Annotated in this window: 52 protein-coding genes, 1 pseudogene and 1 riboswitch (2 of these 54 only partly in view); of the genes and pseudogenes, 31 read left to right on the top strand and 22 right to left on the bottom strand. The window is 69.4% G+C overall.

Annotated features, from left to right (window positions below):
* The 5 genes from AVAK2825_RS14520 to AVAK2825_RS14500 form a co-directional block, all read left to right on the top strand.
* Positions 1-2015, top strand: partial view of a TonB-dependent receptor gene (locus AVAK2825_RS14520; RefSeq protein ID WP_284399966.1) — the 3' portion only. 157 nt of this gene lie to the left of the window's left edge; only the last 2015 of its 2172 coding nucleotides appear in the window; the start codon falls outside the window, past its left edge; it ends in the stop codon at positions 2013-2015.
* A 1-nt stretch (position 2016) separates the two neighbouring features.
* Positions 2017-2793 (top strand): ABC transporter ATP-binding protein, encoded by a 777-nt coding sequence (locus AVAK2825_RS14515; RefSeq protein WP_284399963.1) that lies wholly within the window; start codon positions 2017-2019, stop codon positions 2791-2793.
* Positions 2790-3794 (top strand): ABC transporter substrate-binding protein, encoded by a 1005-nt coding sequence (locus AVAK2825_RS14510; protein ID WP_284399961.1) that lies wholly within the window; start codon positions 2790-2792, stop codon positions 3792-3794. Before AVAK2825_RS14515 ends, AVAK2825_RS14510 begins: the two co-directional genes overlap by 4 nt.
* On the top strand, positions 3791-4861 hold the full coding sequence (locus AVAK2825_RS14505; RefSeq protein ID WP_284399959.1) for a FecCD family ABC transporter permease: 1071 nt from the start codon (positions 3791-3793) through the stop codon (positions 4859-4861). Before AVAK2825_RS14510 ends, AVAK2825_RS14505 begins: the two co-directional genes overlap by 4 nt.
* 188 nt (positions 4862-5049) lie before the next feature.
* Positions 5050-5982, top strand: a complete 933-nt coding sequence (locus tag AVAK2825_RS14500; RefSeq protein WP_284399957.1) for a CysB family HTH-type transcriptional regulator — start codon at positions 5050-5052, stop codon at positions 5980-5982.
* A gap of 34 nt (positions 5983-6016) precedes the next feature.
* Here AVAK2825_RS14500 and AVAK2825_RS14495 read toward each other — a convergent pair whose 3' ends face one another.
* Positions 6017-6430 (bottom strand): c-type cytochrome, encoded by a 414-nt coding sequence (locus AVAK2825_RS14495; protein ID WP_349817173.1) that lies wholly within the window; start codon positions 6428-6430, stop codon positions 6017-6019.
* A gap of 167 nt (positions 6431-6597) precedes the next feature.
* Here AVAK2825_RS14495 and AVAK2825_RS14490 point away from each other — a divergent pair, with 167 nt between their 5' ends.
* The 4 genes from AVAK2825_RS14490 (at position 6598) to alaS (ending at position 13027) form a co-directional block, all read left to right on the top strand.
* Positions 6598-7569, top strand: a complete 972-nt coding sequence (locus AVAK2825_RS14490; RefSeq protein WP_284399955.1) for a sulfurtransferase — start codon at positions 6598-6600, stop codon at positions 7567-7569.
* An 84-nt stretch (positions 7570-7653) separates the two neighbouring features.
* Positions 7654-8844 (top strand): YeeE/YedE family protein, encoded by a 1191-nt coding sequence (locus AVAK2825_RS14485; protein WP_284399953.1) that lies wholly within the window; start codon positions 7654-7656, stop codon positions 8842-8844.
* 217 nt (positions 8845-9061) lie between these two features.
* Positions 9062-10186: an ROK family protein gene (locus AVAK2825_RS14480; protein ID WP_284399950.1), complete on the top strand. Its 1125-nt coding sequence runs from the start codon at positions 9062-9064 to the stop codon at positions 10184-10186.
* 213 nt (positions 10187-10399) lie between these two features.
* Positions 10400-13027, top strand: coding sequence for an alanine--tRNA ligase (gene alaS / locus AVAK2825_RS14475; RefSeq protein WP_284399947.1), 2628 nt, complete (start codon positions 10400-10402; stop codon positions 13025-13027).
* Positions 13028-13103: 76 nt separating this feature from the next.
* Here alaS and AVAK2825_RS14470 read toward each other — a convergent pair whose 3' ends face one another.
* The 5 genes from AVAK2825_RS14470 to AVAK2825_RS14450 all read right to left on the bottom strand — a co-directional run bounded on the left by AVAK2825_RS14470 (position 13104) and on the right by AVAK2825_RS14450 (position 18094).
* Positions 13104-14150: a GGDEF domain-containing protein gene (locus tag AVAK2825_RS14470; protein WP_284399944.1), complete on the bottom strand. Its 1047-nt coding sequence runs from the start codon at positions 14148-14150 to the stop codon at positions 13104-13106.
* A 27-nt stretch (positions 14151-14177) separates the two neighbouring features.
* On the bottom strand, positions 14178-14972 hold the full coding sequence (gene trmB, locus AVAK2825_RS14465) for a tRNA (guanosine(46)-N7)-methyltransferase TrmB (protein ID WP_284399942.1): 795 nt from the start codon (positions 14970-14972) through the stop codon (positions 14178-14180).
* Entirely contained in the window at positions 14942-15925 is a 984-nt protein-coding gene (gene gluQRS / locus AVAK2825_RS14460; RefSeq protein WP_284399939.1) for a tRNA glutamyl-Q(34) synthetase GluQRS, read from the bottom strand. The genes trmB and gluQRS overlap by 31 nt, the downstream gene beginning before the upstream one ends.
* Positions 15922-17067 (bottom strand): NAD(P)/FAD-dependent oxidoreductase, encoded by a 1146-nt coding sequence (locus AVAK2825_RS14455; protein ID WP_284399937.1) that lies wholly within the window; start codon positions 17065-17067, stop codon positions 15922-15924. The genes gluQRS and AVAK2825_RS14455 overlap by 4 nt, the downstream gene beginning before the upstream one ends.
* A gap of 88 nt (positions 17068-17155) precedes the next feature.
* Complete coding sequence (locus AVAK2825_RS14450; protein ID WP_272569350.1) at positions 17156-18094, bottom strand: LysR family transcriptional regulator; 939 nt, start codon at positions 18092-18094, stop codon at positions 17156-17158.
* A 110-nt stretch (positions 18095-18204) separates the two neighbouring features.
* On the opposite strand from AVAK2825_RS14450, the gene AVAK2825_RS14445 reads away from it, so the two are divergent.
* The 4 genes from AVAK2825_RS14445 (at position 18205) to AVAK2825_RS14430 (ending at position 20884) form a co-directional block, all read left to right on the top strand.
* Positions 18205-18906, top strand: a complete 702-nt coding sequence (locus tag AVAK2825_RS14445) for a pirin family protein (protein WP_284399933.1) — start codon at positions 18205-18207, stop codon at positions 18904-18906.
* A gap of 84 nt (positions 18907-18990) precedes the next feature.
* Positions 18991-19545 (top strand): flavodoxin family protein, encoded by a 555-nt coding sequence (locus AVAK2825_RS14440; protein ID WP_272569353.1) that lies wholly within the window; start codon positions 18991-18993, stop codon positions 19543-19545.
* A 50-nt stretch (positions 19546-19595) separates the two neighbouring features.
* The gene (locus AVAK2825_RS14435; RefSeq protein WP_284399922.1) at positions 19596-20003 is read left to right on the top strand and encodes an OsmC family protein; all 408 of its coding nucleotides are present in this window, start codon (positions 19596-19598) and stop codon (positions 20001-20003) included.
* Positions 20000-20884, top strand: a complete 885-nt coding sequence (locus tag AVAK2825_RS14430) for a pirin family protein (RefSeq protein ID WP_284399919.1) — start codon at positions 20000-20002, stop codon at positions 20882-20884. The genes AVAK2825_RS14435 and AVAK2825_RS14430 overlap by 4 nt, the downstream gene beginning before the upstream one ends.
* A gap of 56 nt (positions 20885-20940) precedes the next feature.
* On the opposite strand, the gene AVAK2825_RS14425 is transcribed toward AVAK2825_RS14430, so the two are convergent.
* The 4 genes from AVAK2825_RS14425 to AVAK2825_RS14410 are packed head-to-tail and all read right to left on the bottom strand — an operon-like array spanning position 20941 to position 25137.
* Positions 20941-21723 carry a sulfurtransferase gene (locus AVAK2825_RS14425; RefSeq protein ID WP_284399916.1) on the bottom strand — a complete coding sequence of 261 codons (783 nt, stop codon included), beginning with the start codon at positions 21721-21723 and terminating at the stop codon, positions 20941-20943.
* Between the two features lie 43 nt (positions 21724-21766).
* A complete protein-coding gene (locus AVAK2825_RS14420) occupies positions 21767-22618 on the bottom strand; it encodes a MinD/ParA family protein (protein ID WP_272569360.1) in 852 nt (283 codons plus the stop codon).
* A gap of 10 nt (positions 22619-22628) precedes the next feature.
* A complete protein-coding gene (locus AVAK2825_RS14415) occupies positions 22629-23411 on the bottom strand; it encodes a GGDEF domain-containing protein (RefSeq protein WP_372588176.1) in 783 nt (260 codons plus the stop codon).
* 55 nt (positions 23412-23466) lie between these two features.
* Entirely contained in the window at positions 23467-25137 is a 1671-nt protein-coding gene (locus AVAK2825_RS14410) for a SulP family inorganic anion transporter (RefSeq protein WP_284399906.1), read from the bottom strand.
* Positions 25138-25286: 149 nt separating this feature from the next.
* On the opposite strand from AVAK2825_RS14410, the gene AVAK2825_RS14405 reads away from it, so the two are divergent.
* The 3 genes from AVAK2825_RS14405 to AVAK2825_RS14395 all read left to right on the top strand — a co-directional run bounded on the left by AVAK2825_RS14405 (position 25287) and on the right by AVAK2825_RS14395 (position 27361).
* The gene (locus tag AVAK2825_RS14405) at positions 25287-25748 is read left to right on the top strand and encodes a BON domain-containing protein (RefSeq protein WP_284399903.1); all 462 of its coding nucleotides are present in this window, start codon (positions 25287-25289) and stop codon (positions 25746-25748) included.
* Positions 25749-25851: 103 nt separating this feature from the next.
* Positions 25852-27075, top strand: a complete 1224-nt coding sequence (locus tag AVAK2825_RS14400; RefSeq protein WP_284399900.1) for a PLP-dependent transferase — start codon at positions 25852-25854, stop codon at positions 27073-27075.
* A gap of 109 nt (positions 27076-27184) precedes the next feature.
* Positions 27185-27361, top strand: coding sequence for a hypothetical protein (locus tag AVAK2825_RS14395; RefSeq protein WP_284399897.1), 177 nt, complete (start codon positions 27185-27187; stop codon positions 27359-27361).
* Positions 27362-27445: 84 nt separating this feature from the next.
* Here AVAK2825_RS14395 and AVAK2825_RS14390 read toward each other — a convergent pair whose 3' ends face one another.
* Positions 27446-28105 carry an arylesterase gene (locus AVAK2825_RS14390; protein ID WP_284399895.1) on the bottom strand — a complete coding sequence of 220 codons (660 nt, stop codon included), beginning with the start codon at positions 28103-28105 and terminating at the stop codon, positions 27446-27448.
* Between the two features lie 15 nt (positions 28106-28120).
* Between AVAK2825_RS14390 and AVAK2825_RS14385 the strand changes: the two genes are divergently transcribed.
* The 4 genes from AVAK2825_RS14385 (at position 28121) to ribB (ending at position 31592) form a co-directional block, all read left to right on the top strand.
* Positions 28121-28816: an ABC transporter ATP-binding protein gene (locus tag AVAK2825_RS14385; RefSeq protein ID WP_272569367.1), complete on the top strand. Its 696-nt coding sequence runs from the start codon at positions 28121-28123 to the stop codon at positions 28814-28816.
* A 114-nt stretch (positions 28817-28930) separates the two neighbouring features.
* Complete coding sequence (rlmB, locus tag AVAK2825_RS14380) at positions 28931-29680, top strand: 23S rRNA (guanosine(2251)-2'-O)-methyltransferase RlmB (RefSeq protein WP_284399884.1); 750 nt, start codon at positions 28931-28933, stop codon at positions 29678-29680.
* Positions 29681-29696: 16 nt separating this feature from the next.
* Positions 29697-30509, top strand: a complete 813-nt coding sequence (locus AVAK2825_RS14375) for an SIR2 family NAD-dependent protein deacylase (protein WP_502870543.1) — start codon at positions 29697-29699, stop codon at positions 30507-30509.
* Between the two features lie 3 nt (positions 30510-30512).
* Positions 30513-30719: riboswitch (FMN riboswitch) on the top strand.
* A 198-nt stretch (positions 30720-30917) separates the two neighbouring features.
* Positions 30918-31592 (top strand): 3,4-dihydroxy-2-butanone-4-phosphate synthase, encoded by a 675-nt coding sequence (gene ribB / locus AVAK2825_RS14370; RefSeq protein WP_284400112.1) that lies wholly within the window; start codon positions 30918-30920, stop codon positions 31590-31592.
* A 15-nt stretch (positions 31593-31607) separates the two neighbouring features.
* Here ribB and AVAK2825_RS14365 read toward each other — a convergent pair whose 3' ends face one another.
* From AVAK2825_RS14365 to AVAK2825_RS14355, 3 genes are all read right to left on the bottom strand, one after another.
* Positions 31608-32567, bottom strand: coding sequence for an aldo/keto reductase (locus AVAK2825_RS14365; protein WP_284399882.1), 960 nt, complete (start codon positions 32565-32567; stop codon positions 31608-31610).
* Between the two features lie 219 nt (positions 32568-32786).
* Positions 32787-33386: a chromate transporter gene (locus AVAK2825_RS14360; RefSeq protein WP_284399880.1), complete on the bottom strand. Its 600-nt coding sequence runs from the start codon at positions 33384-33386 to the stop codon at positions 32787-32789.
* Positions 33383-33991, bottom strand: a complete 609-nt coding sequence (locus AVAK2825_RS14355; protein WP_284399877.1) for a chromate transporter — start codon at positions 33989-33991, stop codon at positions 33383-33385. The genes AVAK2825_RS14360 and AVAK2825_RS14355 overlap by 4 nt, the downstream gene beginning before the upstream one ends.
* 467 nt (positions 33992-34458) lie before the next feature.
* Here AVAK2825_RS14355 and xopAJ point away from each other — a divergent pair, with 467 nt between their 5' ends.
* The 3 genes and pseudogenes from xopAJ (at position 34459) to AVAK2825_RS14340 (ending at position 36645) form a co-directional block, all read left to right on the top strand.
* Positions 34459-35442 (top strand): XopAJ/AvrRxo1 family type III secretion system effector zeta toxin, encoded by a 984-nt coding sequence (gene xopAJ, locus AVAK2825_RS14350; protein ID WP_284400109.1) that lies wholly within the window; start codon positions 34459-34461, stop codon positions 35440-35442.
* Positions 35439-35735, top strand: coding sequence for a hypothetical protein (locus AVAK2825_RS14345; protein ID WP_284399875.1), 297 nt, complete (start codon positions 35439-35441; stop codon positions 35733-35735). Before xopAJ ends, AVAK2825_RS14345 begins: the two co-directional genes overlap by 4 nt.
* A gap of 64 nt (positions 35736-35799) precedes the next feature.
* Positions 35800-36645 (top strand): annotated as a pseudogene (locus AVAK2825_RS14340) (fumarylacetoacetate hydrolase family protein).
* A gap of 28 nt (positions 36646-36673) precedes the next feature.
* Here the strand turns inward: AVAK2825_RS14340 and AVAK2825_RS14335 are convergent.
* Both AVAK2825_RS14335 and AVAK2825_RS14330 read right to left on the bottom strand, forming a co-directional pair.
* A complete protein-coding gene (locus AVAK2825_RS14335) occupies positions 36674-38773 on the bottom strand; it encodes a TonB-dependent receptor family protein (protein WP_502870542.1) in 2100 nt (699 codons plus the stop codon).
* Positions 38773-39474, bottom strand: coding sequence for a superoxide dismutase family protein (locus tag AVAK2825_RS14330; RefSeq protein ID WP_284399872.1), 702 nt, complete (start codon positions 39472-39474; stop codon positions 38773-38775). Before AVAK2825_RS14330 ends, AVAK2825_RS14335 begins: the two co-directional genes overlap by 1 nt.
* A gap of 285 nt (positions 39475-39759) precedes the next feature.
* On the opposite strand from AVAK2825_RS14330, the gene AVAK2825_RS14325 reads away from it, so the two are divergent.
* Entirely contained in the window at positions 39760-40335 is a 576-nt protein-coding gene (locus tag AVAK2825_RS14325) for a retropepsin-like aspartic protease family protein (RefSeq protein ID WP_284399871.1), read from the top strand.
* Between the two features lie 47 nt (positions 40336-40382).
* Here AVAK2825_RS14325 and mmsB read toward each other — a convergent pair whose 3' ends face one another.
* The 4 genes from mmsB to AVAK2825_RS14305 form a co-directional block, all read right to left on the bottom strand.
* Positions 40383-41279 (bottom strand): 3-hydroxyisobutyrate dehydrogenase, encoded by an 897-nt coding sequence (gene mmsB / locus AVAK2825_RS14320; protein WP_284399868.1) that lies wholly within the window; start codon positions 41277-41279, stop codon positions 40383-40385.
* Between the two features lie 88 nt (positions 41280-41367).
* Positions 41368-42534: an acyl-CoA dehydrogenase family protein gene (locus tag AVAK2825_RS14315; RefSeq protein WP_284399866.1), complete on the bottom strand. Its 1167-nt coding sequence runs from the start codon at positions 42532-42534 to the stop codon at positions 41368-41370.
* An 80-nt stretch (positions 42535-42614) separates the two neighbouring features.
* Positions 42615-43040, bottom strand: coding sequence for a lysozyme inhibitor LprI family protein (locus tag AVAK2825_RS14310; protein WP_284399863.1), 426 nt, complete (start codon positions 43038-43040; stop codon positions 42615-42617).
* Between the two features lie 53 nt (positions 43041-43093).
* A complete protein-coding gene (locus tag AVAK2825_RS14305; RefSeq protein ID WP_284399861.1) occupies positions 43094-44632 on the bottom strand; it encodes a CoA-acylating methylmalonate-semialdehyde dehydrogenase in 1539 nt (512 codons plus the stop codon).
* A gap of 242 nt (positions 44633-44874) precedes the next feature.
* Here AVAK2825_RS14305 and AVAK2825_RS14300 point away from each other — a divergent pair, with 242 nt between their 5' ends.
* The 5 genes from AVAK2825_RS14300 to AVAK2825_RS14280 all read left to right on the top strand — a co-directional run bounded on the left by AVAK2825_RS14300 (position 44875) and on the right by AVAK2825_RS14280 (position 49182).
* Entirely contained in the window at positions 44875-45783 is a 909-nt protein-coding gene (locus AVAK2825_RS14300; protein ID WP_284399857.1) for a LysR family transcriptional regulator, read from the top strand.
* A gap of 108 nt (positions 45784-45891) precedes the next feature.
* Entirely contained in the window at positions 45892-46098 is a 207-nt protein-coding gene (locus tag AVAK2825_RS14295) for a hypothetical protein (protein WP_284399852.1), read from the top strand.
* A gap of 12 nt (positions 46099-46110) precedes the next feature.
* Positions 46111-46347, top strand: a complete 237-nt coding sequence (locus tag AVAK2825_RS14290) for a hypothetical protein (RefSeq protein ID WP_284399850.1) — start codon at positions 46111-46113, stop codon at positions 46345-46347.
* A 619-nt stretch (positions 46348-46966) separates the two neighbouring features.
* The gene (gene cycA, locus AVAK2825_RS14285; protein ID WP_284399847.1) at positions 46967-48433 is read left to right on the top strand and encodes a D-serine/D-alanine/glycine transporter; all 1467 of its coding nucleotides are present in this window, start codon (positions 46967-46969) and stop codon (positions 48431-48433) included.
* Between the two features lie 218 nt (positions 48434-48651).
* The gene (locus AVAK2825_RS14280; protein WP_284400106.1) at positions 48652-49182 is read left to right on the top strand and encodes an EF-hand domain-containing protein; all 531 of its coding nucleotides are present in this window, start codon (positions 48652-48654) and stop codon (positions 49180-49182) included.
* Between the two features lie 131 nt (positions 49183-49313).
* On the opposite strand, the gene AVAK2825_RS14275 is transcribed toward AVAK2825_RS14280, so the two are convergent.
* Complete coding sequence (locus AVAK2825_RS14275) at positions 49314-49472, bottom strand: DUF3309 family protein (RefSeq protein ID WP_284399845.1); 159 nt, start codon at positions 49470-49472, stop codon at positions 49314-49316.
* A gap of 222 nt (positions 49473-49694) precedes the next feature.
* Between AVAK2825_RS14275 and AVAK2825_RS14270 the strand changes: the two genes are divergently transcribed.
* Entirely contained in the window at positions 49695-51176 is a 1482-nt protein-coding gene (locus tag AVAK2825_RS14270; protein WP_284399843.1) for a hypothetical protein, read from the top strand.
* A 130-nt stretch (positions 51177-51306) separates the two neighbouring features.
* Here the strand turns inward: AVAK2825_RS14270 and metE are convergent, their stop codons facing one another.
* Positions 51307-53709, bottom strand: a complete 2403-nt coding sequence (metE, locus tag AVAK2825_RS14265) for a 5-methyltetrahydropteroyltriglutamate--homocysteine S-methyltransferase (protein ID WP_284399840.1) — start codon at positions 53707-53709, stop codon at positions 51307-51309.
* Positions 53710-53817: 108 nt separating this feature from the next.
* Here metE and AVAK2825_RS14260 point away from each other — a divergent pair, with 108 nt between their 5' ends.
* On the top strand, positions 53818-54670 hold the 5' portion of the coding sequence (locus AVAK2825_RS14260; RefSeq protein WP_284399837.1) for a LysR family transcriptional regulator. The gene runs 74 nt beyond the window's last position; only the first 853 of its 927 coding nucleotides appear in the window; its start codon is at positions 53818-53820; its stop codon lies beyond the right edge, outside the window.

Genomic DNA, 54670 nt, shown 5'->3' with positions numbered 1-54670 from the left:
AAACGCCTGCGTCCATCGACGTGGTCTCGCGCCAAGTGCTGGGCGAACGCGGGTTGCGCACCCTCACCGAAGCGGCCCAGGCCGCCGTGGGCGTGACGGCTGGGGACTTTCCGGCCGAGCCCAGTGCGTTTTCGATGCGCGGCTTTGCCAACAGCCAGATCAACACGCTCTACAACGGCATCAAGATCGGTCCGCCCAACATGACCTCGCGCGTCATGGACACCGCCAACCTGGAGCGCATCGAATTCCTGAAAGGCGCGGCCTCGCTGATGTCGGGCGAGGGCGCCTCGGGCGGGGCGGTGAATTTCGTCACCCGCGCGCCGCACCGCGGCCCGGTCCAGACCGAGGTCGAGACGGCGGCCGGCTCGTTCGGCGAGCGCCGCGTCCGCCTGGGCTCGGGTGGCACCACCGCCTGGAAGGACCTGGATTACCGCATCGACCTGAGCGGCTCGGACAGCGACGGCCCCGTGCAAGGCACCCAACAGCACAACCGCCACCTGTCGGGCGGGCTGGACTGGCATGTGCGCCCCGGCCTCAAGTTCTTCGTGGCGGCCGAGGCCAAGCGCGACCGGGGCAGCAGCTACTGGGGCACGCCGCTGGTTTCAGCCGCCGCGCCCGGCATCGAGCCCGAGGGCGGCGTGGTGTCCGGTACCTACACGTCGGGCTTCAACGGCAGCGCGCTCGGCCCGGTCGCGATCGACCGGCGCACGCTGCGCACCAATTACAACGTGCTGGACAACCGCAACGACGCGCGCGAGACCTGGCTGCGCACCGGCATGGACTGGCGCATCGACAACGCCTTCACGCTGCGCACGCAGATCTACCGCTATACGGCCACGCGCACCTGGTTCAACAACGAGATCGCCGCGTTCAACGCCGGCACCGGCCTGGTGGACCGCGAGCGCTTCTACGTGGCCCAGGACCAGACCTCGGTGGGCCAGAAGACCGAGCTGCAGTGGGACGGCCAGATCGCCGGCCGCGACAACCGCTGGGTGGCGGCGCTCGAATACAGCGACCTCGACCTGACCCGCCCCGGCGCGGCCAATTTTCCGGGTGACAGCGTGAGCCTGGTGAACCCCGATCGCGGCACCTACGGCCCGCTCACCCGGCAATGGCAGACGAGCGGCGTGCGCAACACGGTGCTCGCGCTGGAAGACCGGTTCTCGGTTGCGCCGGGCTGGATGCTGCTCGGCGGACTGCGACACGAATCCATCGAGCTGTCGCGCACCTCCACCGATGCCGCCGGTGCGCCGCGCGCCGGCTTTCCGTTCGACAAGGCCTGGCACCCGACCACGGGGCGCGTCGGCCTGACCTGGGCCCCAGCCGCCGGTACCACCGTCTATGGCCAGTACGCCACGGGCGCCGACGTGGCGGCCAACAACCTGTTCCTGCTGCGCGGCACGCAGCCGCTGGACCTGACCCGCACGCGCAATGTGGAGGCCGGGATCAAGCAGTCGTTCTGGCAGGACCGCGGCGAATGGACGTTCGCGGTGTACGACACCGAGCGCCGCAACGTCTATGCCGCGCAGGGCGGGCAGTCGCTGGCCGTGGCAGGGGCCCTGCAGTCGCGGGGCGCCGAGGCCTCGGTGGCGCTGCGGCCCGATGTGCACTGGAGCCTGTGGTCCAACCTGGCGCTGAACCGCGCGCGCTACCAGGACTATGCACTGGCCGGTGGCGGCTCGCTCTCGGGCAACACGCCGCCCAACGCCCCGCGCGTGGTGGCCAATGCCGGCGTGGGCTACCGCTTCGTGGCCGGTGTGCCGGTGCAGGTGTCGGCCTCGCTGCGGCATGTGGGCGAGCGGTTCCACAGCGATGCGAACACCGTGCGGCTGGCGGCCTACACCGCGCTCGACGCTGCCGTGGCAGTGGACGTGGCCCGCGGCGTGCAGCTGACCCTGCGCGGGCGCAACCTGACCAACCGCGTGTACGCGGCCTGGGCCGATCCGTTCTACCCGGACCAGATCCTGCTGGGCGCCCCGCGCAGCTTCGAGCTGGCCCTGCGCTGGACGCTGTGACATGCAGGCGCTGCTGCGGGCCGAGGGCCTGGGCTTTCGCACCCCGCAGGGGCGCCCGCTGCTGCACGGTGTGAACGCCAGCGCGGCCCGCGGCGAATGCGTGGCCCTGGTCGGCCCCAACGGCGCGGGCAAGAGCACGCTTTTGAGGCTGCTGGGCGCGCGGGCCGTGCCCACCGAGGGCCGGGTGAGCGTGCTCGGGCACGACCTGGCCGCCTGGCCGGCGCCCGAGCGTGCGCGGCACATCGCCGTGCTGGGGCAGACCGAAACCGCCGACCTCGCGTTCCGCGTGCATGACTACGTCGCCCTCGGGCGGCTGCCCCACCAGCACCATGCCGGCCGCGCGGAACACGCACGGGCGGTGGACGAGGCCCTGCACACTTGCGCGGTCGACTCCCTGGCGCACCGGGCGCTGTCCACCCTGTCGGGCGGCGAGCGCCAGCGCGTGCACCTGGCCCGCGCCCTGGCGCAGCAGCCCGCGCTGCTGCTGCTGGACGAGCCCACCAACCACCTCGACCTCGCGGCACGTGCCGACCTGCTCGCCCTCGTGCGCGGGCTCGGCATCACCGTGGTGGCCGCGCTGCACGAGCTGGGCCTGGTGCCTTCGTTCGCCGACCGGGTGTGGATGCTGGACCGCGGCACCCTGGTGGCCGACGGCCCGCCCGATGAGGCGCTGAGCGCCGACCGCGTGGCCGCCGTGTTCGGCATGGAACTGGTTCACACGCGGCACCCGCGCCATGGCGGCACGCTGTGGTCGTTCGAACGAAAGGTGGCGGCATGAAGCGCGCGCTGCGGCGGTGGACGGCCGGCCGATCGCTGGTGGTGGCGGTGGCGGTGGCCGGCGTGCTGTGCGGCGCGGGCCTCGCGCTGGCGCAGGGTGCGGGCGCGGTGCCGGGGTTCCCCGTCACCGTGCCCAACTGCGGCGACACGCTGCGCATCGCCGCGCCGCCCCAGCGCATGGTCGTGCACGACCTGAACATGGTGGAGATGGCAATGGCGCTCGGGCTGCAGTCGTCCATGGTGGGCGTGACGGGCATCACCGGCTGGTACAAGACCGATGCGGCGTTCCTACGCAGCCTGGGGGCCATTCCGGAGCTGGCCCCCAAGTACCCCACCCTGGAAACGCTGCTGGCCGCCAAGCCCGACCTGTTCTTCGCCGGCTGGTACTACGGCATGCAGCCCGGGGGCGAGGTGACCCCGGCCACCCTGGCGCCGCACGGCATCCAGACGCTGATCCTGACCGAAAGCTGCGCGCACACGCTTGGCGACAAACCGCGCGCCACGATGGACCTGCTGTACGGCGACCTGCTGCGCCTGGGCACCGTTTTCGGCCGCCGTGCCGAGGCCGGGCGGCTCATCGCGCAATGGCGCGAGCGGGTCCGGGCCGCGACCCGGTCGCCGCTGCCGCAGCCGCCACGCGTGTTCGTCTACGACTCGGGCGAGGACAAGCCCTTCACCGCGGGCCGCGCCGCCATGCCCACGGCTTTGATCGAGGCCGCGGGCGGGCGCAACGTGCTGGGCGATGTCCCCATGAGCTGGGGCACCAGCGCCTGGGAGACGGTCGCAGCCAGCAACCCGCAGGTCATCGTGCTGCTGGATTACCAGAACGGCCAGGGCCCGGAACACCTTCAGAGCCTTCTGCAGGCCCACCCGGCCATGCGGCTGACCGACGCCGTGCGCCAGCGCCGCTTCGTCACGCTGCGCTATGCCGAGTTGACGCCCGGGCCCGCCAACATCGACGCCATCGAAAAGCTGGCCCGCGCCCTGAGGCAGGCACCATGACGCCGCCGGGGGCGGATGCCCGCACCGCGCGGCGCAGCGCGGTGCCTCTGCGGATCGCGCTGCGCCGCGCGGCCCCAGTGGGGATCGCGCTGGCCCTGGTGCTGCTGGTCATGGCGTCGCTCACCGCGGGCAGTGCGCCCGTGTCGTGGCGCGAGGCGGCCGTGGCACTGGCGGGACCCTGGGCCGGGGCGTTTGGCGCGCCCGCGGGTGACATGGCGCAGGCCATCGTGCGCGACCTGCGCCTGCCGCGCGTGGTGCTGGCGCTGCTGGTGGGCGCCACGCTGGCCCTGGTGGGCGGCCTGTTGCAAAGCACCACGCGCAACGACCTGGCCGATCCGTTTCTGTTCGGCCTGTCCTCGGGGGCTTCCACGGGCGCCGTGGCCGTCATCACGTTGACCGGCGAATGGCTGGGCGCCTGGACCTTGCCGGCCGCCACGTTCGCCGGGGCCGCGGTGGCGGCGGGCGCCGTGCTGCTGCTGGTGCGGCGCGCCGGCGGGCAGGGGCCCGCGCAGACCGTGCTGGCCGGGTTGGCGGTGTCGTTTTTATTCGGCGCGCTGACGCACGGGCTGGTCTTTGCAGGCGACCAGCGCGCGGCGCATGCCGTGGTCTTCTGGTCGCTCGGCGGCCTGGGGCTGGCGCGGTGGGACAACCTGTGGCTGGCATGCCTGGGGCTGGCCGTGCCCATGGTGTTCGTCTGGCGCCGCCACCGCGCGCTGGATGCGCTGCTGGCCGGCGACGACACGGCCCACAGCCTGGGCATCGCGCCCGAGCGGCTGCGCACGCAGGCCTTCGTGGTGGCCGCAGTGGCGACGGCCTGCTGCGTGGCGCTGGCCGGGGTGATCGGCTTCGTCGGCCTGATGGTGCCGCATCTGGCGCGGCGGCTGTCGGGGCCCCTGCATGCCGCGTTCCTGCCGTTGGCCGGGGTGCTTGGGGCGGGCTTGCTGCTGGCGAGCGATCTGGTAGCACGCACGCTGCTGGGCTCGCAGGAGTTGCCGGTGGGCATCGTCACGGCGGGCATCGGGGCCCTGTTCGTGATGGCGCTGCTGCGACGTCGGGTGGCGGACTGACATGGATCATCAGATGTTTTTGATCCTAAGTCATGGAAATATATTCTTTCTGGTTTGAAGGGCCGACTCCTAAGATCGCGGCAGCTTCCCTGAAAGGTGTTCTCCGTGATCCGACCGCTCTCCGTGGCAACCGACATTTCCCCAGGCCTTCCACGATCGGCTGACGCCTGGCCCGCAAGGGGCGGCGCATGAACTTTCAGCAACTGCGCTCCGTGCGGGAGGCCGTGCGCTGCGGCTTCAACCTGACCGAGGTGGCCGCCATGCTCTACACCTCGCAACCCGGCGTGAGCCGCCAGATCCGCGAGCTGGAGGAAGAGCTGGGCCTCGAAATCTTCGCCCGCGCGGGCAAGCGCCTCACCGGCCTCACGCCGCCCGGCGCCACGCTGCTGCCCATCGTCGAGCGGCTGCTGCTGGAGGCCGAGAACCTCAAGCGCGCCGGCCTGGACTTCAGCGCCGCGCAGGAAGGGCGCCTGTCCGTGGCGGCCACGCACTCCCAGGCGCGCTACGCCTTGCCCCAGGTGGTGCGCGACTTCCGGGCGCTGTACCCCCACGTGTCGCTGCACCTGCACCAGGGCTCGCCCCGCCAGGTGGCCGAGATGCTGCTGTCCGGCGAGGCCGATATCGGCGTGGCGACCGAGGCGCTGGCCGGTTACGACAGCCTGGTCACGCTGCCGTGCTACCGGTGGTCGCACAGCATCGTGGTGCCGCCGGGGCATGCGCTGCTGGACCAGGCCGAGCCCGTCACGCTGCAGCAGCTGGCGCGCTTTCCGATCATCACCTACGAACTGGGCTACACCGGCCGCGCGCACATCGACGAGGCCTTCTCGCGCGAGGGCCTGACGCCCGACGTGGTGCTGACCGCCATGGATGCCGATGTGATCAAGACCTACGTGGAACTGGGCATGGGCGTGGGCATCGTCGCCTCCATCGCCGTGGACCCCGACCGCGACCGCCACCTGCGCATGCTGGACGCGCGCCACCTCTTCGAGGTCAACCTGACCCGCCTGGGCCTGCGGCGCGGCAGCTGGATGCGCGGCTATGCCTACCGCTTCATCGAGAGCTTCGTGCCCACCCTCACGCGCGAGGCGGTGGAAGCCGCCATGAAGACGCCCGCGGCCTGAGCCGGGCAAGAGCGGGCCAGCCAGCAGCCAGCGCTCAAGGCGGCGGGGCAGGCTGCGACAACACCCACAGCGCGAGGGCCCGCGCCTCGGGCTCGGTGATGCGGGCCTGGCGCGGCATGATCACGCGGCCCCAGGTGCCGACGCTGCCGTTGCGGATCTTGCCGGCCAGCCGGGCCGGCGCCTGCGGGTCGTTGCGGTAGCGCTCGGCGATCTGCGCGAACCCCGGCCCCACCTGCTTGCGGACCATGCCGTGGCAGGCCATGCAGCCATGCTCCTGGCCCAGGTGCCGATCCTCGGCGGCCTCGCCGGTGACGGCAGCGCTCGCCAGCCAGAGGCCCGCCAGCACCGCCACGGCCCCGCGCCAGCCCCGCCGCGGCCCGGTGGCCGCGCCTGCGGAACGGGGCAGGGTGCGTGGGGCCATGGCGGTGCGGAAACGGGCGTGGGTCATGCCATCGAGCATAGCGGTGCGCGCCCACGCACTTCCTTCTCTGTCCGGCCTGCCGTTTTGCGCATATCCAAACGCGTTCTTGTCGCTTGGGCCAGCGCGTCGGCCCCGATAGATTCGCTTCAAGCCCACCGCACGGCGCAGTGGGCACTCCAGCGAAAGGACGAGGGATGACGACTGCAGCACTGCGATTTCAACGCCACCTCCCGACATGGCGCGACGGCCTGTATGCCTTGGCATTGGGCGCGGCCATCGCACTGTGCGGCACGGCCTTCGCCGCCACGCCCGTGCCGCAGGGCCCGCTGGTCACCACCGACTGGCTCGCGCAGAACCTGGACAACGCCAAGGTTCGCGTGATCGAGGTCAGCGTGAACCCCGGCCTGTACGAGCGCAGCCACGTGCCCGGCGCGGTCAACTTCTCCTGGCATTCCGACCTGAACGACAAGGTGCGCCGCGACATCGTGGGCAAGGAGGCATTCGAGGCGCTGCTGTCCAAGGCCGGCGTGGCACCGGACACCATGGTGGTGCTCTACGGCGACACCAGCAACTGGTTCGCTGCCTGGGGCGCCTGGGTGTTCGACATCTACGGCGTCAAGGACGTGAAGCTGCTGGACGGTGGCCGCAAGAAATGGGAGGCCGAGAACCGGCCGCTGAACAACCGGGTGCCCGAACCCGTGACCACCACCTACCGCGTCGCCAACGTCAACACCCAGCTGCGGGCCCGGCTGTCCGACGCGCTGGCGGTGGCCGAAGGGCGCAGCGATGCCCGGCTGGTGGACATCCGCTCGGCGGACGAATACACCGGCAAGGTCTTCGCCCCGGCCGGCGTGCCCGAGCTGTCGGTCCGCGCGGGGCACATTCCCGGCGCGGCCAATGTGCCATGGGGCCAGGCGGTGCGCGAAGACGGCACGTTCAAATCGGCCGAAGAATTGAAGAAGCTTTACGCCGCCGCGGGCATCGACGGCAGCAAGCCGATCATCACGTACTGCCGCATCGGCGAGCGCTCCAGCCACACCTGGTTCGCGCTGAGCAAGATCCTGGGCTACGAGGTGCGCAACTACGACGGTTCGTGGACCGAATACGGCAACGCCGTGGGCGTGCCCATCACCAACCCGGCCGGCACCCTCTGGGCCGCCAAGTAACGCCGGGCCAAAACAGTTTGTCAGTAGGGGGTCTCTTTTCAAGCCCGCCGCGTGCGGGCTTTTTTTTGTCCGGAGGTTTTGGCCATGCGCGTTGCGGGACTGTTTTCATGGGGACTGCTGGCCGCGGTGGGGGTTGCCGCCTTGGCGCTGCAGGCCCAGCCGGGCGGGCGCACGCTGGCTTTCTCATTGGCGGTGGGCGCCGTGCTGGGCGTGGTGCTGCAGCGGTCGCGCTTTTGCTTTTATTGCCATGCCCGCGACTGGTTCGCCGACGGCAACCCGCGCGGCCTGCTGGCCCTGGTGCTGGCGCTGGCCGTGGGCACGGTGGGCTACACCGTCGTGCTGGGCAGCTGGGTGCCGGTGCCCACGGCTGGGCAATTGCCGGCGGACATGCACATCGGCCCGGTGAGCATGGCCCTGGTGGCCGCGGGCCTGGCGTTCGGCGCCGGCATGGTGGTGTCGGGCTCGTGCATCAGCGCGCACTGGTATCGGCTGGCGGAGGGCTCGCCCGTCGCGCCTTTTGCACTGATCGGTTCGGCCGGCGGGTTCATCCTGGGGTTTCGCACCTGGAACCCGCTGTACAGCGCCAGCGTGGCCGACGCACCGGTCGTGTGGCTGCCGGCGCACCTGGGCTACGGCGGCGCGCTGGCGCTGCAGCTGGGCGTGCTGGCGGCCATCGCGGCCTGGCTGTGGCGCGGATTCGCCCGCGAGGCGCCCGGGGCCGCCGCCGCGCCCCCGGGCGTGCCAGGCCTGCGCGAGGCATGGCGGCGATTGTGGGTGGGCCGCTGGCCGTACTGGGCGGGCGGGTTGGCGGTGGGGATCATCGGTGCCTTCGTGATCGTGCGCATGCGCCCGCTGGGTGTCACGGCGACGCTGGGCAGCGCGGCCCGCTCGCTGGCGCAGGGGCAGGGGTGGATCCCCGACCGGCTCGACGGCCTGGACAGCCTGGCAGGATGCGCCACGGCCCTGCAGGCGACTTGGCTCACGCCCAATGCGGTGCTGATCGGCGGGCTGGTCGCGGGCGCCTTCATCGCGGCGCTGGCCAGCGGCCAGTTCGCGCCGCGCTGGCCCACCGGGCGCGACGCCGTGCGGGGCCTGGTTGGCGGCGTGCTGCTGGGTTGGGGCGCGATGACCGGGCTGGGGTGCACCGTCGGTACCCTGCTGTCGGGGGGCATGGCCGGCGCGCTGTCGGGCTGGGTGTTCGGGGCCGCGGTGTTCCTGGCGGTCTGGGGCGGGGTGAGGGCGCAGGCCTGGCGGGCGCGCCGGGCCGCCCGCTGATGCTTGAAGTGTTTTGGCCCCGATGCCGGCGGATTCCATGCCTGTGCTGCTACTGAATTAATAGCAAATCACGACTTCGTGGCGTGTGGAGACCGGTTTCGCCTCGCGGCGCCGTCCGACGACAAAGGGCGTCTTGGCTGACGGAGGGGCAGTACCTGGTCGAGCCACCATCGGCGGGTCGCCCGCGCCGCGGGCCCGCATCCGATTCAGGGAACGCATGGCATCCAAAGACAAAGAGAAAGAAAAAGACAAATCCGCCGATCCGGCCATGAGCGAGAAGGAAGTCAAGGCGCAGCGCGATCTGTGCGTGCTGGGACCGCACGGCGACCTGCGCCTGGCGTCGGTCACCATCGACGGCTACAGCCTGGAACTGCGCGACGGCGACGGGTTCGTGGGCGACAACGCCAGCCGCACCGCCTTCCGCGAAATGCTCGATGCCTGGCGCACGCTCTACACCGACATGGCCGGCAAGGACCCGCTGGGCAGCAAGCCCACGCGCGAGATCAGCAAGCAACGCCTGGACGAGCTGCTCGAAAAGGACGGCACCGCCGCCCGCGCCATCGAGGCCGCCTCGGAGGACTACGCGCTGCAGCTGTCCCATGTGGTGCAGTGCTTTCTCAAGCACAAGACTTGGCGCGGCGTGAAGCGCGTGATCATCGGCGGGGGCTTTCACCAGAGCGAAGTGGGCGAAAGGGCCATCGCCCGCGCCGCCGAAATTCTCAAAAAGGAAAAAACCTCCGTCGAGCTGCGCACCCTGCACCACCACGCGGACGAGGGTGGCCTGATCGGCTGGGTGCACCTGGCGCCGCCGGCGTTGCTGCAGAGCTACGACGCCATCCTGGCCGTGGACATCGGCGGCACCAACGTGCGCTGCGGCATCGTGCAGACCCACCTGCACAGCGCGCCCGACATGTCCAAGGCCGAGGTGCTGATCCGCGAGAAGTGGGGCCATGCCGACGACGCCCCCAAGCGCGACGAACTGGTCGAAGGCATCGCGGAGATGCTGGAAGACCTCGTGGCCCATGCGGATAAGGAAAACATCCGCCTCGCGCCCTACGTCGGCGTGGCCTGCCCGGGGCTGGTCTGCGAAGACGGGTCGCTGGCGGGCGGCACGCAGAACCTGCCGGGCAACTGGGAGAGCATCCGCTTTCACCTGCCGCGCGACCTGTGCGAGCGCCTGCCCTACATCGGCCAGGGCCGCACGCAGGTCTGCCTGCACAACGATGCGGTGGTGCAGGGCCTGTCGGAGCTGCCCTTCACCACCGACGTGAAGCACTGGGCCGTGCTCACCGTGGGCACGGGCCTGGGCAACGCCAGCTACACGAACCGCGCGGACGGCTGAGCCGCAGGCCCGCGCCTGGCCGGGCCGGGCGCGGAAGGCCCGCGGGGCATGGCGGGGCCGATCTCCGGCGCCTTGGACGGGCGCCGCGTTGCCCAATAGGGCGGGCCGCGCTCCGGCATGCCCCGAAACCTATAATCGACGTCCCCAGCCCTCGCCGGGCCTTCATGGGCCTCACATGCGTTGAGGCACCTCGGCACCCCACCAGATTCCAAGATGAGCCAGCCCACTTCCAGCGTCGCAGACATCCGCAAGACTTTCCTCGACTTCTTCGCGTCGAAGGGCCACACCATCGTTCCGTCGAGCCCGCTCGTGCCGGGCAACGACCCGACGCTGATGTTCACGAACTCGGGCATGGTGCAGTTCAAGGATGTGTTCCTGGGCACCGACAAGCGTCCCTACCAGCGCGCCACCTCCGTCCAGGCCTGCCTGCGCGCGGGCGGCAAGCACAACGACCTGGAGAACGTGGGCTACACGGCCCGCCACCACACGTTCTTCGAAATGCTGGGCAACTGGAGCTTCGGCGACTACTTCAAGCGCGAATCGCTGAAGTGGGCCTGGGAGCTGCTCACCGAGGTCTATCAGCTGCCGGCCGAACGCCTGCTCGCCACCGTCTACGAAGAGGACGACGAGGCCTACGACATCTGGACGAAGGAAATCGGCCTGCCGCCCGAGCGCGTGATCCGCATCGGTGACAACAAGGGCGGCCGCTACAAGTCCGACAACTTCTGGATGATGGCCGACACGGGCCCTTGCGGCCCCTGCAGCGAAATCTTCTACGACCACGGCCCCGAGATCCCCGGCGGCCCGCCCGGCAGCCCGGACGAGGACGGCGACCGCTTCATCGAGATCTGGAACAACGTGTTCATGCAGTTCGACATGGCCGAGGACGGCTCCGTCAAGCCGCTGCCCGCGCCCTGCGTGGACACGGGCATGGGCCTGGAGCGCCTGGCCGCCATCCTGCAGCACGTGCACAGCAACTACCAGATCGATCTGTTCGATGCGCTCATCAAGGCCGCGGGCCGCGAGACGCGCACGGCCGATCTGTCCAACCCGTCGCTCAAGGTGATCGCCGACCACATCCGCGCGACCTCGTTCCTCATCGTGGACGGCGTGCTGCCGAGCAACGAAGGCCGCGGCTATGTCGAGCGCCGCATCGTGCGCCGCGCCATTCGCCATGGCTACAAGCTGGGTCAGAAGACGCCGTTCTTCCACAAGCTCGTCAAGGACCTGGCGCAGCAGATGGGCGACGCCTACCCCAAGCTGCGCGAGCAGGAGCAGCGCATCACCGACGTGCTCAAGACCGAAGAGGAACGCTTCTTCGAGACACTGGCCAACGGCATGGAGATCCTGGACGCCGCCCTGGCGGGCGGCGCTAAGGTGCTGCCCGGCGACGTGGCCTTCAAGCTGCACGACACCTACGGCTTTCCGCTCGACCTGTCGGCCGACGTGTGCCGCGAGCGCGGCGTGACCGTGGACGAGGCCGGTTTCGCCGAAGCCATGAACAAGCAAAAGGCCCAGGCCCGTGCGGCCGGCAAGTTCAAGATGGACAAGGCGCTGGAGTACACCGGCGACGTCAACCGCTTCACCGGCTACGAGCAACTGGCCGAGAAGACCGCCAAGATCACTGCCATCTATGTGGACGGCGTCGGCGTGGCCGCGCTGCGCTCGGGGCAGGAGGGCGTCGTGGTGCTCGACACCACGCCGTTCTATGCCGAAAGCGGTGGTCAGGTGGGCGACCAGGGCGTCATCACCAGCGGCTCGGCCTGCTTCGCGGTGGCCGACACGCTCAAGATCAAGGCCGATGTGTTCGGTCACCACGGTAGCCTGGAAGCCGGCACCCTGAGCGTGGGCGACACCGTGACGGCTGAAGTGGACACGGCGCTGCGTGCCGCCACCATGCGCAACCACTCCGTCACCCATTTGATGCACAAGGCCCTGCGCGAAGTGCTGGGCAGCCATGTGCAGCAAAAGGGTTCGCTGGTGAACGCCGAGCGCACGCGCTTCGACTTTGCCCACAATGCCCCGGTGACCGATGCGCAGATCCGCGAGATCGAGCGCCGCGTGAACGAGGAAATCCTGGCCAACACCGCCACCGGCGCCCGCGTGATGGACATCGAGTCGGCCCAGAAGACCGGCGCCATGATGCTGTTCGGCGAGAAGTACGGCGAAAGCGTGCGGGTGCTGGACATCGGTACCAGCCGCGAACTGTGCGGCGGTACGCACGTGGCGCGCACCGGCGACATCGGGCTGTTCAAGGTCGTGGCCGAAGGCGGCGTGGCGGCGGGCGTGCGGCGGATCGAAGCCGTCACCGGCAGCAACGCGCTGGCCTACCTGCAGCAGCTCGAAGACACCGTGACCCGTGCGGCCAGCGTGCTGAAGGCACCGGTGGCCGAGCTGAACGGCCGCATCGGCCAGACGCTGGACCAGGTGAAGGGGCTGGAGCGCGAAGTGGCCGCACTCAAGGGCAAGCTCGCTTCGGCGCAGGGCGACGAGATGCTCGCCCAGGCGGTGGACATCAAGGGCGTGAAGCTTCTGGCGGCCCAGCTGCCCGGCGCGGATGCCAAGACCCTGCGCGACACCATGGACAAGCTCAAGGACAAACTCAAGTCCGCCGTGATCGTGCTGGCGGCCGTCGACGGCGACAAGGTGCAGTTGGCGGCCGGCGTGACTGCCGACAGCGTGGGCAAGGTCAAGGCCGGCGAGCTGGTCAACTTCGTGGCCCAACAGGTCGGCGGCAAGGGCGGCGGCAAGCCCGACATGGCCATGGCCGGTGGCACCGATGCGTCCGCATTGCCCGCGGCGCTGGCATCCGTGCACGGCTGGGTGGGCGAACGCCTCTGATTTTCTTCAAGGCGCCGCAAAAACAAAGGCCCGCATCGCGGGCCTTTGTTGTTTGGCCAGCCGCAGGGCCGGCCGGTCAGAACAGTTCGACGTCGTCGTTGGACACCTTGGTGTGCAGGTGGCCCTGGTCGATCAGTTCGTCGTAGTAGCACACCCGGTTGCGGCCGTTTTCCTTGGCGAAGTAGAGGGCCTGGTCGGCCTGGCCCAGAATTTCGACCGGCGCGCCGCGGTCGGTGCACACGAAGCCCAGGCTGACCGTGACGCGGCCCACCTGCGGAAAGTTGTACTCCTGCACCGCCAGGCGGAAGCGGTTGAACACCTTGTGCGCGGTCGACAGCGTGGTCGAGCGCAGCAGCACCACGAACTCCTCGCCCCCGAAGCGGAAGATGCGGTCGTGGCTGCGGAAGGACGAGCGCAGGATGTTGGCGATCAGGATCAGCACCTCATCGCCATACAGGTGGCCGAAGCGGTCGTTGACCTGCTTGAAATGGTCGATGTCCACCACTGCAAGCCACTGCTGCAGCGGCTCGCTCGCGTCGGCACCGTCTCCGTCCGCTAGCATCTCGTCGGCCGCGATGCGCACGCTGCCGGACACGCCCGCGCGGCGCGCGAACTGCTCGTCGAAGGTCTTGCGGTTGAACAGCCCCGTGAGCGCATCGCGCTCGCTGTAGTCCAGCAGGCTCTGGTAGTTCTGGTAGACGTAGAAGACGCTCTGGATCACGTCCAGCTTGTGCACCGAGAACGGCCGCGACTGCGTCACTTCGATACAGGCGTGCACCTCGTCGTGCATCCACACCGGCATCCACAGCGTGTGCTCGCCCTTGCGCAGCGAATGCAGCGCGCGCCGCTCCTTCTGCAAGATGCATTCGTGCAGCGCGGCGTATTGGGTGAGGGGCTCGCGGCGGGAATCGGCCGCGGCTTCGGAGTTGGTCGACACCATCTGGCCCTGATCGCACCAGGTGCGCGGCCGCACGTATGGAATGCCATCGTCCTTGAAGATTTCGAGCGCACGCACTGCCTTGATCGCGGGCAGCTTCTGCAGCGTGGAGAGCACCGACACCTCCAGCCGAAGATGGTCGCGGTGGCCGGTCATTTCGACCAGGTTGTCGAGAATGGGCTTCATGGATGCGTCGATTCTGCAGTCATGCGGTCAACTTCGGCGCACGAACACCACGTCCCATACGCCGTGCCCCAGGCGCAGGCCACGGTTTTCGAACTTGGTGAGGGGGCGGTAGTCGGGCTGCGGCGCGTAGCCGTCAGCGGTATTGGCCAATTGGGGCTCGGCCGACAGCACCTCCAGCATCTGTTCGGCGTACGGCTGCCAGTCCGTCGCGCAATGCAGGTAGCCGCCCGGCTTAAGCCGGGCCGCCAGCTTGGCCACCAGCGGCGGCTGGATCAGGCGGCGCTTGTTGTGCTTTTTCTTGTGCCACGGATCGGGAAAGAAGATGTGCACCCCATCCAGCGTGCCGGGCGGCACCATGTGGTCGATCACCTCGACCGCGTCGTGCTGCAGGATGCGGATGTTGGTCAGGCCCTGCTCGCCGATGCGTTTGAGCAGCGCGCCCACGCCGGGCTCGTGCACCTCGCAGCACAGGAAGTTGTCCTGCGGGCGCACGCCGGCGATGTGCGCGGTGGCTTCGCCCATGCCGAACCCGATCTCCAGCACCAGCGGGGCGGCGCGGCCGAACACGGCGGGGGCGTCGATGGGTTGGGGGGCGTAGTCCAGCACGAAGCGAGGGCCCAGCTCTTCGAAGGCGTTGGCCTGGCCGGTGGTGGTGCGGCCTGCGCGGCGCACATAGCTCTTGATGGTCTTGGGATAGGGGACGTCGGCGGGGGCACCGCCGCCCGCGCGCGCAGGGCGCTGCTCGGGGGGATTCGTCGGGCCGGCATCGGCCAGGGGCAATTGCGTTTCTGTCACGGTGAGCGATTGTAGATTCCGGACCATGCCCGCGCCCAGAGCTCCAGCGCATGGCCGACCGGGGTGTCGTTTGGCCGCACCAGCGGCGGCAGGCCGAGCTGGTGCGCGGCGGCGGCCAGCGCCTTGACGGGTTCGCGCGTGTCCACCGGCGGCGCGCCGTGCTGTTTGGAGAGCTTGGCGCCGTCGGGCGCATACACCAGCGGCGTGTGCAGGTAGCGCGGCGTGGCCAGGCCGAGGGCGTGCTGCAGCAGGATCTGTCTCGGCGTGTTGTCGGCGAGGTCTTCACCCCGCACCACGTGGGTGACGCCCTGGTCGGCATCGTCCACCACCACGGCGAGCTGGTAGGCCCACAGCCCATCGGCGCGGCGCAGTACGAAATCGCCCACCGCGCTCGCCACGTCCTGCGATTGCACGCCCAGCCGGCGGTCTTCCCAGACCACGCCGTCGCGCGAGACCGAAGGCCCGGCATCGCGCTCGCACGGCCCTGGACGGGCAGGTAATTTTTTCTGAATTTCCGATGAGCGGAACCGCCAGGACCGCGCCGGCCGACCCTGCAGCCCCCCACGGCAGGTGCCGGGGTAGGGCAGCTCCACATGGGGTTGGCGCACATGGCCGAGCCGCGCCTGGGCCTGCTCGATGTCGCTGCGCGAACAGGCGCAGGGGTAGGCCTGGCCCTGGGCGAGCAGGCGGTCCAGCGCTTGCTGGTACGGCAGGCCACGCTCCGATTGCCGCATCACCGGGCCATCCGGCAGCAGGCCGCAATCGGCCAGCTGGGACAGGATGATGGCGTCGGCCCCAGGCGCGCAGCGCGGGGTGTCGACGTCTTCGATGCGCACCAGCCATTGCCCGCCGCGCCCCCCGTGCGCCGAACGCGCGTCCAGCCAACTGGCCAGCGCCGCCACCAGCGAGCCCGCATGCAGCGGGCCCGTGGGCGACGGCGCGAAACGGCCGATGTAGCGGGAGAGGGCGCCCAGCGTCATGCCACCGCGAGGGCGAGTTCCAGTCCCGAGACGAACGCATCTTCCAGGCGATGGCCCAGGCACCAGTCGCCGCACAGGCCGATGCCGGCCTTGGCATCCCACAGGTGCGAGCGGCCCAGCGGCGCGAGCGTTTGCGCATAGCGCCAGCGGCAGACCTCGGCGTGCGCGGGCTCGGCGCGGATGCCGGTCACCTCGGAGAACGCTTTGGTGAGCTTGGCCTGCACCCGGGCTTCGCCGTCCTCCAGGTGCTCCCGCGACCACGCGGGGCTGGCCTGCACGGTCCAGCGCTCCACCGGGCCGCGCCCGGGCTTGGAGGACTCGCGCGCCAGCCAGGCGATGCGGTGGTGGGTGCTGCGCGCCGCGTTCCACTGCGGCCCCAGCGTGGTCAGGCCCGGCCGCACCGCCTGGGGAAACGCCAGCATGAGGGTCCAGCAGGGGGCGATGGTGACCTGGGCCAGCGGTGCGTGCAGCGATGGCGCGACGGTCGTGCCCGACGCGGTGCCGGAGGCCTGCAGCAGCGCCAGCGCCGGCACGGAGGGCTGCGCGAGCAGCACCACGTCGAACCCCGCATGCACCTGCGCCGCGCCATCGGGCGACTCGGTGCGCAGTTGCCAGCGCTTGCCGTCCATGGGGTCGCGTTCGATGCGGGTCACGCGGCAGCTGGTGAGCAGGCGGCCGGCCTGCGACAGCGGCCGCGACCAGGCATCCACCAGCGATTGCATGCCAGGGCTGGCGACCCAGTGGGGCTCGCCCGGCGGTGGCGCCGCGGCGGCCACGCGGCCTGCCGCATCGAGCACGCGCACGGTGTTGGCGCTCCAGGGCCGGCACAGGCCGGGCACGGTTTCCAGGGCCCGTTCGAAGCGCGAGTCGCGCACGGTGAAATACTGTGCGCCGGCATCGAAGCTGCCGAAGGCCGTGTCCAGCGTGGTGGTGCGTCCGCCGGCATGGGGGGCCTTCTCGAACACCGTGACCTCATGGCCTGCCTGGACCAGCGTGCGGGCGCACACGATGCCCGCCATGCCGGCACCGATGACGGCGAAGCGGCGGGCCGGTGCCGAAGGCTCGGGGGATGGGGCCGGGGTCTCCGTGGAGGGGCTGCGTCGCAGCCGTTGCTTGGATCGTTGGGCAGGTGCTGGGGGCATGGGGCCGGGCCTTTCGGAAGCGAAGTTCAGGAGCAGTGAAACAAGGCCCACTCTACACGCGCGGCCCTTGGCCGCGTGGCTTCGTGCGCTAGAAATGATGATGGTTTTCGAGCAGTGCCTTGCGCGTGGCGGGGCTTTGCAGTTGGGACAGCCACCACTGCAGCGCCCGGCCCGGCGCGCTGTGGCCGGGCCCGCCCCAGGCGTAGTGCAACTGCACATTGCGCCGTGCGCGGGCCACCCGGCGTGTCACGAGGCGCCCCGCCTCCAGGTAGGGGCGGGCCATGGGCTCTGGGATGAACCCGCCGCCCAGCCCGCGCAGCTGCGCCTGCAGCTTGGCCTGCATGCTGTCCACGGTGAAGACATCCTGCCCCCCGAGCAGGCCCATGGTGACGCTGCCGCGCTGCGCGGAATCGGCCACGGCCACGGCGCGGTGCATGCGCAGCACGGTGTCGGTGATGGGCTCCTGTGCAGCGGCCAGTGGGTGGTGGGGCGCGATGGCGTAGAGAAACTCCACCTCTCCCATCGTCTCCTGCTGCAGGCCGGAGACGGTGGAGGCGTTGACCGCCACGCCGATGGCCAGGTCGGCCCGGCCCGAGGTCAGCATCTCCAGCGTGCCCGACAGGATGCCGGTGCGCAGCTTGAGCCGCGTGGGTGGCTCCATGGCGTAGAACGCCTCGGTCAGCTCCAGCAGGGTGGTGGGCGAGATGATGCCGTCCACGCTGATGGTCAGCTGCGGCTCCCAGCCCGTGGCGACGCGGCGAACGCGGTGCGCCACCGCGTCCACTTCTTCGAGCAGGCGCGCGCCTTCGCGCAGCAGTTCGGTGCCGGCCTCCGTCGGGCGCGCCTGCCGCGCGCTGCGGTCGAACAGCAGCACGTCGAGCGCGTCCTCGATCTGGCGCACGCGGTAGGTGAGGGCGCTGGGCACCAGTCCCAGCCGCCGCGCCGCCGCGGCGAAGCTGCCGGTGTCGGCAATGACCTGCAGCATCGCCAGGCTGTCGGGGGTCAGGGCATCGCGGGCATTTTGCATGGTGGGTGCGGCTGGGCTTCAAAGATTTTGAATGATGCCTTCAATCCGCTTGGGCTTGCAAGCCGCACCGTGCTTCTAAAGTCGCTGCACCGAATGAACACCCGCCGCCCATGCTGACCGTCCGAAAATCCCAAGACCGGGGCCATGCCGACCATGGCTGGCTGCAGTCGTACCACAGCTTTTCGTTCGCCGGCTACTACGACCCCCGCTACATGGGCTATGGCAGCCTGCGCGTCGTCAACGAAGACCGCATCGCGCCGGGCACCGGCTTCGGCACCCACGGCCACCGCGACATGGAAATCCTGAGCTACGTGCTGTGCGGCGAACTGGCGCACAAGGACAGCCTGGGCAACGTGCGGGGCATTCCCCAGGGCGACGTGCAGCGCATGAGCGCCGGCACCGGGGTGACGCACAGCGAGTTCAACCATGCCCCCGGGCGCTCCACCCATTTCCTGCAGATCTGGCTGGAGCCGGATGCCCGCGGCATCGCCCCGGAATACGAGCAAAAGACCTTCGCCGATGCGGACAAGCGCGGCGTGCTCCGACTGCTGGCCTCGCCCGATGGCGCGTGCGGCTCGCTCACCGTCCATGCGAATGCCCGCCTGTACGCCGGCCTGTTCGATGGGTCGGAGGCCGCCACGCTGGCGCTGCCACCCGGCCGCAAGGGCTACGTGCAACTGGTGCGCGGGGCGCTGCAGGTCAACGGGCTTGCCCTGGCGGCCGGCGATGCGGCCTTCGCCGAGCACGAGCCCCTGCTGGCCTTCGGGCAGGGCACGCAGGCGGAAGTGCTGGTGTTCGACCTGGCGGCCTGAGAATCGGCCGACTTTCGTTTTCTTTCTCTCCCTGTCCCCTCTCTTTTTTCTTCATCCAACCACCCGTTCGAGGAGTTCTTCATCATGGCAAAAATCGCAGTGGTCTTTCATTCCGGCTATGGCCACACGCAGCGCCTGGCCCAGGCCGTGGCCGAAGGCGCGAACGCGCAGCTCGTTGCCATCGATGCCGATGGCAACCTGCCCGAAGGCGGCTGGGACACCCTGCAGGCGGCCGATGGCATCCTGTTCGGTACGCCCACGTACATGGGCGGCCCGAGCTGGCAGTTCAAGAAATTCGCCGATGCCTCCTCCAAGGCCTGGTTCGGCCGCAGCTGGCAGGACAAGGTGTTCGGCGGCTTCACCAACAGCGCCAGCCTGAACGGCGACAAGCAGGGCACGCTGGCTTACCTGCACACCCTGGCGTCGCAGCACGGCGGCATCTGGGTGAGCCTGGGCTTGCTGCCCAGCAACTCCAAGGCCGCCACCCGCAACGACCTGAACAACCTGGGCGGCTCGGTCGGCGTGCTGGCCCAGTCGCCCTCCGACGCCAGCGTGCAGGAGATGCTCCAGGGCGACCTGGACACGGGCCGGTCGTACGGCGCACGCGTGGCGGAGATTGCGCGCCGCCTGCACGGCTGATAGATTGGCCGGCCCATCCCCTCGATCCCTCCCCTCACCGGAACCTTCCCATGACCCTCGAATTGCGGCGCATTGCCGGCGCACCGCTGGCGCAGACCCTGACGGTTCGCGGGCATCGCCTTGTCGTGGACGGCACCGTGGCCGAGGACGGCGATGACACCGGCCCCAATCCGCACGACCTGTACGACGCCGCGCTCGGCGCATGCAAGGCGCTCACCGTGCTGTGGTACGCGCGCCGCAAGGGCATGGCGGTGGACGATGTGCACACGGTGATCGACCGCGACGCCTCGGCCGAGCGCAGCGGCACCTACCGCCTGGCTGCCCGCCTGCAGGTGAGCGGCGATCTCACCGACGCCCAGATCGCGGAGCTGGAGGCCGTGGCCGCCAAGTGCCCGGTGCACAAGCTGATGACCAGCGTCACCACCGAGATCACCACCGCCGTGGAGCGCATGCCATGAGCGGGCCGGCCATCCTGAAGGGGCACGACAAGGACCTGGGCGGCGGATTCACCGTGCGCCGGCTCCTGCCATCGCTGCAGCGCCGCTCCGTTGGGCCCTTCGTCTTCTTCGACCATTTCGGGCCGGTGACCGTGGAGCCGGCGTCCGAATACGACGTGCGGCCCCACCCGCACATCGGCCTGGCCACCGTCACCTACCTGTTCGACGGTGCCATCGTGCACCGGGACAGCCTGGGCTCGCTGCAGCAGATCGAACCCGGTGCCATCAACTGGATGACCGCGGGGCGCGGCATCGTGCACTCCGAGCGGCGGCCCGATGCGCTGCGCGACCGCAGCTATGTGAACCATGGCATACAGCTGTGGGCGGCGCTGCCGATGGCCAGCGAGGACGACGCACCCAGCTTCGTGCACACGCCGGCCGCCGACATTCCCGAGCTGTCGCACGAAGGCGCCACGGTGCGCGTGCTGATCGGCCAGGCGTTCGGCCATACCTCGCCCGTGGCGACGCTGTCGCCCACGCTGTACCTCGACGTGCAATTGGCCGCCGGCGGTGCGCTGACCCTGCCGCCCCTGGCGCAGGAAATGGCGATCTATGCGGTGGACGGCGACCTGCTGCTCGACGGCGAGCCGTTCGCGGCCCACACGCTGGCTGTGCTGGAGACGGGCGCCGGCGCCGCGCTCCGCGCGCCGGACCGGGCGGTGCGGCTGATGGTGATCGGCGGCGACGCGCTGGATGCCCCGCGCCACATCTGGTGGAATTTCGTGTCGAGCCGCAAGGACCGCATCGTGCAGGCCGCCGACGACTGGGACGCCCAGCGCATGGGCCACGTGCCCGGCGAGACCGAATGGATTCCGCTGCCGGAGCGGCGCTTCAAGCCCTGAACTGGAAACATCGGGCCAAAACAGCCCGATGCCCTAGGAAATCATGCTCCGGCAGCTCACATTTTGATAGCGTTCGGCTCTGCGGCCGATTCCGGCTGCGTCGACAGGTCGTTCGCCAGCACCCGGCGCTCGTCGAACACGAAGCAGCCGCCGTGGTAGTGCGCTCCGTCGGTTTCCTCGAAGTACTTGAGGATGCCGCCTTCGAGCTGGTAGACGTTGTCGATGCCTTCCTCGCGCATCAGGATGGCGGCCTTTTCGCAGCGGATGCCGCCCGTGCAAAAGCTCACCACCGTCTTGCCCGCGAACTCGGCCTTGTGCTCGCGCAGCGCCGGCGGAAACTCGGTGAACTTGTCGATGCGCCAGTCGATGGCGTTGTCGAACGTGCCCTGGTCCACCTCGAAGGCATTGCGCGTGTCCAGCGTCACCACCGGCCGGCCCGCGTCGTCGTGCCCCTGCGCCAGCCAGCGGCGCAGGGTGGGCGCGTCCACCGCGGGCGCCCGGCCGTTCGACGGGCGGATGGTGGGGTGGTCCATGCGGATGATCTCGCGCTTGACCTTCACCAGCATCTTGCGAAACGGCTGCGTGGCCGACCAGCTTTCCTTGGGGGCCAGGGGTTCGAAGCGCGCGTCCGCCTTCAACGCATCGATGAAGCCGCGCACCGCCGTCGCCGGCCCGGCCAGGAACAGGTTGATGCCTTCCTCGGCCAGCAGGATGGTGCCCTTGAGGTGGGCCGCCTCGGCCCGCGCGTGCAGCAGGTCGCGCAGCTCGGCCGCGTCCGGCAGGGGCACGAACAGGTAGCAGGAGATATTGAGAACGTCGTTCACGGTGGACTCGGGCATGGCAGGCGGGCCGGACGGCCAACGGCGTGGCCCCGGCGTTCGGCTAACTGGCGGGGGTGAGCAGCGCGGTGTCGATCTTGTTGGCCAGCTGGGCAATGGCCAGCGCCGCTGGGCAGCCGGGCATCTGCATCAGCAGCAGCTGGCGCCGCATGACGGCATCGCGCACCGACGTGTCGGCCGGGATGTCGCCCATGTGCAGCAAGCGCATGGAGCGGCCCGATTCGGTGCTCACGAAGCGGTCGAGCACCTGCTGCAGCTGGCTCGTGATGGCGCGGCCGTCGCCGGGGCGCGCGGCCTGGTTGACCACCATGCGCACGTGCTGGCGCTTTTGCTGCGTGGCCAGCACCTTGATCGCGGCGTAGGCGTCGGTGAGGGAGGTGGGCTCGGGCGTGGCGACGATCAGCACCTCGGACGCGAGCGACACCGAGAACAGCACCACGTCGGAGATGCCCGCGCCGGTGTCCAGCAGGATCACGTCGAAGCGCGGCGCCAGGGTCTGGATCACGTTCAAAAATTCGCTGCGCACCTCGGGGGTGAGGCGCGAGTACTCGACCATGCCGGAACCGGCCAGCACGACCGAAAAGCCGCCGGGCGCGTCGATCACGGCATCGTCCAGGTCGGCCTTGCCGGTGAACACGTCGTGCAGCGTCACCTTGGGGTGCAGGTTCAGCACCACGTCGAGGTTGGCCAGGCCCAGGTCGGCATCGAGCACGAGCACGCGGTGGCCGCGACGGGTGAGGGCGGCCGCCAGGTTGGCGGAAACGAAAGTCTTGCCCACGCCGCCCTTGCCGCTCGTGATGGCGATGATGCGGGCGCCAGGCGGCGGGCTAGCGGTGCGCGCAGGCATGTTGGGGCCGGCGGGTGTGGTGGGTTGCGGGGACAGCGCGTCGGTCATCTCTGGGCTTTCAATAGGCGCTGCCTGTGGAATCCATGGGCGGTGGCAGATCGCCCCATCCCGACGGAGTGTATAGCGGGCCGAAGAGCAGGCTCTTCTCTTCGGCACTGACGGTGCTGTCCGGCTGTTCTTCGATGCTGACGCGGTTGCGGCCGGCCATCTTGGCTTTATAGAGCTGGCTGTCGGCACGCTCGCTCCACAGGAGCGTCGTGCTGCGGATCCATTGCAGGGCGAAAGCCCCGCCGATGCTGACGGTGACGTTGAGATCGACGGAGGGCGAGATGCGCACCGGCGTGCGCTCGATCGCGCGGCGGATGCGTTCCGCCACCACGCGGCCGAAGCCCGCCTGGCAGGCCGGCAGCACCACGGCGAACTCTTCGCCGCCGTACCGGGCCAGGGTGTCCATGGGGCGCACGCAGCCGTTCAGGGTGCGTGCCACCGACTGCAGCACGATGTCTCCGGCCAGATGGCCGTAGGTGTCGTTCACCCGCTTGAAATTGTCGATGTCGAGCATGAGCAGCAGCGCCGCCTCGCCCGCCCGGGTGACGCGGTCGATCTCGCGCTCCAGCACGGTGCGGAAGTGGCGCCGGTTGGCCAGCCCGGTGAGGGGATCCTTGAGCGACAGCTCGCACAGGCCATCGATCAAGCCCTGCAGGTAGTGCAGTGGCGTGTCGGAGGGCAAAGCAGCTTCTGAGCCCGCGGCCTGTGCAACCAACGCATGCGCTGTCGTCAGGCGCAGGTCGCGCAGGTTCACGAATTGAGGGGTCGCAGATTCAGTCACAAAATGCAACAAACAGTATGTACCGAGTGTAGCAGCGGGGTTGGCTTCTGACCCCTGCGATCCTGGCTCATTCCGTTAATTGTTGCAACACCGCCAGTGCCTGCGCATCGGTGCGGTAGAGTGCAAGACCCGGTCCCGCTTCCAGAAGCCCGGCGCGGCGCAGCACCTGTTCCACTGGCAGTTTGATGCCGCTCACGTGCAGTTGCCCCCCGCGGGAGGCGGCCAGTGTGCGCAGGCGGGCGAAGGTTTCCACGCCCGTCACGTCGATGCGGTTGATGGGTTGCGCAAAAAGGCACAGGTGCCGAATCTCCGGGTGGGCGGCCCAGTGCTCGGCGATGCGGCGTTCCAGGGCCGCGGCGGACGCGAAGTCCAGTTCGGCATCCATCCGCAGGGCGAAAAGCCCCGGCGCGATGGGCGGCAAAAGCCACAGGTGGCGGTCGCGCAGGCTGCCGTCCGGGTGCGGGGCCACCTCAATGATGCGCGGGTGCAGGCGCTGATAGAGAAAGTGCCCCAGGTTCAGCACCAGGCCCACCAGCACGCCCCAGTACATGCGCGGCGCCGTCGCCAGGGTCAGCGCGAAGGTGACGCCGCCGATGACCGTCTCCACCCGCGACACGCGCCACAGCCGCAGCAGCGTGCCGGGCTTGATGAGGCTGGTCACCGCCGTCACCACCACCGCCGCCAGCACCGAATGGGGCACGTGGTACAGCGCCGGGGTGAGCCACAGCAGCACCGCCAGCACCAGCGCCAGGGCGAAAAGGGTGGCCCAGCCGCTCTTGGCGCCCGCGTAGAGGTTGATCGCCGAGCGCGAGAACGACGCGCTCGTGGCGAAGCTGCCGCACAGTCCCGAACTCATCTTGGCCAGGCCGTGCGCGATCAGGTCCTGGTTCTCGTTCCAGCGCGTGCCGCCCTGCTGGTGCTCGACCTTGGCACTGGAGGCGGTCTCCAGGAAGCTCACGAGCGTGACCACCAGCACAGGCAGCACCAGCGCGCCGAACTCGTCCCACGACAGCCAGCCGGGCCAGTAGGGCTGGGGCAGCCCGGCGGGCAGGTGGCCGACCACGGCGCCGTCGTGGTCGGCGTAGCCGATCGCCCAGCTGACCAGGGCCGCCAGCCCGACGATCACGATGGCCGCCGGAAACGTGGCGCGCCAGCGCCGCGCGGCCACCAGCAGCCCCAGGCTGCCCAGGCCGAATGCCGCGGCCGTCAGGTCGAAATGGTGCAGCGACGGCGACACGGCCAGCGCGTTCCAGGTGGTGCGCAGCCCCAGCAGGTCCGGCAACTGGGAGGCCAGGATGAGCAGAGCTGCCGCCTGGGTGAAGCCGTTGAGCACGGGCGAGGTGACCAGATTGAGCAGCCAGCCGAACCGCGCCACCCCCAGCAGCATCTGCAGCAGGCCCGACAGCAGTGCCATCCAGGCGGCCAGCGCCACCCAGTGCGCGCTGCCGGGCTCCGCCAGGCCGGTGAGCGACGCGCCGATCAACAGGCTGGTCAGTGCGGTGGGCCCCACGCCCAGGCGGGTGGAGGAACTCCACAGCACCGCGATCAACGCCGGCACCAGCGACGCGTAGATGCCGGTGATGACCGGCATGCCCGCCAGCGCTGCATAGGCCACCCCCTGGGGCACCAGCATGAGGCCGACCGTCATTCCGGCCCAGAACTCCCCCCGCATCAGGTGGCGGTCCGGACGGGGCCAGGCCAGGAAAGGAAACCATCGGGAAAGGGACTGCAGGCGCATCCCGCGATTGTCGCGCGGCGGCGGGCGGGCGCCAGCGGCATCTCGACTGCCTTGTCCTACGCTAGCTTCGGCGCCTTCCCACCGGGCGCATGGCGCCTCAAACCTAAAGTGCCCACCAGATTCCCCCATTTCCTGCAAGGAGGCCTCCCATGAACGCAACCCGCACTCCCCAAAGCCCTTCCCACCGGATGGTGAGCATTCTTTCGGCCACGCTGCTGGCTTTCGGCTTGGCCGCCTGCGACAAGGCCGATGACCGCACGGTGGGCCAGCAGATCGACTCCGCCGTCGCCAAGAGCGGACAGGTGGCCTCCGACGCCCAGCGCAAGATGGAAGCCGCCGCCAATGAAGCCGGCGATGCGACCCGCCAGGCCGCCGAGCGCGCCGCCGCGGTGATGGACGATGCCGGCATCACGGCCAAGGTGTCCGCCGGCCTGGCCCAGGACGCGGAGCTGAGCGCCGTCAAGATCGACGTGGACACCCGCAACGGCATCGTGACGCTGAACGGTCCGGTCAAATCCAAGCAGGCCAGCGAGCGCGCCACGAACATCGCCCAGAACGTGCAGGGCGTGAACTCGGTGGTCAACCAACTGACCATCTCCAACGCCGGCTGATCTCCGGCTCGGCTTCTGCCAATCCGGCACGGGTGCCAGGGCCATCGACCGTGCGCCGCCCGGCCCACCCTCGGCGGGTGCGCTGGGCGCTACCATGGCGGCCATGACTTCACCCGCCGACCTCGCTACCCGCATCGTCCACCACGACTACGTGCCCCCTGCGGGCTTCGCCGCGCCGCAGCCTGCGGTCTACAAGGCCTCCACGGTCATCTTCCCCAATGTGGCGGCCATGCGCGCGCGCGAATGGAAGGACAAGACCAGCTACACCTACGGCCTGCACGGCACCCCCACCAGCTACCAGCTGGAAGAGCGCCTGTGCGAACTGGAGGGCGGCAAGCAGTGCCTGCTGGTGCCCAGCGGCCTCGCCGCCATCGCCAATGTCTCGCTGGCGCTGCTGCGCGCCGGCGACGAGGTGCTCATTCCCGACAACGCCTATGGCCCGAACAAGGCGCTGGCCGAGGTGGAACTGGCCCACTATGGCATCCGCCACGTGCTGTACGACCCGATGGACCCTGCCGACCTCGCCGCCCGGATCACGCCTGCGACGCGGCTGGTGTGGCTGGAGGCGCCGGGCTCGGTGACCCTGGAGTTCCCCGACCTGATCGAGCAGGTGCGCATCTGCCGCGAGCGCGGCGTGGTCTGCGCCCTGGACAACACCTGGGGCGCGGGTCTGGCGTTCGCGCCGTTCGATCTGCGGGGCGACGGCCGGTGGGGCGTGGATGTGTCGGTGCATGCGCTCACCAAATACCCCAGCGGCGGCGGTGACGTGCTCATGGGCAGCATCGTCACGCGGGACCAAGGCCTGCACCTGCGCATGAAGCTGTGCCACATGCGCCTGGGGCTGGGCGTGGGCGCGAACGACGTCGAATCCGTGCTGCGCTCGCTGCCCAGCATCGGCCTGCGCTACCGCGCCCACGACATGGCGGCGCGCGCGCTCGCCCGCTGGATGGCGCAGCAGCCCGCGGTGGCCCAGGTGCTGCACCCCGCGCTTGCAGGGTCGCCCGGACACGACCAATGGCGTGCGCTGTGCGCGGCCGATGGCGGGGAGGGCGCCGCGGCGGGTCTGTTCAGCGTGGTGATCGACCCCCGGTACTCCCAGGCGCAGGTGGACGCTTTCTGCGACCGGCTGCAATATTTCAAGCTGGGCTACAGCTGGGGCGGACCGATGAGCCTGGTCGTGCCGTACGAGCTGGCGACCATGCGCAGCCGCCCGACGCCGCAGCTCGTGCCCGGCACCGTGGTCCGTTTTTCGATCGGGCTGGAGGCCGAAGCCGATCTCCGCCGCGATCTGGCGCAGGCCCTGGCGCATGCCTTTCCCCCACCCTGACGCCCTGGGGAGTCCGGTGGCTGCGCCCGGTGCGGCGCAGCGGCCGGGACACCCGGGGCCTTGAGGGCATGCTGTTACATTGACCGCTTCAATTCAGGAAGGTACTACCTTGGCAACACCCAACTACGGATACGAAAAGCGCCAGCGCGAGCTCGCCAAGAAGAAGAAAAAAGAAGAGAAGGCGCAAGCCAAGTCCCACCGCAAGGACGACCCGCGCGAAGGCCCCGCGCAGGACGACGGCCAGCAGAGCGCACCGCCCGCCGACGGCAACGCGCCTGCGGCCTGATCCCTTAACGGCCCGCTGCAGCCGCACCGCCGGCCCAGGTCCAGGCGCTCCGCCCGGCGACCGGGCCCGCCAGGGCGCCGCCCGTCAGCGCAGCAGCTTGCGCAGCTCGGGCCACACGTTGGCCAGCATGGCCGGGTGGGCCTCGGCCTTGGGGTGGATGCGGTCGGGCTGGAACATGGCGGTCGGGTCGGCCGCATCGGCCACGCCCTTGAGCAGGAAGGGCACCAGCGCCGACTGGGTGTCCTTGGCCACGCTGGCGAAGGTGCCGGCAAAACGTTTCGCGTAATCGGTGCCGTAGTTGGGCGGCACCTGCATCCCCACGATGAGGACCTTGGCGCCCGACTGTTTGGCCGCCTGGGCCATGGCCTTCAGGTTGTCGGCGGTGTTCTGCAGAGGCAACCCGCGCAGGGCGTCGTTGCCGCCCAGCTCGATCACCACATGGCTGGGCCGGTGCTGGGTCAGCAGGGCCGGCAGGCGGGAGCGGCCCCCCGAGGTGGTGTCGCCGCTCACGCTGGCGTTCACGACCGTGGCGTCGATCTTCTCTTCGGCCAGCTTCTTTTCCAGCAGTGCCACCCAGCCCGTGCCGCGGGCCAGTCCGTACTCGGCGCTCAGCGAATCGCCCACCACCAGGATGACCGGCTTGGCCGCCGCAGCGGCCAGCGCAGCAGGGGCACAAAGCCCTGCGGCCGCGCCGGCCGCCAGGGCCGCGATAAAGTGACGCCGGTACAACAGATTTCGATTCACAGCAAAGCACCTTTCATGTCGGAAACTCCTTCCTTGCCCACCCACCCCATCATCGCCGTGGAGCACGTGCACAAGTCGGTGACGGACTCGACCGGCACCCTCGACATTCTGCGGGATATCGATTTCCGGCTGGCTGCGAGGGAAACCGCGGCCATCGTGGGCGCCTCGGGCTCGGGCAAGAGCACGCTGCTGTCGATCATCGCGGGGCTCGATACGCCCACCCGCGGCACCGTGCGCCTGGATGGGCAGGACCTGTTCGCCATCGACGAAGATGCCCGCGCCGCGCTGCGCGCGCAGAAAGTGGGCTTCGTGTTCCAGAGCTTCCAGCTCATGGGCAACCTGACCGCGCTGGAGAACGTCATGCTGCCGCTGGAGCTGGCCGATCGCCGCGACGCACGCAAACTCGCAGCCGACATGCTGGGGCGCGTGGGGCTGGGCCAGCGCCTGTCGCACTACCCCAAGGTGCTGTCGGGCGGCGAGCAGCAGCGCGTGGCGCTGGCGCGCGCCTTCGTGGTCGAGCCGGCCGTGCTGCTGGCCGACGAACCCACCGGCAGCCTGGACTTCGCCACGGGCGAGACCATCATGCGGCTGATGTTCGAGTTGAACCGCGAGCAGGGCACTACGCTCGTGCTCGTCACGCACGACCGGGGCATCGCCGCGCAGTGCGAGCGGCGCATCACCATCGACGCGGGGCGCGTGTCCGAGGCCTGAGGTTTTCGTGAGGGCTTTGGGCCGTTTGTGCCTTGTGCCGGGATATTGCATGCCTTGGTTGCTATCAAATAAATAGCAATCGGGCTGTCGGCCCGTGGCGCGGATAATCCCCGCATGTCCAGCCCCAAAGTCCTCTTCGGCTTCCACGCCGTCGGCGTGCGCCTGAAGACCGCGCCGCAATCCATCATCGAGATCTACTACGAGGCCACGCGGCGCGATGCCCGCATGCGCCAGTTCCTCGACCGCGCCAACGCCGCCGGCGCGCGCCTCATCGAAGCCGACAGCGCGCGCATCGCCAAGCTGGCAGGCAGCCAGGGCCACCAGGGTGTGGCGGCGCGGGTGGAGCCGGTGGCCCTGGCCACCTCCCTCGACGAGCTGCTCGAAGACCTGGAAGCCTCCGGCGTCGCCCAGCCCCTGCTGCTGGTGCTGGACGGCGTGACCGATCCGCACAACCTGGGTGCCTGCCTGCGGGTGGCCGACGGCGCCGGCGCGCAGGCCGTGATCGCGCCCAAGGACCACGCGGTGGGCCTGAACGCCACGGTGGCCAAGGTGGCCAGCGGTGCCGCAGAGACGGTGCCGTATTTCATGGTGACCAACCTCGCGCGCACCCTGAACGAGCTCAAGGAACGCAACATCTGGTGCATCGGCACCAGCGACGATGCGCCCAAGACCATCTACCAGGTGGACCTGAAAGGCCCCGTGGCCCTGGTGCTGGGCGCGGAGGGCGACGGCATGCGCCAGCTCACGCGCAAGACCTGCGACGAGCTGGTCTCCATCCCCATGAAGGGCGCGGTGGAGAGCCTGAACGTGTCGGTGGCCAGCGGCGTGTGCCTGTACGAGGCCCTGCGCCAGCGCACCGCCTGAACCCGGTCTTTTCGCCATGCCGCGCGTGCCAGCCCCCGACGTCGCGTGGAGCGGCTCGGGCGACCTGAGCACCGCCATCGCCTGGGTCGATGCCGCGCAGCGCATCGTGGTGCTAACCGGCGCGGGCGTGAGCGCCGAGTCCGGCGTGCCCACGTTCCGCGACGCGCAGACCGGGCTGTGGGCGCAGGTGCGCCCCGAAGACATGGCCAGCGAGCCCGGCTTTCGCGCCGATCCCGCGGGTGTCTGGGCTTGGTACGAGCACCGCCGCGCGCTGCTGCAGGGCGTGCAGCCCAATGCGGGCCACCGGGCGCTGGCGGACTTTGCCCGGCGCCATCCCGGCCGCCTCACGCTGGTCACGCAGAACGTGGATGGCCTGCACCAGATGGCCGGCAGCGAGGGCGTGCTGTGCCTGCACGGCGAGCTGCGTGGCAACCGCTGGCTGGACGATCCGCGCGGCTGCTGCGATCTGGCCCACGCCGAGGCCGGCGCACCGCCGCGCTGCGCCACCTGCGGCAATCTCGTGCGCCCGGCCGTGGTGTGGTTCGGCGAATCGCTGCCGATCGACATCCTCGGCCAGGCGGAGGAGGCGGTCAGCGCCTGCGACCTGATGCTGGTCGTGGGCACGGCCGGCGCCGTGTATCCAGCGGCCGGCCTCGCCCACATGGCCCGGCGCATCGGGGCGCGCGTGGTCATCGTCAACCCGGCGCCGAGCGAACTCGACAGCACGGCCCATGCGGTGCTGCGCGGTCCGTCGGCCGAAGTCTTGCCCCTGCTGATGGGCCGGGATCGCCCCGCACGCGACACGTCACCGGGGGCAGCGCCGCGATAATCGCCCGGTCTTCAGGGCGGGGTGGAATTCCCCACCGGCGGTAGGCGGTGCGGGAGGTCTCCCCGCGCCGCGAGCCCGCGAGCGCTCCGCATGCGTCCTTCGGGATGGGCGGAGGTCAGCAGACCCAGTGCGACGCGGCTCCAAGGAACACAGTTCCTGGCCCGTTCAGTCTGGGGCCGACGGTCACAGTCCGGATGAAAGAAGATGGGGTGCGCAGCCATGCGCGCCCTGGTGCCTGCGCGCGCCTGCCATTCGGGCGTGCGCCGGTGCTTCTTGCATGCCTTGAGGCGTTTCCTCACCTTCCAGGAGCGTTTCATGAACACCGCCGTTTCCGTTTTTTCTTCCTCTTCCCCTTCCCCTTCCACGCCTGTGGCCGTGGCCGTCGATCACGGCGTGCAGCTGGCGCCCATGCCCGAGGTCATCGCCGCCATTGCCGCGGGCCGTCCCGTGCTCGTCATGGACGATGCCGACCGCGAGAACGAGGCCGACCTCGTCTGCGCGGCCGACAACATCACCGAAGCCACCATGGCCCTGATGATCCGCGAGGGCAGCGGCATCGTCTGCCTGTGCCTCACGCCCGGGCACGCGGGCGCCTTGGGCCTGCGGCCGATGGTGGAGGTCAACCGGTCCTCGTTCGCCACCGCCTTCACCCAGTCCATCGAGGCGGCCCATGGCGTGAGCACGGGCGTGTCGGCGGCCGACCGGGTGCAGACGATCCGCTGCGCCCTGCAGGTACCGGCGCCGGGCGGTGCACCCCAGATCGTCAGCCCCGGCCATGTCTTTCCGCTGGTGGCACGCCCTGGCGGGGTGCTGGAGCGCACCGGCCACACCGAGTCGGCCGTGGATCTGGCGCGCCTGGCCGGCCGCGCACCCGCCGGGGTGCTGTGCGAGCTGATGAATCCGGATGGCAGCATGGCCCGCGGTGCGGACGTGGCGCGGTTCGCCCAGGCCCACGGTCTGCTGTGCACGACCGTGCAGGCGCTGGTGGCGCATCGGCAGGGATTGCAGGCCTTGGCGGGAGAAGGCGGGCAGGGCGGCGGCAGAGTGCCCGCCGCCCATGCGGCGGTCGGCGAACCCGCTTGATGGCCTTCAGGGTCCTCAGGCCGCTTCGGCGCTGGCCTGGCTCAGCGATTCGAGCGCATCCGCATCCAGCTTCAGACTGGCGGCCTGCACCAGTTCCTGCAGTTGGTCCAGCGACGATGCGCTGGCGATGGGCGCGGTGATGCCGGGCTGCGCCATCTGCCACGCGATCGCCACCTGGCCGGGGGTGACCTCATAGCGCTCGGCCACCTGGTCGAGTTCGGCCAGGATGCGCAGGCCCCGGTCGTTCAGGTAGGTCTGCACCACCTTGGCGCCGCGCGGGCTCTTGTCCACGTCCGCCGCGCTGCGGTACTTGCCGGTCAGGAAGCCGGCGGCCAGCGCGTAGAAGTTGATCACGCCCACGCCCTTTTCCAGGCACAGGGGGCGCAGCTCTTTCTCGAACACGTCGCGGTCATACAGGTTGTACAGCGGCTGCAGGCTTTCGTAGCGCGGCACGCCCAGGCGCTCGCTGGTGTCCAGGGCCTCGGCCAGGCGCTTCGCGGAATGGTTGGAGGCGCCGATCGCGCGCACCTTGCCCTCGCGGATCAGGTCGGCGTAGGTGCCCAGGGTTTCCTCCAGCGGGGTACCGGCATCGTCATCGTGAGACTGGTAGAGGTCGATCACGTCGGTGTGCAGGCGCCGCAGCGAGTCGTCCACCGCGCGGCGGATGTAGTCGCTGCCCAGACCCACCTTGCCATCGCCCATGTCCTTGCCCACCTTGGTGGCCAGCACGATGCGGTCGCGCTTGCCGCTGCGCTTGAGCCACTGGCCGATCATGGCTTCGGACTCGCCGCCCATGTGCCCCGGCGCCCAGCGCGAGTACACGTCGGCGGTGTCGATGAAATTGAAGCCCGCGTCTACCCAGGCATCGAGCAGCGAGAACGTGGTGGGCTCGTCCACCGTCCAGCCGAACACGTTGCCGCCGAAGCACAGTGGCGAAACCTGCAGGCCCGAACGGCCTAGGGGGCGAAATTGCATGGGGGGACTCCTTGGATTGCGGAAAAGACTGGCCCGATGCGGATCGGGCCACGAAGAACACGGGGTGCGGCAGCAGGCCCGGGGAGGCCCGACCAACGCCGATGGCGACGGTGCCAAAGCCATTGTTACGGCACACGCCACCCGGCGCGGTAAGACGACCGCTGAATCTTCACGCCCCGTGGGTGCAAGACAGGCCTTTCACCCAACGGGTGCGCCCGGTCACACAACGCCCAGCGCCCCCAGCACCGCACCCGCCGCCAGCAGCCACAGCAGGTGAAGGCGCGTGCGCCACACCACCAGCGCGCACGCGCCGCTCAGCAGCCACAGGCGCAGGTCGGTGCCGGCGCCATGGTGCACGCTGCCGAGCAGCCAGGCAGTGGCCAGCAGCAGGCCGATCACCACGGGCGCCAGCCCCTGCTTGAAGGCGCGCACGCTGCGCCGGTGCCTGTTGCGATGGCCCCAGCGCGTGGCCAGCCAGGTCAGCACCGTGCTGGGCAGCATGATGCCCACCAGGCTCAGCGCCATGCCCAGCGTGGCCGCGGCCCAGCCCGCCGCGCCCGGCCCGCCGGCGTTCAGGCCCACGTTCCAGCCCAGCAGGCCGACGAAGAGCACGTTGGGGCCCGGCGCGGCCTGGGCGATGGCGACCGAGGCGTTGAACTGCAAGTCGGTGATCCAGCCCTGCCGTTCCACCAGATACCGGTGCATGTCGGGCGCGGCGGCAATGGCCCCACCCACTGCCAGCAGCGAGATCGAGGCGTAGTAGAGGAACAGGTTCAGCCAGTCCACCGGCTGCAGGGCGAGGGTGGCGGCCGGCGTCATGGGGCGATCCTCCGCCAGGTGACAGCGCACGCCGCGCCGCCCACCACGGGCAGCACCCAGGCCAGCGGCCAGCGCAGCAGCGCCATGGTGCCGAAGGTCGCCGCCACGAAGGCCCAGCCGGCCACCGGGCCCAGGGGGTGCGTGCGCAAGGCCCCGGCCATCCGCAGCGCCACGCCGCCGACCAGGCCGGCCGCCACCGCCCCCATGCCGCGCAAGGCGCCACTCACGGCGGCATGCCCGGAAAACTGCGCATAGACCACGGCCAGCGCCAGCACCAGCAGCAAGGGAAACAGCAGCATGCCCCCCAGTGCCACCAGGGCGCCACGCAGCCCGAAATAGCGGTCGCCAATCACCACGGCGAGGTTGACCACGTTCGGCCCCGGCAGGATCTGCGCCACGGCCCAGTCTTCGAGGAATTCCTCGTTGGTGAGCCACCCCTTGCGGTCCACCAGTTCGCGCTGCACCACGGCCAGCACGCCGCCGAAGCCCTGCAGCGCCAGGAGGGTGAACGACCAGAACAGGTCGGCCAGATGGGCCGGGCGGGGCCGCTCGGCCGCTGCAGGCGGCAGCGTGGCGGGGGCAGGGGGCTTGGGTGAACGGGGCATGGCGGATTCGGGGCGGAAAGGAGCCGGGAGCGGGCGGTGGGTCGGGGCCGATATTACGGCGCGTGGCGGATGCCCGCCCTGGCGATGGGCGAGGCTCGGTGTGGCGCCCAGGCACCGCGCTGACGGGTAGGGCAGGGTTTCGCAGAACCTGCCCCGTCTTCGCGTGTGAGAAGGCGCCGCCGAGTCGCAGCCGCTAACTTGCCGGCCCAATGATTTATCGCCTTGCCGCTCGGGTGCGCGTGCCGCGCCAACCTCCCACCAGACCGCCATCGGGCCCCTCGCTGCCGGCGAACTCCCCATCGAAACGATATAGCGGCTCCCCGGCATTGAGGGCCGCCCCCCAGGGCACAGGCCGAGGGACCCTTTCTCCCGTCCGCTCGGCGATCTCGGCGCTGCGGAGCCTGCCTGCCCGGCGAACCACCCATTCTGCGGCCTCCAATGGCGCGTACGCCAACGGCTCCGTGGAGATGTTCGCGGTCGGCACGCTGCCGCCCGTAGGGCCCGGGCGATGGGCCTACCTGGCCGATCCCGCCCACTGGCAGCCCGAGCGCCGCAAGCTGCACGATGCGCTGATCGACGATTCCTTTCGCAAGGCCTCTGTCTTCGCGGAATGCGTGGAGCGGTCGGGCTGCGATCCGACGCTGTTCGCCTTGCGCGGCAATACGGCTGCCGGAAAGACCCGGCTGGCTCGATCCGCCGTGCCGGCCCTGGCCGACGCCCTGCAGGAAAGCGGCGGCGGCAGCATCAATCCGGACGCGTTCAAGTCGCGGCTCAGGAAGGTGCCCGGCCAGGCCCGGCTGACCCCGGCCAACGTGCACGCGGAGTCGTGCGTGCTCGCCGACCGGCTGGAACGCCAGATCGCCACAGGGAAGACGGCGAGCGGAAAGCCGGCCAGCATGCTGGTCGATAAACGGCTGGGCGGCGCGCACGAAGTCGCCAGCTACATCGCACTGTCCGAGAACACCGGCCGCCAGGTCGAGATGTACGACATCGACATGCCGCTGGAGCGTTCGCTGCTCGGTGTGCTGCAAAGGGATCCCGATGGGGACGATCCACGTCCGCCCTATGCCGCCGTCGCCGCCGGCTACTGCGCCATTCGCGGCAATCGCCTGGACGTCATCGACCAGTTCCTCGCGAAGCCGCAGATCGGCACCTACCACCTGATGGGCACGTCGGCGGCGGGCGAGAAGGCGCCTGTCGCGACCGTTGCGAACGGGGAGCTGACCATCCACGACGCGGACCAATACGCCGAGATCGTGGCGCTCTCCGACTTGCCCGCCAGCGACATCGGCGAACAGGTGATCGACGACGGGACGATCCGGCAACTGACGCACGCCATGCCCGCCGCCATCGCCGTGACCGCTCGCGAAGCCTTGCAGAAATATGCCGGCCTGTCGTGGTCCCAGGCGCTGGGAATCCACTGCACGCTGAATGGACAGGATCGAAGATGACCCAACTCAAAGGCGAGGTCGCCCTGGCTTTTCATCGGCAGCTCAGGGAGCGCGCGCAGCAGCAGCGGACGGCGCGGCTGCAGGACGCCAAGGCGCAGGCCGCATCGAGCGGCAAGGAGGCCTTCGACCTCGGGAAGCTCCAGACGCTTTACGATACGACGCAGCGCGGCCGCTGGACCGATCTCGCGCAACAGGCGGTGGTCTACGAGTACCTCTACTACGTGGAGTATCCGCAGGTCCCGGACCTGCAGGCGTTCGCCCGCAGCCTGGACGAGATCGACTACTGGTCGTGATGCTTCGGAAGGGGCGCCGGTCGCCCGCTTTCGCGTCTGGAAACTTCCACCGGTAGGAGACACCTTGAAACTGATCCGATATGGCCAGCCGGGCGCAGAGCGTGCCGGGCTCGTCGATGCGCAAGGCATTGTCAGGGACCTGTCCATGCTGCTGCCCGACATCGGCCCCGCCCAGCTGTCGCCCCGCACCCTGGCCGCCCTCGCGGCGCTGGACCCGTCGCGCCTGCCCGTGGTGCCCGAATCGGAGCGCCTGGGCTGCCCGGTGGCGGGCGTGGGCAAGATCGTTTGCGTGGGGCTCAACTACGCCGACCATGCGGCCGAAGCGGGCCTGGCCGCGCCGGCCGAGCCCGTGCTGTTCATGAAAGCCACCACCGCGCTGAGCGGGCCCACGGACCCGGTGCGCATCCCGCCCGGCGCGCTGAAGGCCGACTGGGAGGTGGAGCTGGGCATCGTGATCGGCACGCGCGCGCAGCATGTGGCCGAAGACGCGGCGCTGTAGCATGTGGCGGGCTACGTGCTGGCCAACGACGTGTCCGAACGAAGCTACCAGATGGAGCGCGGCGGTCAGTGGGACAAAGGCAAGGCCTACGACACGTTCGCGCCCATCGGACCCTGGCTGGTGACGGCCGACGAGGTGCCCGACCCGCACGCCATCGGCCTGTGGCTGGAGGTGAACGGCGAGCGCATGCAGGACGGGAACACGCGCAACTTCATCTTCGGGGTGCCCCGGGTGCTGTCGTACATCAGCCAGTTCATGACGCTGGAGCCAGGCGACATCGTGCTCACCGGCACGCCGGCCGGCGTGGGGCTGGGCAAGAAGCCCGCGCCGCGCTTTCTGCGGCCGGGCGACGTGATGCGGCTGGGGGCCACGGGCCTGGGCGAGCAGCGCCTGGCGTGCGAGGGCGGCTGAGCCGACCCGGGCCCTGCGCGCAGGGCGGCTACAGGAACTGCGCGCGCAGCCCCACCATGAGGCGCCGTCCCGCCGCGGGCTCGAAGAAGCGCCCGTTGCCGTCGTTCACGATGAGCGAGCCCGCATAGCGGCGGTCGAACAGGTTATCGAGCCGCGCCCAGGCCTGCCAGCGCGTGTCCCCGGTGCGAAAGGCATAGCCCGCCCGCAGGCCGGCCACGGCGAATCCGGCGGCGGCCTCGGTGTTCACATCGTTGGCGTACACCTTGCCGGACACGTCCAGCGTCGCGCCCCATTGCCATGCCGGCGACAGGGCGTGGTCCAGCGCCAGTTGCACGGTCTGGCGCGCCGTGCCCGGCAGCCGGTTGCCCGAGGGCACGGTGGCGCCGCCCGCCACGGCGTAGGGACTGTCGAAGAACGCATCGAGGTACGTGTAGGCCACGCGCGGCTTGAACGCACCGGACTGGGCGCTCCACGCCAGCTCCAGCCCGCGCCGGCGCACCCGGTCGGCGTTCTGGTACACGGTGCGCCCGTTCACGGTGGCCGCCGGCACGATCTCGTCCCGGCTTTGCGCGTCGAACCAGGCCGCGTCGATGCGGTGCACCGTTCCCTGCCACTTGGCGCCGACCTCCATCTGCCGGCTGCGCGAGGCGTTCAGCCCGTAGTTGGGGCCGGTGTTGCCCGTGCTGTAGGCCATCTCGGCCAGGGTGGGCGTCTCGAAGCCGCGGCCGATGTTGGCGTACAGGTTGAGCTGGTCGGTGGCGCTCCACACCAGGCCCAGCACGGGACTGGTCTGGCGCCAGGTGCGCTGGCCGCTGTCGTCGGGGTTCGCGGCAGTGATGAAGCGGTCGTTGACGCTCGCGCGCACGCGGCTGGCACGCACCCCGGCCACGGCGCGCCAGGTGGGTGTGAGCCAGGCGTCCACCTGGGCGAACCAATCGGTGTTGCCCGCGCGGTCCTGCTCGTCGCGCCGCAGCGCGCCGGGCGTGCCGTTGTTGTTGACCCGGCCCTGGCGGTGCTCGGACAGTCGGTCGGCGTCCAGCCCCAGCGTCCAGGTCAGGGGCAGGCCGGAGGCGCGCCGCACGGTGTGCGTCCAGGCCATGCCCAGGCCGTAGTAGTCGCGGTCCAGGTCCACGACGCCGCCTGCGCTGCTGGCTGCGGCGCCGCTGAACGACAGGAATTGCGTGAGCGTGCGCGTGCCGCCGTAGGCGCGCACCCGAACGCTGTCGGCCGCGCCCAGTTGCCGCTCCAGCACCACGCCGAACTGGTTTTGCGCCACGGATTTGCGCGTGCCGAAGTCCGTCGCCACGGCCGGTGCCTGGCGCGGATCGGGCTCGAACTGCGCCCGGGTCAGGCCCAGCGGGTCCTGCGCCAGGGGCTGGTCGTAGAGATTGAGCAACGCAGTGATCCGGGTGTCGGCATCGGGCCGGGCCACCAGCTTGCCATTGAGGTGCGTGCGCCGCGCCGCGCTGTGGTCGCGCGCGCCGTCGGTCTCGAAGTGCGACACATCCACCAGCCCGCCGAGCGTGCGGTCGCCGAAGTCGAGCGACGCATCCACCAGCCGCTGCCCGAACGAGCCCGCCGCCACCGACGCGCCGGCGCCGCCGCCTTCGCGCGGCTCCCGCGTGGTGACCTGCAGCACGCCGCCCGCCGCGTTGCCGTAGAACTGGGCCAGCGGCCCGCGCAGCACCTCGACCTGCGAGGCCGACTGCAACTGCGCGGTGGCCGCCTGGCCCTGGCCGTCCGGCATGGTGGCCGGAATGCCGTCCACCAGGATGCGCACCCCGCGCACGCCGAAGGTGGAGCGTGCGCCGAAGCCGCGCACCGCGATCTGCAGGTCCTGCGCGTAGTTCTGCCGGTCCAGCGCCACCACGCCCGCCTGGGCCGCGAGCAGCTCGGACAGGTTCACCAGCGGGCTGGGGGTGGAGAACGCATCGACCGCCACGCTGGTGTGGCTGGCCGCGGCATCGAAGCGGCGCTGCGCCTCGGCCTGGCCGGGCACCTGCACCGCCGGGAGCGTGGCCGTTGGCGGGGCCTGCGGAGGAAGGTTTTGGGCCCGTGCGAACCCGGCAGATGCCAGCGCGCAGCACCACAAAGCGGCCTGGGGCACCGCGCGCCGCGCGCGGCGCATCAACGGACCAGCAAGGAGGGGGCGGCGGCCTTGTCGCCCACCACGGTGCTGGCCGGTGCGGGCTGGATCAGGCCGCACAGCAGCCGGCCGCCGGAATTGCCGGCGGGATTGGTGGTGTAGTCGTCTTCCTTTTCGTGCACGACCAGCGAGCGGCCCACCACCGAGGTCTTGCCCGGCGTGAGCGAGACGTTGGCGTTCACGAAACGCACGCTGCCCCGGCCGTCGTCGCCCACGGTGATGTTGGGCAGCTCGCCGGCATGGGCCTCGTGCGAGGGCTGGCCGGGATGGCCGTGCTTCTTGGCCATGCCGGGATCGAAGTGGCCGCCGGCACCGCCGAACGCGATGGTCTGGCCGGTGGTGGCGTCCGGTCCGGGCGAGCAGGCGCCATTGGCATGGATGTGAAAGCCGTGCTTGCCCGGCGACAGGCCCTGCACCTGGATGGCCACTTCCACGCCCGCGGCGGTTTCGGTCAGGACGGCATTGCCGGCCGGCGCGCCTTCGGGCGTGACCAGGCGTGCGGTGGCGGTGGCGCGTTCCAGGCCCGGCACAGGGGTCTTGGCGACGGCGGAGCGGGAGTTGTCCGAGGCGCTGCCGGCGCAACCCGCCAGGAACAGGGCGGCCGCCACGGCGGCGGTGCTGGCAGCGAGGGTGCCGCGGCGTTGGAACGAAGCGCGGGATGGGCTGTAAGGAAGAGGGGCCATGGAATTCTCCTGGAAAGGGTGCGTCGTGATCGACGAAAGGAATGGTGAAGGAAGCGGCAGGGAAGGGTGTCGTGTGATGCGTTGCGCGGCCCTGGCGCCAAGGGTGGATCAGTGGCTGCAACCGCGTTCGCGCGGTGCCCTGGCGGCGCCGCGGGCGAAGGCCCGAGGATGACCGCATGCGGGCCCGCAAGGCGTAGGACAACGGCGGCGATGCGCCTGGCGCGGCGCGGCAACGTGCGGTGCCTGGGCCATACTCGCCGAAACACATTTCCGGAAGGACGACGAATGGCATCGGATGGCGAAGACCGCCAGCGCTTGGGCTCGCGGGGCGGTGGCGACGTGGAAGACGCACACGTGCCCGGCGAGCGCCGCACGCGCGCGCTCGCCCGCAGGGGCATGTGGGGCATCCTGGCCTTCTGGCTCGCATTGATGGGCGTGCTTTACGTGGCCATGGACCACTACCTCAAGCCTCGCGGCGCCAGCGTGACGGCGGAGGGCGCCCTGGTGATCCCCCGGCACCGCGACGGGCACTTTCGCGTGGCCGGCACGGTGAACGGCCAGCCCGTGATGTTCATGGTGGACACCGGTGCCAGCCTGGTGGGCGTGACCGATGCAGTGGCCCGCAAGGCCAGCCTCACGGGCGGGGAAGTGACGCAGTTCCGCACCGCCAACGGCACGCGCCAGGGCCGCGTGGTGGTGGCCGATTCGGTCACCGTGCGCTCGCTGGCGGTGTCAGGCCTGCGAGTGGGCACGGGGTACACGGGCGACGACGACGAGGACGCGCTGCTGGGCCAGAACTTCCTGCAGCACTTCGACGTGGAGATCGGGCGCGACCGCATGGTGCTGCGGCCACGCAACTGAGGCCAGTTGAGCGCAGGCCCCGGGGCTGGTCGCTGCCCCGCCGCGGGTCAGCCCTTCTTTTGCACCGCCTGGATGATGCTGGAGAAATCCAGCGCCCCCTGGCCGGCCAGGCTGTGCGCCGCATACAGGCTGCGCGCCAGCCCGCCCAGCGGCGTGGCGGCCTTCACGGCCATGGCGTTCTCCTGCGCCAGGCCCAGGTCCTTGAGCATCAGGTCGGTGCCGAAGCCGCCCGCGTAGCCCTTGCTGGCGGGGGCGGTTTCCATCACCCCGGGGTAGGGGTTGTACTTTTCCAGGGCCCAGTTGCCCCCCGAGCTGCGGCGCATGATCTCGGACAGCACCTTCGGGTCCAGCCCGTTGGCCACGCCCAGGGCGATGGCCTCGCTGGTGCCCGCCATCAGGATGCCCAGCAGCATGTTGTTGCAGATCTTGGCCGTCTGACCCGCGCCCACGGCACCGGCATGGAACAGGTTGGCGCCCATCTTTTCCAGGATGGGGCGGGCGCGCTCCAGGTCGGCGGCATCGCCCCCCACCATGAAGGTCAGCGTGCCGGCCACGGCGCCGCCGGTGCCGCCCGAGACGGGCGCGTCGATGAACGCCAGTCCGCGCGCCTGGGCGGCCTCGGCCACCTTGCGCGAGGTGGCGGCGGCGATGGTGGAGCAGTCGATCACCAGCGTGCCGGCGGCCAGCAGCGGCAGCAGGCCGGGCTGCTGCCCGTTGCCCAGGTACAGCGATTCCACGTGCTGGCTGGCGGGCAGCATGCTGATGAGCACCTCGGCGCCCTGCACGGCGGCCGCCGCATCGGCCGCAATGGCCACGCCGCCTTCGGCCAGCTTGTCGCGCGCGGGCGGGGACAGGTCGAAGGCGCGGACCTCATGCCCCGCCTTGTGCAGGTTCAGCGCCATGGGGCCGCCCATGTTGCCCAGGCCGATGAATGCGATCTTCATGGAAGTGTCTCCTTTGGTTTTGAATGAAACAGGCCTCTAGCGCAATAAGTACTAAGGCATGTTGCTATGAAATTGGTAGTGAATGCGGTCAGCGGATGGCGTCGGGCGCGTCGCCCTCCAGCATGCGGCGCGCGATGATGACCCGCATGATCTCGTTCGTGCCCTCCAGGATCTGGTGCACGCGCGCGTCGCGCATCAGGCGCTCCAGCGGGTACTCGCGGATGTAGCCGTAGCCGCCGTGCAGCTGCAGCGCCTCGTTGCACACGTTGAAGCCCGCATCGGTGGCGAAGCGCTTGGCCATGGCGCAATAGGTGCTGGCATCGCGCGCGCCCGCATCGAGCTTGGAGGCCGCCAGCCGCACCATCTGGCGCGCGGCCACCAGTTCGGTTGCCATGTCGGCCAGCTTGAACTGCAGCGCCTGAAAGCTCGCGATGGGCTTGCCGAACTGCTTGCGGTCTTGCATGTACTGCTGCGCCTGGGCCAGCGCGCCCTGCGCCGCACCCACCGAGCAGGTGGCGATGTTGATGCGCCCGCCGTCCAGGCCCTTCATGGCGATCTTGAAGCCCTCGCCCTCGCGCCCCAGCAGGTGGTCGGCCGGAATGCGCACGTTGTCGAAGCTGATGGTGCGGGTGGGCTGGCTGTTCCAGCCCATCTTCTCTTCCTTCTTGCCGTACTGGATGCCCGGCGCATCGGCCGGCACCGCGAAGGCGCTGATGCCCGCCGCGCCCGATGCGGCGTCGCCGGTGCGGGTCATCAGCACCAGCATGTCGGTGCTGCCCGCGCCGCTGATGAACGCCTTGGCGCCGTTGATGACGTATTCGGCGCCTGCCAACTCCGCCCGGGTCTTGAGCGAGGCCGCGTCCGAGCCCGCGCCGGGCTCGGTCAGGCAGTACGAGGCGAGCTTCTCGCCGCTGGCCAGCAGGGGACCCCAGCGGTCGCGCACGGCGTCGGTCGCCCAGGTGCCGAGCATCCAGGTGGCCATGTTGTGGATGGTGATGAAGGCGGTGGTGGAGGGGTCCACCGCCGCCATTTCCTCGAACACCAGGGTGGCGTCGAGCCGGGGCAGGGCCAGGCCGCCCGCGTTTTCGGGGGCATACAGGCCGCAAAAGCCCAGGGCGCCGGCCGCGGCGATCGCCTCGCGCGGGAAGATGCCCTCGGCGTCCCAGCGGGCCGCGTGCGGCGCCAGTTCGGCGCGCGCGAAGTCGCGGGCCGTCTCGGCGAAGGCGCGCTGTTCTTCGGTCAGTTCAAAGTCCATGGGTCGGGTCTCGCTGGCGTTCGTTCGTTGTTCTGCTTTGTCTCGTTGCGGGCGGGGCGGGGTGGACGGTGGCGGATGCGTTACGGCTTGGCGGAGGGATGGTCCAGCGTCAGCCAGCGCATCAAGCCCTGGCGGCGCGCCTCGGTCTCGGCGGTCAGGCAGGCGTGGTACAGGCGCGGCCACTCGGGCAGGCCCTCGGTGGACTGGGTGCCCTGCTTGCACAGCATGGTGCGCTGGCGCTGCCAGGCGGTCTGCTCCTGCCGCAGCTGCGGCCGCTCGTGGGCCGACAGCGCGCGCATCACGTCGCTGTAGAGAATCGCAATGGCCGTGTCCGCCTGCTGGTAGGTTTGCACCGCGCAGGCATTGGTCTCAGCCACCGTGCCCTCGGGCCGGCAGGGTGCGCCCGCCTGGGCGTGGGCCCCCGCGCTGAACAGCAGGGCGCAGGCTGCGCCGCCACCCCAGGCGAGCGCCGCCCACCGTTTCGTCATGATCTTGAGAATGTGCATCCTTGGCGTTGTAGCACCGCGCGGCCCCGGCCGGCCGCTCCCGCGCCAGCGGGCTACTTCAGGCTGATGGTGGTGTTCACGCCGTGCGAGATGGTGCTGTCGTCGAACCAGCGCGCCGTGACCGTCTTGGTCTGCGTGTAGAACAGCACGACCTGCTTGCCATACGGCCCCAGGTCGCCCAGCTTGGAAGCGCGCGAGCCCGAGAACGAGAACAGCGGCACGGGCACGGGAATCGGCACGTTGATGCCCACCTGGCCCACGTCGATCTCTTCCTGGAACTTGCGCGCGGCCGCGCCCGACTGCGTGAAGATGGCCGTGCCGTTGCCGTTCGGGTTGTCGTTGATGAAGGCGATCGCTTCGTCGATGTCGGCCGCCGCGCCCAGGCACAGCACCGGGCCGAAGACCTCCTGGTCGTAGATGGACATGCCGGGCTTCACGCCGCTGAACACCGTGGGGCCGACGAAGTTGCCTTTTTCGTAGCCCGCCACCTGCGGCTTGCGGCCGTCCAGTTCCAGCGTGGCGCCGTCGGCGATGCCGCGCTCGATCAGGTGTTCCACCCGGTCCTTCGCTGCGCACGAGACCAACGGGCCCACGTCGGTGCCCTTGTCGGTGCCGCCGCTCACCTTGAGCGTCTTGGCCTTGGCGACGAGGTCGGGAATCCACTGCTGGGCCTCGCCCACCAGCACCACCACCGACAGCGCCATGCAGCGCTGGCCCGCGGCGCCGAAGGCGGCGCCCGCCAGGGCGTTGAGCGTCTGCTCCTTGTTGGCGTCTGGCATGACGATGGCGTGGTTCTTCGCGCCCATCATGCATTGCACGCGCTTGCCGTTCAGGCTGGCGCGGTTGTACACGTGGGTGCCCACCTTGGTGCTGCCCACGAAGCTGATCGCCTTGATGTCCGGGTGGTCGCAGATGGCGTTCACCGCGTCCTCGCCGCCGTGCACCACGTTCAGCACGCCCGGGGGCACGCCGGCCTCCAGCGCCAGCTCGCACAGGCGCATGGTCACCATGGGGTCCTGCTCGGAGGGCTTGAGCACGAAGGTGTTGCCCGTGGCGATGGCCATGGGGAACATCCACAGCGGGATCATGGCGGGGAAGTTGAACGGGGTGATGCCCGCGCACACGCCCAGCGGCTGCATCAGCGTGTAAGTGTCCACGCCGCCGGCCACGTTGTTGGCCAACTCGCCCAGCTGCAGGTTGCCGATGGCGCTCGCGTGCTCCACCACCTCCAGGCCGCGGAACACATCGCCCTCGGCATCGGGCAGCGTCTTGCCTTGCTCGGCCGTCAGGATCGCGGCCAGTTCGGCCATGTTCTCGCGGATCAGCTGCTGGTATTTGAGGAAGATGCGCGCCCGGGCACCGATGGCCGTTTTCTTCCAGGTCTTGAAGGCTTCCTTGCCCGAGGCGACGGCGGCGTTGATCTCCTCTGGCGTGGCAAAGGGCACGCGCGCCAGCACTTCCTGCGTGGCGGGGTTCACTACGTTGCGCCACTGGGTGGTTTGGGACTCGACGAACTGGCCGCCGATCAGCAGTTTGACGGTGGGGGCCAGTGCGGCCTGTGGGGCCTTTTGAGCGGTGATGGATGCGTCCATGGTGTCTTGTCTCCTGTGTGTATCTGTCATGCGGGGCCGGGACAATGGCCCGAGCGGGCGGCCGGGCGGGGCGCCCGGGCCGCAACCGCGGGCAAATCCCGGTGGCCTGCGCATCCTAGCTGTGCGAAATTGCCAGCACAAGGCGCATGCGTGCACCTTGGGTTTGCAAATTTGCACAGGCTGCTGCTGGCCGGCCAGCACGCGTACAACGAAGAACACATGGATGAGAGGGCCTCACACGAATGGAATGGGACAACCTGCGCTACTTTCTGGAGCTGGCGCGCTCCGGCACACTGGCCGGCGCGGCACGCCGCACGGGCGTGGAGCACACCACGGTGGCCCGCCGCATCCAGTCGCTGGAAAAGCAGATGGGCGCACCGCTGTTCGCTCGGGAGGCCGGCGGGCACCGCCTGACGGAGGCGGGCCGGCAACTGCTGCCCGCCGTCGAGGCCATGGAAACCGCCGTGCTCGGTCTGGAGCGCGCGGCCCCGGCCAATGCGGCGGCGGGCCTGTCCGGGGTGGTGCGCGTGGGCGCGACGGAAGGCTTCGGCACGCTCATCCTCGCGCCGCACTTGGCACGGCTCACGCAGAAGAACCCCGGCCTCACCATCGACCTGCTGGCTTTGCCGCGCATGCTGCACCTGTCCCGGCGCGAGGCGGACATCGTCATCTCGCTGGAGCGCCCCGCGCGGGGATCGGTCATCGTCGCCAAGCTGGCGGACTACACGTTGCACCTGTACGGCCAGCGCGAGTACCTGGCCCGTCGCCCGCTGGTCTCGACCCGGGACGATCTGCGCCACCATGCCTTCGTGAGCTATGTGGACGATTTGCTCTTCACCAAGGAACTGCAGTTTCTGGACGCATTGCACCGTCCCGCGCGGTTCGCGTTTCGAAGCACCAGCATCACGGCGCAGTACGAAGCGGTGCGCGCCGGCGCGGGGTTGGCCGTGCTCCCGGCCTTTCTGGCCGACCGCGATCCGGTGCTGGCCCGGGTGCTGCCCGAAGAAGCCCGGTTCACGCGGACCTTCTGGATGAGCATGCCCGCCGAGGCCAAGCACCAGGCGCGCATCCAGGCGGTCTGGACCTGGCTGAAGGAGGTGTCTTCCGACAAGACGCTCAAAATCATTCACGCGCCGGATGCGTCGGAATAATACGAAAGTAACTGAATGTATGATCTCGCCGCCTCGGAGCCACGGGAGTGGTTTGATTTTTTTGCATGCCCGAGGACATGCCATGCGAATATCCCTGATGAGAGACCCATGAAGAAGATTGCTTTGATTGTTTTGATGTCCGCGCTGTTCACCGGATGCGCTTCCGTGAAGATGGAAAGCAAGGAGGCTTCGGCGAAAGCCAAGGAATTTGTGCAGCCCAGCGAAGGCCATTCGGGGCTTTATGTCTATCGCGACAGTTTCGTGGGCAAGGCGATCAAGAGAAATATCTGGGTGGACGGAAAATGCCTGGGGTAATCGGGCCCTGATGTGTTCTTTCACACAGAAGTCACCGGTGGGCAGGAGCACGTAATTGCCACCGATTCCGAGTTCTCGCCCAACGAGCTGAAAGTGATGTTCGAGAAAGGCAAAAACTACTTCGTCCGGCAGTACATGAAGATCGGCGCGTTCATCGGCGGCTCCGACGTCGAACTGATCCCTGAGGCAGAAGGCAAGGCCGCCGTGGCGAAGCTCGAAATGGCGACTGCAGGCACCTGCAGCAGATAACGCCAGCGGATCGACCGCTTCGGTGGCGGTCGGTCCGGTCTTTCATGGCCATGCTGATTTCGAATTCCAGGGCGTCTGCTGCACCCAGCGGCGCGCCCACGGTCGGCGCAGCCGTTTTTATCCATCGGGATGGCTGAGCAGATTTCGTCGCGTCTATCGTGGATGTTGACGGCGCGACGATTCAACCGCATTCGCCTTGGAAGAGTCGGCCCTCCCAATAATCGATCCGGTCTGTTTCGATAATCGATTTTTGAAAAAAGCCGGATTTGAATCGGAACGCTCATTCCGAGCTGTCGAACGATCCGCGCTCTTGATACACCACGACATGGCGGGTACCCGTTGCGGAGCCGCAGCCCGGCTTATCGTGTGGCCGAACAGGTGGGCGGCCGGCCCGACCCGCCAACCTTTGGATGCAGCGCTGCACCCATTTGGGGCGTGGCTGGTTTATCCTCCCGCCCTTCCATCGGTCAGGGAGGGAATACCCTGGGCCGGGCCCGTCAGGCGCACTGCGCCTTGCGTCTTGGGAGAGAAGCCCGGAATCGCGATCCATCCAAGCACGGCAGTGGCTGCCCTGAATGCCTTTCGCGCCGAGGAAACAACATCAATCAGGAGGTTTTCCATGGCAACCCAGGTTTCGCCCGACATTCCGGGCCGGCACGACAGCGACCATCTGCAGCGCAGCCTGTCCAACCGGCACATCCAGCTCATTGCCATCGGCGGGGCCATCGGCACCGGCCTCTTCATGGGCTCTGGCAAGACGATCAGCCTGGCAGGGCCGTCGATCGTGTTCGTCTACATGATGATCGGCTTCATTCTGTTTTTCGTGATGCGTGCCATGGGCGAGCTGCTGCTGTCCAACCTGCAGTACAAATCCTTCATCGATTTCGCGGCCGATCTGCTCGGCCCCTGGGCCGGGTTCTTCACCGGCTGGTCTTACTGGTTCTGCTGGATCATCACGGGCATCGCCGACGTGATCGCCATCTCGGCCTACTCGCAGTTCTGGTTTCCCCACCTGCCGCAGTGGGCGCCGGCACTGGCCTGCGTGGGGCTGCTGCTGTCGCTCAATCTGCTCACGGTGAAGCTCTTCGGCGAGATCGAATTCTGGTTCGCCATGATCAAGATCGTGGCCATCATGGCGCTGGTGGCGACGGGGTTTTATATGGTCTACGCCCATTTCGTCTCGCCCTCGGGCCGCGCGGCGAGCGTGGCCAACCTGTGGAACGACGGCGGCATGTTCCCGCATGGTTGGATGGGGTTCTTTGCGGGCTTCCAGATCGCGGTGTTCGCCTTCGCAGGCATCGAGCTGGTGGGCACGACCGCCGCGGAGGCCAAGGACCCGGAGCGCACGCTCCCGCGCGCGATCAACTCCATCCCGCTGCGCATCATCGTGTTCTATGTGTTCTCGCTGGTGGCCATCATGGCGGTCACCCCGTGGCGCGAGGTGGTTCCCGGCAAGAGCCCGTTCGTCGAGCTGTTCGTGCTGGCCGGGCTGCCCGCGGCGGCCAGCGTGATCAATTTCGTGGTGCTGACCTCGGCGGCCTCGTCGGCCAACAGCGGGGTGTTTTCCACCAGCCGCATGCTGTTCGGCCTGGCCGAGAAAGGCGTGGCGCCAGGGCGCTTCGCGAAGCTGTCGCGCCGCGGCGTGCCTTCGAGCGGACTGCTGTTTTCGTGCACCTGCCTGCTGGCCGGCGCTTTTCTCATGTGGGTGATTCCGGACCTGGTGGAGGCCTTCACGCTGGTGACCACCGTCTCGGCCATCCTCTACATGTTCGTCTGGTCGATGATCCTGCTGTCCTATATCGCCTACCGCCGCCAGCGGCCGAAGCTGCATGCGGCCTCGCTGTACAAGATGCCGGGCGGTGCCTGGATGTGCGGCGTGTGCCTGGCATTCTTCGCCGGCATCGTGGTGCTGCTGTCGTTCGAGGCTGATACGCGCCAGGCCTTGCTGGCCACGCCCGCCTGGTTCGTGCTCTTGGCGCTGGCGTATCAGTTCGTGCGGCGCCGGCCGCCGGGCGCGCAAGCTTCGCTGCCGGGCAACGCTCCGACCGGAGCACTGGGAGCCCGCGTGGCACCCGAGCGGGGTTGATTTTCGATCGTTCAGGCTCCGTCACGCCCCGCTTCTGGGCTGGGCCACCCATGGGCCCAGGTGGGGCCCGGTCCTGAACAGTCCATGGGAAGTTAATGGCCTGGAGATCGGGGCTTTTTCACCGCATTGGAATTTTCGCCAGGGCCTACCCTGCATGGGCCGGGCGAAGGGCGTTTTCTTGTGTGGACTGCTTCGCCACCGACAGGAGTACTTTGGCGATGACACCCCTTATTTCCGGCCTTGCATCGGTCGCATCCCTGCTGTTCAACGCGTCGTCCTCCGGGGCGGCGAAACCCTCGGCTTCCGCGCGGGACAGCGGCGCTTCGCCCGCCGAGCCCTCCACGCAGATCACCTTGAGCAAAGAAGCCGAGGCGCTTTCCGGCGTCGCGGGCCAGAGCGCGGCCGCATCCGCCCGGGGCGTGGCAGCGCGGTCTTCCCTCGCGTCGTCGCAGGGCGGGTCGGTCTCCACGGAGAATTTTGGAGAGCTGCTCACCCAGTTCGGCGCGACCCAGGCGCAGAAAGAGCAGCTGACGGCCGGGTTCGATGCCAACCACGACGGCAAGATCTCCCAGGAAGAATTCATGAAGGGCCTCGGAGACACCTCCGGCTCCAAGACCGCCAACAGCGAACTGTCGCAGGCCATCCTGAAGCTGATGGATCAGGGGGGCAATGCCAACGGGGTGGTGGACGGCAAGGAGTTCGCCCAATTCTCGATGGCATTCATCGCAGCGGAGAAGCGGCCTGCGTGATCAATCGTCTTGGTGGTGGAATGGCGGGCTGCTGCGCTCGCTGGAGCCACTGAGGAGCGGACGAAAAAAAGCGGCCTTGGTAGGCCGCCTTTTTAAAAATAGGCGCCGCGGTAGCACGGCGTCGATGGGGCTTATATCCGGCCCATCAGCAGCAGGACCAGCAGGATCACCACCACCAATCCGATACCGCCGCTGGGACCGTATCCCCACGAGCGGCTGTGGCCCCAGGTAGGCAGGGCGCCGACCAGGATCAAGATCAGCACGATAAGCAGAATCAGCGAGAGCGACATGTTGTTTCCTTCTGTGTGGTGGATGCAATGGGTGCATTGTTGAAGTCAGACCTCTTCTGGTTCGCAGGCGGCGGGCCTGCGGCGGCGTCAGGGAATTCCGACGCACTGCGTGGGAGGCGGTTTTTGCTTCGCATGGACAGGGACCGGCTTCGCGCCAGGGCCCGGTTGAAAGGGGGCGGGTCGTCACACTGTCACGAACACCGCAATTCCCCAAGGTCCTCCATGAGCTTGCAAAGCCCCCCGACCGGCATTTCCACTCCCAGCATTTCACTGAAGCGCAGTCGTGAATCGGTGGATTCGACCCCAGCGCAGGCGCCTGCTGCCAAGCGGTCCCGCTCCGAGACCTTCAATGGCCCCGCGGGTTTGAAAGCGCGGGGTGGGGACAGCGGCCCGGTCGGCATGGCACCGCGCAAGGCCTTGCCAGCGCCCGCGGCGCGCCACCATGGCCCTGCCGCGAAGGCGTCGGGGCTGCCGCATCCGTCGGGCATGTTCTCCCATCGCGGCGGGCCGGGCCTGCTTTCCTCCGGCGCACTGCCCGGGCCCGCAGGGCATTCGCATGGCGCATCGCAGGCGTCTGCACACCCGGCATCGGCAGAGCCCCTGGCACTGATGGATGTGCCGGACCGGGCGTACCGGGACGAGTTGCCCTCGGCGGCGGATGCTTCGTCGGATCTGCCTTACGGCCAGCAACTGGCCCTGACGAATTTCTCGCATTGGGAAAGCCCCGCCGAGCCGCCTGCATCCCAGGCCGACGCGCCCCCGCCGAAGCCGCCTGCTGGCGAGTCCCTGGCGCTGGCTGACGTTCCGCACCAAGAGGAGCCAGCACAGGCCGGGGAGGAAGCGGCGGCGGCGCCGGACAAACCGCAGGGGCACGAATTGGCGCTGACCCAGGCCCCGCACGAGGATGGGCCGGCCGAGCCACCGGAAGCAAAAACCGACGTGCCTGAAAAGAAGGCGTCTTCTGGCGAAACGCCGCCGCAGGTGCATGTCTCGCACCAGCAAAGGCCCGCCGTGCCGTCCGAGGCGAAAGCCGAGGTGCCGGCGCAAAGCGCCACCTTCGATCCACCGCTGGCACTGACCGACGCACCCGGCCAGGAATCGGTGGCGCAGCAAAAACCAACCGCCGCGCAAGACGAATTGCCTGCGAGGGCCAAGGCCGATGCGCACCAGCCCGCCGTTCCGAACCCGCCGCATTCCGAACCTGACGCGGCCTCCAACGAAGCGCCATCGGCCCCACCCACGCCGACGCCGCCCAAGACTGCAGGCGCGCAGCACGATTCCGTGCCCGGCGATCCGACTCCGCCAGAAGACCTTCCGGTCAAAGCGTCGGCCGACCCGGGCGCGTCCTTGGTCCATCAGCCCGCCGTGCCTGCGGCGCACGCGCACCCCGGCTCGGCGGCCCCCGGGGCGGCAGACACGGCTGAACCCGCGCTGCCCGAAGAAGACCTTCCCGAAGCCATCGACATCACAGAAACCATCGATGTCGAAGTGCAGACGCCCGAGCCGATTTCCGGCCCCGATGCCGCCACCCAGGCGCTCATCGACAAGCAGTTGCAGCAGCAGGCCAACGAGAACGCGCTGACCGAAGTGCGGGAAAGGATCGCCGAGAACCGCGCGCGCAACGAAGTGGCCAACGCCCTGGCGGAGGCGCGGGTAGAGATGTGGAAGAAGGCGGCCAAGGCGTTCAAGGACGGCGCGGGCTGAAGCACCGGGCGCGCGCTGGCCCGGCGCCTGAATCGGTCAGCGGACCATCGCCCCGTTCCGGACGCTCTGCCCACCTCGGGGATTGCGGCTCCACCCAGCACGCCATGGCCGGATGGAGCCCCTGGCCCTTTCAGGCCGCGACCGTGGCACCCTCGGCATGCTGCACCGAGGCGGATGCCGACGCCTTCCATTCGGCCCGCAGGGCCTGCGTGGCCAGCACCATGTTGCGCAGCGCGGCTTCGGTTTCGGGCCAGCCGCGGGTTTTCAGGCCGCAGTCGGGGTTGACCCAGAGGTTTTCCACCGGAACGACCTGCGCGGCCTTCTCCAAAAGCCGCCGCATTTCCTGCACGCCGGGCACGCGGGGCGAGTGGATGTCGTACACGCCGGGCCCAATCTCGTTGGGGTACTGAAACGCCCCGAACCCCCGCAGCAGCTCCATGTCGGAGCGGCTGGTCTCGATGGTGATCACGTCGGCATCCATGGCCGCGATCTCGGGCAGGATGTCGTTGAACTCGCTGTAGCACATGTGGGTGTGGATCTGCGTGGTCGAACGCACGCCCGAGGCGCTGAGGCGAAACGCCCGGGTCGCCCATTGCAGGTAGGTCTTCCAGTCCGCGCGGCGCAGCGGCAGGCCTTCGCGGATGGCGGGCTCGTCGATCTGGATGATGCCGATGCCGGCGCCCTCCAGATCGGTCACCTCGTCGCGGATCGCCCAGGCGATCTGCTCGGCCGTGCGGCTGCGCGGCTGGTCGTCGCGCACGAAGGACCACTGCAGGATGGTGATGGGCCCGGTCAGCATGCCCTTCATGGGGCGCGGGGTGAGGCTTTGCGCGAAGGCGGTCCAGTCCACCGTCATCGGCCGGGGGCGGGCGACGTCGCCGAAGAGGATGGGCGGCTTCACGCAGCGCGATCCGTAGCTTTGCACCCAGCCGTTGGCGGTGAAGGCGAATCCGTCGAGCTGTTCGCCGAAATATTCGACCATGTCGTTGCGCTCGGCCTCGCCATGCACCAGCACGTCCAGGCCCAGGGCCTCCTGCGTGCGCACGGCCCGTTCGATCTCGGCCTGCATGGCGGCGCGGTAGGTGTCCGGTGCTTGCTGGCCGCGCTTGAAGGCGGCGCGGGCGGCGCGGATCTCGGCGGTCTGCGGGAACGAGCCGATGGTCGTGGTGGGCAGCAGCGGCAGTTGCAGCCGCTGGCGCTGCGCGGCCTGCCGGACAGGGAAGGGCGCGGTGCGCTGGTCGGCACCGGCCGGGGCGCCGTCCAGGCGCCGGGCCACATCGGGGCGGTGCACGCGCTGGCTGGCGCGGCGGCTGTCGATGGCGGCGCGCGCGCTGGCCAGGGCCGCCGCATTGGGCTGTCCGTTGAGGGCGCTCTGCAGGGTCTGCAGCTCGCCGAGCTTTTCCAGGGCGAAGGCCAGCCAGGATTTCACCTCGGCATCGAGCCGGTCTTCCGACGCCAGACCGAAAGGCACGTGCAGCAGGGAGCACGAAGGCGCGATCCACAGCGGCCCCTGGTGCTTGGCGGCGATGGCGGCCAGGCGCTCCAGCGCGGCGTCCAGGTCGGCCCGCCAGATGTTGCGGCCGTCCACGATGCCGACAGACAGCAGCTTGTGGCTGGGCAGCCAGTCGGTCACGGCCACCAGGTCCTCCGGCGCCCGCACGGCGTCCACGTGCAGGCCGGCCACGGGCAGCTGGCACGCGAGCCGGGTGTTTTCCTGCAGGGGCGAGAAGTAGGTGGCCAGCAGCACCTGCGCGCCGGCGCGGTTGAGCTGCCAGTACGCCGGCTCGAAGGCGTGGCGCCAGGCATCGGGCAGGTCCAGGCCCAGGATGGGCTCGTCGATCTGCACCCAGGCCACGCCCTGGCGCTTGAGCCGCGCGAGGATCTGTTCGTACACGTCCAGCAGCGGCTGCAGCAGCGAGAAGCGGTCGAAGCCCTCGGCCTTTTCCTTGCCCAGGTACAGGAAGCTCAGGGGCCCGAGCAGCACCGCCTTGACGGGGTGGCCCAGGGCCTGTGCCTCGGCCACCTCGTCGAACAGGCGCTCGCTGGCCAACCGGAAGGTGGTGGCTGGCGTGAATTCCGGTACGAGGTAGTGGTAGTTGGTGTCGAACCATTTCGTCATCTCCAGCGCGAATTGGCTGGCGTGCGGCGTGGCGGGCGCGTGGCCGCAGGCGCCCTGGCCCGACTCGCCCTGGCAGGGGGCCGCGGTGGCGGTGGATTCGCCACGGGCCATCTTGAAGTAGCGGGCCAGCTCGGGCTGGCTGGGCAGGAAGCCGTAGCGCGCGGGCTCGGCGCCCAGCAGCTGGATGTGGTTGGCCACATGGTCGTAGTAGGCGAAGTCGCCCACGGTGACGAAGGCCAGGCCCGCGTCGCGCTGGGCCTGCCAGTGGCGGGCGCGCAGATCGGCGCCCACGGCCTCCAGCGCCTCGGACGTCAGGTCGCCGCGCCAGTGCTTTTCGAGGGCGACCTTGAGTTCCCGGTGCGCGCCCATGCGCGGAAAGCCGAGGGTGTGGGTGGAGATGGGTGATTGGGCCATGGTCGAAATTCCTTTGAATGGGTGGTGCGCTGAGGCAGGCCGCCATGGTCCGGTGATTGCATTTATTATTCAAACGAAAGTTTTGTGTCTTCATCTTGAGAATATCTAATGAACCAGTCAATTCTCGAAATCCGCCACCTGCGCACCCTGGCCGCCCTGCGCGACAGCGGCAGCCTGGTGCGCGCAGCGCAACTGCTCAATCTCACCCAGTCGGCCCTGTCGCACCAGATCAAGCTGCTGGAAGACCGCTACAACGCGCCCCTGTTCGAACGCAAGTCCGTTCCGCCCCAGTTCAGCGCCACCGGCACGCGGCTGCTGGCGCTGGCCGACGCCTTGCTGCCCCAGGTGGAGGCGGCCGAGCGCGACGTGGCGCGGCTGTCCATGGCGTCCGCCGGGCAACTGCGCATCGCCGTGGAATGCCACACCTGCTTCGACTGGCTGATGCCCGCGATGGACGCCTTCCGCAGCCGCTGGCCCGAGGTGGAGATGGACATCGTGAGCGGCTTTCACGCCGATCCGGTGGGCTTGCTGCACCAGGACCGGGCCGACCTGGCCATCGTGTCGGAGGTGGACGGCGACGAGGCGGGCGTGGATTACCACCCGCTGTTCGGATTCGAGATCCGCGCGCTCTTGGCCAACGGGCATCCGCTGGCTGAAAAGCCGTGGCTGGCCGCGCAGGACTTCGCCGACCAGACCCTCATCACCTACCCGGTGCCTGACGAGATGCTGGACATCGTGCGCCAGGTGCTGGAGCCCGCCGGCATCCGCCCGCCCCGGCGCACCACGGAACTCACCGTCGCCATGCTGCAGCTCGTGGCCAGCGGTCGCGGCGTGGCGGCCTTGCCGCTCTGGGCGGTGCAAAGCTATCTGGACCGCGGCTACGTCACCGCCCGGCCCGTGGGCGAGCAGGGCCTGATGGGCGAGCTGCACGCGGCCTGCCTGCCGCAGTTGTCGGGCCGGC

Origin of the sequence: Acidovorax sp. SUPP2825, from assembly GCF_030158995.1 — a bacterium.
GTDB lineage: Bacteria > Pseudomonadota > Gammaproteobacteria > Burkholderiales > Burkholderiaceae_C > Paracidovorax.
Note: the sequence above shows the minus strand (reverse complement) of the source record. Positions and strands in the feature narration are given on the sequence as shown.

Bases quoted from the DNA above. Each gene is read 5' to 3' on its own strand.
- AVAK2825_RS14515 (WP_284399963.1), top strand. From the start codon at position 2,017: ATGCAGGCGCTGCTGCGGGCCGAGGGCCTGGGCTTTCGCACCCCGCAG.
- AVAK2825_RS14510 (WP_284399961.1), top strand. From the start codon at position 2,790: ATGAAGCGCGCGCTGCGGCGGTGGACGGCCGGCCGATCGCTGGTGGTG.
- AVAK2825_RS14505 (WP_284399959.1), top strand. From the start codon at position 3,791: ATGACGCCGCCGGGGGCGGATGCCCGCACCGCGCGGCGCAGCGCGGTG.
- AVAK2825_RS14500 (WP_284399957.1), top strand. From the start codon at position 5,050: ATGAACTTTCAGCAACTGCGCTCCGTGCGGGAGGCCGTGCGCTGCGGC.
- AVAK2825_RS14495 (WP_349817173.1), bottom strand. From the start codon at position 6,430: ATGACCCACGCCCGTTTCCGCACCGCCATGGCCCCACGCACCCTGCCC.
- AVAK2825_RS14490 (WP_284399955.1), top strand. From the start codon at position 6,598: ATGACGACTGCAGCACTGCGATTTCAACGCCACCTCCCGACATGGCGC.
- AVAK2825_RS14485 (WP_284399953.1), top strand. From the start codon at position 7,654: ATGCGCGTTGCGGGACTGTTTTCATGGGGACTGCTGGCCGCGGTGGGG.
- AVAK2825_RS14480 (WP_284399950.1), top strand. From the start codon at position 9,062: ATGGCATCCAAAGACAAAGAGAAAGAAAAAGACAAATCCGCCGATCCG.
- alaS (WP_284399947.1), top strand. From the start codon at position 10,400: ATGAGCCAGCCCACTTCCAGCGTCGCAGACATCCGCAAGACTTTCCTC.
- AVAK2825_RS14470 (WP_284399944.1), bottom strand. From the start codon at position 14,150: ATGAAGCCCATTCTCGACAACCTGGTCGAAATGACCGGCCACCGCGAC.
- trmB (WP_284399942.1), bottom strand. From the start codon at position 14,972: ATGGTCCGGAATCTACAATCGCTCACCGTGACAGAAACGCAATTGCCC.
- gluQRS (WP_284399939.1), bottom strand. From the start codon at position 15,925: ATGACGCTGGGCGCCCTCTCCCGCTACATCGGCCGTTTCGCGCCGTCG.
- AVAK2825_RS14455 (WP_284399937.1), bottom strand. From the start codon at position 17,067: ATGCCCCCAGCACCTGCCCAACGATCCAAGCAACGGCTGCGACGCAGC.
- AVAK2825_RS14450 (WP_272569350.1), bottom strand. From the start codon at position 18,094: ATGCAAAATGCCCGCGATGCCCTGACCCCCGACAGCCTGGCGATGCTG.
- AVAK2825_RS14445 (WP_284399933.1), top strand. From the start codon at position 18,205: ATGCTGACCGTCCGAAAATCCCAAGACCGGGGCCATGCCGACCATGGC.
- AVAK2825_RS14440 (WP_272569353.1), top strand. From the start codon at position 18,991: ATGGCAAAAATCGCAGTGGTCTTTCATTCCGGCTATGGCCACACGCAG.
- AVAK2825_RS14435 (WP_284399922.1), top strand. From the start codon at position 19,596: ATGACCCTCGAATTGCGGCGCATTGCCGGCGCACCGCTGGCGCAGACC.
- AVAK2825_RS14430 (WP_284399919.1), top strand. From the start codon at position 20,000: ATGAGCGGGCCGGCCATCCTGAAGGGGCACGACAAGGACCTGGGCGGC.
- AVAK2825_RS14425 (WP_284399916.1), bottom strand. From the start codon at position 21,723: ATGCCCGAGTCCACCGTGAACGACGTTCTCAATATCTCCTGCTACCTG.
- AVAK2825_RS14420 (WP_272569360.1), bottom strand. From the start codon at position 22,618: ATGACCGACGCGCTGTCCCCGCAACCCACCACACCCGCCGGCCCCAAC.
- AVAK2825_RS14410 (WP_284399906.1), bottom strand. From the start codon at position 25,137: ATGCGCCTGCAGTCCCTTTCCCGATGGTTTCCTTTCCTGGCCTGGCCC.
- AVAK2825_RS14405 (WP_284399903.1), top strand. From the start codon at position 25,287: ATGAACGCAACCCGCACTCCCCAAAGCCCTTCCCACCGGATGGTGAGC.
- AVAK2825_RS14400 (WP_284399900.1), top strand. From the start codon at position 25,852: ATGACTTCACCCGCCGACCTCGCTACCCGCATCGTCCACCACGACTAC.
- AVAK2825_RS14385 (WP_272569367.1), top strand. From the start codon at position 28,121: ATGTCGGAAACTCCTTCCTTGCCCACCCACCCCATCATCGCCGTGGAG.
- rlmB (WP_284399884.1), top strand. From the start codon at position 28,931: ATGTCCAGCCCCAAAGTCCTCTTCGGCTTCCACGCCGTCGGCGTGCGC.
- AVAK2825_RS14375 (WP_502870543.1), top strand. From the start codon at position 29,697: ATGCCGCGCGTGCCAGCCCCCGACGTCGCGTGGAGCGGCTCGGGCGAC.
- ribB (WP_284400112.1), top strand. From the start codon at position 30,918: ATGCCCGAGGTCATCGCCGCCATTGCCGCGGGCCGTCCCGTGCTCGTC.
- AVAK2825_RS14365 (WP_284399882.1), bottom strand. From the start codon at position 32,567: ATGCAATTTCGCCCCCTAGGCCGTTCGGGCCTGCAGGTTTCGCCACTG.
- AVAK2825_RS14360 (WP_284399880.1), bottom strand. From the start codon at position 33,386: ATGACGCCGGCCGCCACCCTCGCCCTGCAGCCGGTGGACTGGCTGAAC.
- AVAK2825_RS14355 (WP_284399877.1), bottom strand. From the start codon at position 33,991: ATGCCCCGTTCACCCAAGCCCCCTGCCCCCGCCACGCTGCCGCCTGCA.
- xopAJ (WP_284400109.1), top strand. From the start codon at position 34,459: ATGTTCGCGGTCGGCACGCTGCCGCCCGTAGGGCCCGGGCGATGGGCC.
- AVAK2825_RS14345 (WP_284399875.1), top strand. From the start codon at position 35,439: ATGACCCAACTCAAAGGCGAGGTCGCCCTGGCTTTTCATCGGCAGCTC.
- AVAK2825_RS14335 (WP_502870542.1), bottom strand. From the start codon at position 38,773: ATGCGCCGCGCGCGGCGCGCGGTGCCCCAGGCCGCTTTGTGGTGCTGC.
- AVAK2825_RS14330 (WP_284399872.1), bottom strand. From the start codon at position 39,474: ATGGCCCCTCTTCCTTACAGCCCATCCCGCGCTTCGTTCCAACGCCGC.
- AVAK2825_RS14325 (WP_284399871.1), top strand. From the start codon at position 39,760: ATGGCATCGGATGGCGAAGACCGCCAGCGCTTGGGCTCGCGGGGCGGT.
- mmsB (WP_284399868.1), bottom strand. From the start codon at position 41,279: ATGAAGATCGCATTCATCGGCCTGGGCAACATGGGCGGCCCCATGGCG.
- AVAK2825_RS14315 (WP_284399866.1), bottom strand. From the start codon at position 42,534: ATGGACTTTGAACTGACCGAAGAACAGCGCGCCTTCGCCGAGACGGCC.
- AVAK2825_RS14310 (WP_284399863.1), bottom strand. From the start codon at position 43,040: ATGCACATTCTCAAGATCATGACGAAACGGTGGGCGGCGCTCGCCTGG.
- AVAK2825_RS14305 (WP_284399861.1), bottom strand. From the start codon at position 44,632: ATGGACGCATCCATCACCGCTCAAAAGGCCCCACAGGCCGCACTGGCC.
- AVAK2825_RS14300 (WP_284399857.1), top strand. From the start codon at position 44,875: ATGGAATGGGACAACCTGCGCTACTTTCTGGAGCTGGCGCGCTCCGGC.
- AVAK2825_RS14295 (WP_284399852.1), top strand. From the start codon at position 45,892: ATGAAGAAGATTGCTTTGATTGTTTTGATGTCCGCGCTGTTCACCGGA.
- cycA (WP_284399847.1), top strand. From the start codon at position 46,967: ATGGCAACCCAGGTTTCGCCCGACATTCCGGGCCGGCACGACAGCGAC.
- AVAK2825_RS14280 (WP_284400106.1), top strand. From the start codon at position 48,652: ATGACACCCCTTATTTCCGGCCTTGCATCGGTCGCATCCCTGCTGTTC.
- AVAK2825_RS14275 (WP_284399845.1), bottom strand. From the start codon at position 49,472: ATGTCGCTCTCGCTGATTCTGCTTATCGTGCTGATCTTGATCCTGGTC.
- AVAK2825_RS14270 (WP_284399843.1), top strand. From the start codon at position 49,695: ATGAGCTTGCAAAGCCCCCCGACCGGCATTTCCACTCCCAGCATTTCA.
- metE (WP_284399840.1), bottom strand. From the start codon at position 53,709: ATGGCCCAATCACCCATCTCCACCCACACCCTCGGCTTTCCGCGCATG.